Genomic DNA, 57,150 nt, shown 5'->3' with positions numbered 1-57,150 from the left:
CGTGTGGAGGTTGCGGCTGCCATGACCACCCCCAACACGGGTACCTCGGACACAAGGAGATGCATCTGCGTCGCCTCAAGCGAATCGAGGGGCAGGTGCGAGGCCTCGAGAGGATGGTCGATGAGGAGAAGTACTGCATCGACATCCTGACCCAGGTCTCAGCAGTCACCTCGGCCCTGAAGTCAGTGTCCCTGGAGCTGCTGGCCGAGCACATGAGTCACTGTGTGGTTCGTGCCGCGCAGGCCGGTGGACAGGAGGCTGAGGACAAGATCACCGAGGCAAACCAGGCCATCGCCCGCCTCGTCAAGGCCTGATCCCGAGCACACTGGAGGAACAATGCACAAGACGTACACCATCAACGGAATGACCTGCGAGCACTGTGTCAACGCCATCACCGAGGAGGTCTCGGCCATCAGCGGCGTCGACAAGGTCACCGTCTCCCTGGAGTCTGGCTCCATGACGATTGATTCGGCCGAGGAGATCTCCTTCTGCAAGGTTGCCGACGCCGTTGACGAGGCCGGCGAGTACACCGTTGCCGAGGCTGCCTCCCTTGACACCGCCGGACACCCGGGTGGCCAGTGCGGATGCGGTGGCCACGGACACGGTGCCCAGCCGGTCGAGGAGTCCGGGTGTGGCTGTGGCTGCGGCGGACACAAGGCCTGAGCCACCGACGCGTCGTCCCGCTGAGGACAGCATCCACTCGACCTCGGGCCTCGGGGCCTGACCGCACATCGCCGTCAGGCCCCGACCCCCGAAGTCGACCTCTCCTCCTACCCCAACACACAGCCCGTCAGCCTCCCAGCCACTCGAGCGGTCGGATGATGCCGCCTGCCCCGACGCCCGGGATTCCGACGGGTGGTCCACGAAGGAAGAACATGTCCACCCTCACCCACTCGGGCACCAAGCCTGAACCGGACGAGGAGACGGAGCCCACCTCCGTCGACCTCGACATCACCGGGATGAGTTGCGCCTCCTGCGCCGCCCGGATCACGAAGAAGCTCAACAGGGTTGACGGAGTCCAGGCCACCGTCAACTACGCCACCAGCAAGGCTCACGTCCTCACGACCGGGCCGGTCAGCGTCCAAGACCTCATCAAAGTGGTCGAGAAGGCTGGTTATGGCGCCGCTCTGCCTGAACCCGTCGCACCTTCCGATGACCCTGCGGCGAAAATTCGCAACAGACTGACCGTTGCCGTCATCCTCGCGGTGCCAGTGATGGTGCTGTCGATGATTCCTGCATTGCAGTTCGACGGCTGGCAGTGGGTCACACTCGCGCTGGCCCTCCCGGTCGTGTTCTGGTGTGGGGCCGGCTTCCACCGAGCCGCATGGACGAATCTGCGACACGGCGCCACCACGATGGACACCCTCATCAGTCTGGGGTCGTTGGCCTCTCTGGGGTGGTCGGTATGGGCGCTTGTGTGGGGCAATGCCGGCGAGATCGGCATGCGGCACCACATGACCTGGGCACTACAACGCCCCGATCCCTCATCGGCCATCTACTTGGAGGCGTCGGTTGGTGTCATCACCTTCATCCTCGTGGGTCGTTGGATCGAGGCTCGGAATCGTGCCGAGGCCGGGTCTGCGCTGCAGGCGCTGTTGCGGATGGGCGCGAGATCGGTACGAGTTGTCAGAAATGGCAAGGAGGTCACCGTCCCGATCGAGGCCCTCAAGGTGGGGGATCACTTCGTGGTGCGACCGGGGGAGAAGGTCGCCACTGACGGCTGGGTGGTAGAGGGAAGCTCTGCCATCGACGCATCCCTGGTCACTGGTGAATCCCTGCCGGTGGAAGTGACGCCGGGGGACGACGTCGTCGGTGCCACCGTCAATACGTCCGGGCATCTTGTCGTGGAGGCCACAGCGGTTGGCTCGGACACTGAGTTGTCCCGCATCGCTTCCTTGGTCGAGGCCGCCCAAACCAGCCGTTCCGAGACCCAGGACCTCGCCGACAAGGTCTCCTCGATCTTCGTGCCGACGGTTCTCGCCATCTCCGTGCTGACGATGATCGTGTGGGGTCTGCTGGACCAGGGAGTCACTGCTGCCTTCACTGCAGGTGTCGCAGTGCTCATCATCGCCTGCCCCTGTGCGCTGGGTCTGGCGACCCCGATGGCCCTGCTTGCCGGTACTGGGCGCGGAGCTCGGCTGGGCATCGTCATCAAGGGAGCCCGGTCCTTGGAGAGGGCTCGCGGTATTGACGTTGTCGCGATGGACAAGACCGGAACCCTGACCACCGGGCAGATGGCCGTTGCCCGCGTGTGGGACGAGTCCGGACGTGTGATGAACATTTTCGACAACCCGACCGCCCTCGTCGTCGCGGCAGCGTTGGAGGCTGGGTCGGAGCACCCGATTTCGCGGGCCGTGGTCGAGGCATGCCCTGGAATTGCCCCCGCAGAGGACTTCCAGGCCCTGCCGGGCATGGGCGTGAGCGGAGTCGTTGACGGGCTGCCTGCGAAGGCCGGTCGGGTGTCGCTTTTCGACACCATTCCCGATGCGTTGGCGAAAAATGTCGAGCGAGCCCAGGCCGAGGGTCGCACGGTGCTCGTTGTTGGTCGAGGTGACGACATTCTCGGTGCCATCGCAGTGAGTGATGAGATCAAGCCGGAGGCCGTCATCGCCGTCAAGCGTCTCCTGGACGCCGGTGTGCGCCCGGTGCTGGTGACTGGTGACAATTTCGGTGCTGCCGCGCGTGTGGCGTCAGAACTGGGCATCGACGAGGTCATCAGCGAGGTCATGCCCGAGGACAAGGTCGACGTCGTCAAGAGGCTGCAGGCGGCCGACACCCGCGTCGCGATGATGGGTGATGGCGTCAATGACGCTGCTGCCCTTCAGGTGGCAGATCTGGGCGTCGCCATGGGGACAGGTACCGACGTCGCCATCGCGGCCAGCGACATCATCTGCACCCGGGGAGACCCGCGGCTCGCCGTCGATGCCCTGCACCTGGCACACGCCACGGATCGCACCATTCGGCAGAATCTGTTCTGGGCCTTCGCCTACAACGTGGTGGCCATCCCGGTGGCCGCGGTTGGTCTGTTGAGCCCGGTCATCGCGTCGGCAGCCATGGCCTTCAGCTCGATCTTCGTGGTGATGAACTCGATGAGACTGGTGCGTTGGGAGTCTCGAGTGAGCGATTCACGGTGAGAAGCTGAGATGGATCCACGAAGTTCGCTCTCAGCGATACAGAGCCCATAAGCCGCTATACGACGCGGTTTCTCGTGGTTCTGCGCCGGCTTCCCATCCTGCGCGGACTCCGAATGACACGCTCCAGAAGCGAGCGAATCTTAAGTTTCTCAGCAAATCTTTGGATTCTCCGGGTGAACTGTTCTAGTGTAAGGGCCGTGCATCCCACCGGAGGCACGTTGGCGCACGCCAGATGTGGCTGCCGCCGATCCCCGTACCGGGCCCTGAGCCCCCGATACTGAAGTGGTCGAATGTCGAAAGTTGTAGCCTCCGCGATTGCTGGAGCCCTCAGCCTTACCTCGGCTGGCGGTCTCACGATGGTCCAGGTGCTTGATCGAGACACCGTGACCTTCTCCGTGGACGGAGTCTCCCAGCAGGCCAAGGTCAAACCAGGCACGGTCAAGCAGGCCCTCGCCCAGCGTGGGATCACTGTTGGTCCCCATGACGACGTCCAGCCTTCGCTGGACTCCGAGATCCACGACGGTCAGGTCATCACCGTCAACTACGGACGTCGCGTCGTCGTCACCATTGACGGCAAGAAAGTGGTTCGATGGACCACTGCCAAGAACGTCTCCGAGGTGCTGGATCAGCTGAACCAGTCTGATCCGGACAACCTCGTCTCGGTCTCGCGTTCCCTGGACATCTCCAGGGCCGGTCTGTCGTTCTCCATGCAGACTGCCAAGGACGTCACGGTTACCGCTGGCGGTAAGACCCAGAAGGTGACCGCAGTCGGAACCGTTGCCGACGCCCTCAAAGCCGCCAAGGTTTCCTACGACTCCAATGACGTCAGCAAGCCGGGTCTCGCCACCCCGCTGGCTGACGGCATGAAGATCAACCTGACCAAGGTTGATCAGAAGTCCCAGAAGCGTCGCGTGGCAGTCCCCTTCCCCACCAAGAAGGTCGAGGACTCCTTGATGACCAAGGGCGAGACCAAGATCACCACCAAGGGCGTCAAGGGCACCAACGAGGAGATGTGGACCGTCGTCTACAAGGACGGCAAGAAGGTTTCCGAGAAGAAGGTTTCCGCCAAGGTCGTCAAGGCCCCGGTGACCCAAGTTGTCAAGGTCGGTACCAAGAAGGCTGCATCCACTCCCTCCCGTTCGAATGGCGGATCCGCGGCGTCCCGTTCGAATGGCGGGTCCACGTCGAACCCGGTGACCAGCGGTAGTACCTGCGTGGCCTCCACCTACGGCGAGGGCGATGGCACCGCCGGTGGCCCTACCGCATCCGGTGAGACCTTCAACCCGTCGGCTCTGACCGCCGCTTCGCGGACCCTCTCGTTGGGATCCACGATTCGTGTCACCAACGTCAGCAACGGTCGTACCGTGACCGTGCGTATCAATGACCGCGGTCCCTATGTCGGTGGTCGTTGCCTCGACCTGTCGACCGCTGCGATGAATGCCATCGCTCCCGGACAGGGCCTGGTGACCGTCCGCTACAGCTGATTCAAGGCTTTACAAGAAGGGCCCCGTCATGTGACGGGGCCCTTCTTGTTGGTTGTGGGCTCGGGCGACGGATGCCCGCATTCGGGCGAGCAGCCTCAGACGATGGGGAAGCAGACGTCGCAGACCGGCTCTTCCATACCGGTGGTGTCCCAATTGGCCCAGTAGACCTCGCGAGGGGCGTCAGTGCGCACCATTCCGGCTTCTTCCAACCAGTCACCGAAGTCGTCGTAGATCTCGTCGATGTCGGGGTACTCGAGCTCGGCCTTGGTGACCGTCACCCAGGCCTCCCGATGGGCGTCAACGGTGCGTACACTGACGTCTCCGGGCAGCACGGAGTCGTCAATGGAGCCCTGAATTGGCTGGCACACCTCGACGGTGCCGTCATGCTCGGCGGTGAGACCGTCGTGGTAGATGACGAAGGGGGAGGCCTTGTCGAGGGCGGGGTCGCCGGGGGCGAGGCGTTCCAGTGCCTTGAAGGCCTCGTCCATGAACGGATCGAGCTCGTCGATGGACACCACCCGGGTCATCGAGATGACCCGGGTGGCCTCAACCTCCCTGATCTTGACTGGACGATCCATCATTGACCTCCATTCGACTGAGATGGCTCGGCCATCGACTCCTTGGTCTGGGACGTCGGGTGACCGCTGTCGGAAGCCTGGCTCAAGGCGCGGTGGCGTCCGTACTCGTCAAGGGTTGGCATGCCGTAGGCGCGGGCCGTCTGGTCGTGGAGCTCAATGACCTGACGACGAATCCGCTCGGAGAACTCGTGGGCGATCTCCCCGGGGACAGGGTCCATCGGGTGTCCAATTGCGACGTGGATCGGGGGGCGCCCCTTGGGGAGGCCCGCCTGTTCGGAGGGCATAGCGGCCCAGGCGCCGACCAGGGCAATCGGGATGACGGGGACTCCGCGCGAGATCGCCAACGCAGCAGCGCCCGGTTTGAAGGGCCCCATCGCTCCGGTGCGCGACCTCGTCCCCTCCGGGAAGATCAGCAGTGGGACGCCGTCAGTCAGCAGGGATCCGGCCATGCCTCGATGAGAGCGCGGGTTGCGAGCCCCGCGCTTGGTCTTCCCCCTGCCTCGATCAACCGGGAAGGCATTGAAGAAGAGCACCGGCGCGAAGGCCTTCCACCATGCGGTGAAGAAGTAGTCGGCTGCGGCTCCGGTTGCCAGGTACTTCGAGAGCCGCCTCGGCAGCGCTCCGAAGACCAGCGGGGCGTCGAGGTGGGAGGAGTGATTGGCGACGGCCACGTAGGGGCCGTCGAGTCCGTCGAGGTTGTCCGCACCGTGCACGGACACCTTCACCAGTTTCCACACCAGTGGCCGTAGTAGGAGCATGTTCGCTGTCTGCCGCGCCACAGCGGAAAGATCATTGGTGTACCGGCCTCGGTCCTTGGTGGGCTTGACGCTGGCCATCTCAGGCCTCGTCTCCCGACGTGTGTTGTGGGTGATCGTCCTTGTCCCGCGACGAGGACAGGGTTCGTGACAGGAATCTCATGGCGGAGCGTGGAGTGTGGGTGGCCACTGCGATGAAGAACTTCCAAAGTGGGGTGGGGATGGATACCACCTTGCCATGATCGAGGTCGTTGAGTGCCTCGCGCACCAGGACCTCGGCGTCAATCCAGAAGAAGTCCGGCAGATGGTTGGCAGTGACGTTGGCGCGGGAGTGGAACTCGGTGTGAACCCATCCGGGGCACAGGGCCATTGCCTTGACGCCGGTGCCGGCAAGTTCATTGGCGAGACCCTCGGTGAAGGTGAGCACCCACGCCTTGACAGCCGAGTAATTGCCGGTGTTGATCCAAGCGCTCGAGGAGGAGACGTTGAGGATGGCTCCGTGACCGCGGGACTTCATGGCTCGCCCGGCCGCGGCTGAGAGCACCAGAACTGTCCGCATCATGACCTCGAAGGCGCGGTCCTGCAGTTCGAGGGCGCCGGGATCGAGGATCTTGGTGTGTACCGCGAAGCCGGCGTTGTTGACGAGCAGATCGATGGGGTGGAAGGGGTCCTCGAGGCGTGCGGCGATCCGATCCACGTCCTCGCGCTGCGACAGGTCCGCCTCGATCGTCTCGACGGACACCCCGTACCGGGCTTCGATGTGCGCCTTGATGGCGGCCATCCGCTCGGTGTCGCGGGCGACGATGACGATGTCGTCTCCACGGGCAGCCAGTTGGGTGACGAACTCGCGGCCAATACCTGACGTTCCACCCGTGACCATGCTCGTTGCCATGCCCTCCAATCTACGGCACTCGCGGGATAGGCACCATCTTCACATGGACTTTCGGCGGCGTTCTGCCGAGGCGAAAGCACCGATCGCAGAACGGTCGGTTCCTCGTGGCACAGTGTTTGGCATGACGAAGTGGATCATTGGCGGCCATGTCGACATCGCAGACGCCGTGGCACAGGCGGCGGCACGTGGAGCCGACATCGCCCAGATCAGCCTGGGTGACCCGCAGTCCTGGAAGAAGCCGGTCTGCGACTTCCCGGGTGGCGCCCAGGCTCTCAAGGAGGCGGCTGAGGATGCCGGGTTGAAACTCGTCGTACACTCAACCTTCGTCATCAACGTTGCATCCCTCAACAACCGCATCCGTATTCCCAGTCGTAAGCTGGTCCAGCAGACCCTCGACGCCGCCGCCGAGGTCGGGGCGATCGGGGTTGTCGTCCACGGTGGCCACGTACGTGCCGGGGAGTCGATCGAGAAGGGCCAGGACAACTGGCGCAAGGCCGTCGACGGCTTCGAGTTCCCAGTGCCGCTCTTCGTCGAGAACACAGCCGGTGGAGACAACGCGATGGCCCGCTACCTGGAGAGACTGCAAGGCACCTGGGAGGCGATCGGTGCCGCGTCAGGTCATGAGAATGTCGGATTCTGCCTGGACACCTGTCACGCTTTCGCGGCTGGTCTCGACATGACGACGCTGGTTGATGACGTCCGTGGAGTCACAGGTCGAATCGATCTCGTGCATGCCAATGATTCGCAAGGACCGGCTGGTTCCGGACGGGATCGCCACGCCAACCTGGGTGAGGGGGAGTGCGAAGCCGACACCCTTGTCGACGTCATCCGTGCTGCGGATGCTCCGGTCGTCGTCGAGACGCCGGGGGATGCCGGGGGCCAGGCACGCGACATCGACTGGCTGCGTGAGCGCTTGTGACAGCTTCCTGCGTCGGACGATCGGGAACACTACGATGGAGTGTCAGGTTTGTACCGGCAAGGGGGAACGTTCATGACACCGAGCACACATCAGTCCTACAAGGCTGAACTCGCCCCAGCCGGGGAACTTCTCGGCCAGCCGGTACCGGGCGAGGACCTCGTCGAGAATCACCTTGCCCACATGTTCCGTGACACGGTCACGAACCATGGCTTTCGTCCGGCAACTCGTGTTCGTCAGGATGGCGAGTGGATCATTCGCACCTACGCGGAGACGGGTCGGCGCGTCACTGGTTTGGCGCGAGCATTCGTCACTCCGGGGGTACTGACCGAGGACGGTCTGCAGCGAGGGGACCGCATCTCGCTGTTCGCAGGCAACTGCCCGGAGTGGATTGAAGCTGATCTCGCGGGCATGACGATCGGCGTCGTCCCGGTGCCGATCTACCCGACGTCGACTCCCGACCAGATCGTCCACATCGTCACTGATGCTGGGGTTCGGGCCATCGTCACCGCTGGCCCCAAGGAACTTGACCGCATCCTCGAGGCACGGGACCAGATGCCCTGTTTGGAGACGGTCGTACTGATCGACCCGGCTGATCGCGTTGGTGATCATGACGGTCTGACGGTGCTTTCCCTGGAACAGGTCCGCGAGGCCGGGGTCTCCGAGAAGATGCAGCCCGTCGTCGAGGAGCGCATGGGGCAATCGTGCGCCGACGACGTCGCCGCTCTCATTTACACCTCGGGGACCACCGGGGAGCCCAAGGGAGTCATGATCAGCCATCGTGCGGCTCTGGCTGAGTTGCAGGCCCTTGACGCCTTCTTCGATTTCTCCCCGGCCGATCACTCGCTGAGCTTCCTGCCGCTGTCGCACGCCCTGGAGTGGGGGTGGTCGATGGTGGTCATCCGACACGGATGCCTCAACACCTTCGTGCCCAACCCCAAGACGATCTCGCAGATGCTGGCAGAGGTTCGTCCGACCCTCTTCGTCTCGGTGCCGAAGCTCTATGAGCAGGTGATGAAGGTCGCTCGTGAGAAGGTTGCTGATTCACCCGCCAAGCTCAGGATCTTCGAATGGTCGCTCGAGGTCGGGCGCGAGTGGTGGCAGGCCGAGCAGGAGGGACGGCGTCCCAGCATCTGGCTGGAGGCGCGGCACAAGATGGCTGATCGTCTCGTCCTGAAGGCCATCCGTGATGCCGTTGGAGGGCCCAAGACCGTGCTGGCGGCCGGTGGTGCGCCACTGCGCAAGGAGGTCGAGGAGTTCTTTGCCGCGTGCGGTCTGCTGGTGTGCCAGGGCTATGGGCTGACGGAGGCGTCCCCGTTGGTGAGCTTCAACTCGCCAGGCGGATGCAAGTTCGGCACTGCTGGCAAGCCGCTGGTGGGCAGCCGGATGTCGGCGACTGAGGAAGGGGAGATCCTCTACCGTGGCCCGAACATCATGAAGGGGTACTGGAAGGCCCCGGAGGCGACGGCTGCGGCGATCGAGGACGGTTGGCTGCACACCGGCGACATCGGGTACATCGACGGTGACGGCTTCCTCGTCATCACTGATCGACTCAAGGACATCATCGTCACCCTCAACGGTAAGAACATCTCCCCGCAGCCGATCGAGAACTCCCTCATGAAGGATCCTCTCTTCGAGCATGCGGTGTTGCTGGGCGATAACCGTCCGTGTCTGACCCTGCTCGTCAAGCCGTCCCTGCCTCAGGTGGAGGAATTGGCCGAGAGGCTGCACATTGCCTCAATGACAGGCCCGGAGATGCTTCGCTCCGAAGAGCTCGCGGAAGAGATCCGCCGCCGGGTGACCGAGATTACCGAGAAGCTGCCTCATCAAGAGCAGATTCGTGATCTGCGGGTGCTGTGGGACGAGTTCACGACAGACAATGGTCTGCTCACCCCGACCCTGAAGGTCCGTCGTGGCGAGGTTGAGAAGAGATTCACCGAGACCGTTGAGGACATGTACGCGCGGATTGCGGCCCGGCGGAGGGCCGGGAGGAAAGACTCGAAGCGCTGACCTGGGGAGGTCATGCGCTGGCACATCGGCTTCCGCGGGCCAGTGCAGGGTCATGGGTAGATCTACCAGGGACCTGCCGTTTGCTGTTTTGCGCCTCTGGATCCGACGCTGTGTCGATTCTTGTCAGCACGGGGGCGGTCACATCATTCTGGTGCCCCCGGACAGCCGGGTGAGCGCACCCCCACATCAAGGAGAACGTATTGGCCGGTATCAGAGCGTGAACGGTCGACGGCGTGGCGCCCGGCATCGACGATTTTTGTCAGCCCGCCGGGGGTAGGGACACCTCTGTTCCTCGGGCGGTCTCACGCCGGGAGTTTTCGACATCGGGTGAGTCGCCACCCAGTACGAGACGGTGTGAATCACCGTGCGGTCGCTTTCCCTAGACTGTGCAGACATGGGACTGCGCGACCTGCTGATGAATCATGGAATGGCCGAGGGGGGTCTTGAGCTCTCCGACGTCCTCAACATCCTCTCCAAGGGGGGAGTCCTCGTCGATGTCAGGACTCCCCGCGAATATGAGGCTGGCCACGCTCCCGGAGCGAGGTTTGCCAATCCCAAGGAGTTGATCGCCGACCCGTTCACCGCGGTCTATGGCGATGACCCGTTGGCCGAACCCGACCCGCATTTCATTCTGGTGTGTGACACCGGTTTGCGATCCGGTCATCTGGTGGACCGGGTACGGGAGAAGGGTTACACCTGTGACTTCCTCGCATCCGGCCTGCGCGCATGGCGGGCAGGCGGGGAAATTCTCATTCCTGGGCCACCGCGCGGCTGCTGACACGTCGCGCCGCGGCTCATCGCCGTCAGGGTCCCGACTCGACAGCCCACGGCAGACCTCGTCCCAGCCCCTGTCAGAACTTCCAAACGAACATCGCCCCCTCACCGCAGGTGAGGGGGCGATGCGGTGCCAGGCGTCAGTGACGCGACTTGCGGATGGCGTCGATTGCCATGATGGCCAGCGCTCCCAGTCCGGTGAGACCGGCCAGGCCAGTCAGACCAGTGGCGGGATCACCGCCGGTGGAGGGAAGCTGGTAACGGCGGTGCGGGGCCTTGGAGCCGTTGGATCCGCCATGACCCGGCGTGGTGCCGTGTCCTGGCTTCGTCTTGCCCGGGATGGTCGGCGGGGCGTCACCCGGGTCGGCCTTCTTCGCGACGAAGTCGAGAGTGATCTTCGACGGGGCTTGGAGGACGACCTTGCCGTCAACGACCTGACCCTTCGCGGTGCCGATGACCTTGCCATCGTCGAGAACGAGAATCTTGCGATCGGTCGGCACATTCAGGACGAGGGTCCCGACGACGGTCGGCCCGTCGTTCTTCACGGTGACGATGACGTCCCCATTGGCGTCGGCGTGGCAGGTGATTGAGATCGAGTCACCCTTGGCGAAGCGACCCGTCATCGTCCCGCACTCACCGGCCAGGGTCCGCTCCGGACGCTGCATGGTAATCTTCACGGTCTTGGTGACGGCGTGACCAGCCGAGTCGACCGCGGTGAGGACGACCGGGACGGCCTGGTCCATGACGAGCCCACTCAGATTGGCGTTGACAACGATGTTCTCGTCGACATCGTCAACCACCTTGTAGGCGGCGCGGATCTGGGCGAGGACGTTCTCGTCAGGGTTGACGACCAAGGCAGCCGGCCCTTCGATACGAGGAGCAGCGTCTACCGTGAACGGCACGGCGACGTCGGTACGACGATCAGCACGGTCGGTAGCGGTGACGGCCAGCTGGTGTGCGCCAGCAGCCAGGTCCTTGGTCGGCAGCTTGACCGTCAGCTGGGTGTAGCCCTCACCGGTCTTGGCCGACTCAGCGGCATTCTTGACGGCCTCCGTGTCGACAGCCTCCTGAGCAGCAGCGGCCTTGGCTGCGACCTTCTCAGCCTGAGCGGCCGAGTTGGTGGTTGCAGTGGTGGCACCGGTGTCATCCGGCTCACCTTCGAAGGTGACGTCGGCACTCTCGGCGGGTACCACCTTCGTGGCCTTGAAGGCGACCTGCTTGCCGTCCAGGGTCACCTTCATGTTGCGAAGGTGAGCGTCAGAGGCCTTGACGGTGATCGTCGTCGGCTCGGACACCACCTCACCAGCCTTGACGCCGGCAACCTCGACATCAGGGGCCTCGGTGTCGCTGATCACAGGGATGATCTGCTCCAGGCCATTGCCCATGAGGTCGTAGAGACCCAGCAGGATGCGGTCGCCATCAGAGGCGGTGACATCCTCGGAGAATCCGCGCTTGTTGATGTTGGCGCCCGGATCCCAGATGCTGGTGACGTTGCTGACGATGTTGCCGTTGATGGCCAGGTTGTAACCGAAGGCGTTGTCCCATACCTTGCCGGCGAAGGTGACGTCCTGCGACGGCTCGGTGATGTAGATGGCGCCGTCCTCGGCGATACGCGGACGATCAAGCTGGATACCGGGGATCCGGCTGTCGTAGAACACTCGCCATGCACTCTCGAGGGTCGTGGCTCCCTCAGTGGTGTCGGTGACCGTGTAGCCGATCTTGGTCAGACCCTGGTTGATCGGCACCTTGACGGAGAAGTGCAGCTTGGAATCGAGCTGGACTTCCTTGCCCTCGATGGTGAAGGACTTCGGTGCACGGTTGAAGGCGCCCGAGATCGTGTAGGTACGAGGGTCCGTCTTGGTGTCGACGTTCGGGTCCTTGCCGTCAAGGAAGATGTCCTGCTGGCCGAACGGGGAGTTCGGATCTGCCATGGCCGGGTTGTCGAAGGTGATGCGCAAGGCGTTGTCCTCGGTGACAGGGCGGTCGAGGGGCAGGGCGACGGTAGTGACGTTTCCCCCGTCATTGGCCGCCACTACGACCTGGGTGGCCGACTTGCCCGGGGTGACGGTCGCCTTGAAGGTGCCGTCGGCATTCGCCTGGACCTTTTTGTCATCGATCATGACTGTCAGCGGGCGACGCTGATCGCCAACCTTGGCCTGGTCGTCGGAGACCCTACCGGAGACGTCGACAGTGCCGTCGTCGTTGATGGTGACGAGGCTCTGCGAGTTGCGGGCGGCATCAGCGGTGAGCTGTGGGCCCTTGAGGTCGACGTCGATCCATGTCGTCGAACGGTCGAGGATCTTGCCGGCGGCGTCGTAGGCGAGGATTTCATAGCTGTTGTGGCCCTCGGCCCATTCAACCATCGCGCTGAAGTGGTGGTCGGCGTTGATCGTGGCGTCAACCCCGTTGACGGTCACCTTGGCAACCTCGCCGGAGACGATGCCACGGATTGGCAGGGTCTTGTCCTTGCGCAGGAAGGGCTGGTTCTCGACCTGGGACATGCTCGAGGAGTCGGGGGTGTCGGCGTTGACGACGGCTCCCCCGAGCAGGGAGTCGGGGGTGGCCAGCACCGTCTTGTCGAGCATCACGACGGAGGTCGTGGTGTTGAGGGCACGGTCAGCGGCAGTGATCTGCACGTGCTTGGCCGCAGTCGGGTTCGACACGGTGAAGACGGTCGCGCCGGGTACCGACTTGGTGTCAGCGGTCAGCGTCTTGCCCGAGCCATCGCGAGCGGTGACCGTGCCGGCACCGGAACCGGCGTCGGTGACCTTGGCGATGACCGAGGCGGTGCCGTCGGCGTTGTTACGCACCGAGGTGGCCAGCTTCGGGGCACTGACGTCGAGGATGAAGGGCATCTCGACGGTCTGCCAACTGAAGTCCGGCGACAGACGAGCCTGCACCCTGAAGGTGTACTTGCCCTCGGGAGCCGTGACGAAGGTGGCCTTCTTGGCGTCCCACACCTTGCCGTCCCAGCCGCGGTCGGGGTCACTCTCGGCGGCGTTGGTCTCGGCGCCGACGAGGTCGTTCAGCAGCATGTGCTGCAGGTCGCGGTTGGAACCAAGCTCGCGGACGGTCTTGCCGTTGGCGTCGACGACGGAGAACTTGAGCTCCTGTGCCGAACGCAGCAGCAGCGTCTGGGCGAAGATGGTGTCGAGCATCCCGTCACCGTTGGGGGAGAAGAAGTTGGCTCCCACACCGCGCTCGATGGTCATCGAGTCGAAGGCCTTGCTGGCGAGCACGGTCTTGTGCGGGTTCTCCTTGCCGAAGACCTGGGACATCAGCGACGGCGCCTTGGAGTAGACGGGGGTGTCGATGATGTTCTCGGCGTTCCAGTCACCGACGAAGCCCATGTAGGGCAGGGTCAGGTCAGGCTGGGACGGATCGGTGGACGAGAACTTGAACCAGCCCCCGATCCAGTGGGAGTCGCTGGTCTTCGGGGTGATGGTCCAGGAGACATTGGCGGTGCCGTGGGCCGGAATCGTCACGGTGTGAGTCCCGGCGGCGGCCTTCTCCGCGGTTGAGCACGAGGTCAGCGGGTTGTCGCCACTGTGGTCCTCGTTGATGACGCAGGTCTGGCTGGTGGTGAAGGTCTGCGGCTTGTCACCGAGGTTGGTGAGGACGACGTTGACCTCACGAGCCGAGGTGATCTCCTTGAGGGCGGCGTTGGGCCGGCCGTTGACGGTCGCCAGCACGCGAGTCCTGGTGGCGCGGTCAACCTGGGCGAGTCCGGCACCGATCTGGCGGGGAGCCAGTGGCACCCCGTTGGGGTACTTGAGGATCTCGGCGGTGTTCGACATCGCGGTGCGCAGGGTGGAATCCGCCGCGACGCGGGACAGGCTGGGATTGGTCTTCCTCAGTGACTGCAGCATGAGGGCCGACAGTCCGGCGACGTTCGGGGTGGCCATCGAGGTGCCCGACATGAGGCCGTACTTGTTGTCGTTGAGGGTCGAGTAGACGGACCCACCGATACCGGCGATCTCAGGCTTGAAGTTGAGGTCCGGGGTGGCTCCCCATGAGGTGAAGCTCGAGGCGAGCAGCGGGTCGGGGTTGTCGACCAGCCTGTTGGACCTGGTGAGCTGGATCGACACCTCCTTGCCGGACTTCATGACGGCGACGAGCTTCTGGCCGTCGTCGTGACCCATGCCGGAGACCGGAACCGTGGAACCGTCGATGCCGGCCATGCCGGGGATGTCGTTCCCGCCGCCGGCATTGTTGAAGATGATGACACCGGTTGCACCCTTGTCAACGGCGTTCTTCACCTTGTCGGCGAAGGAGATCTCACCGCGCTCGATGAGGGCCCAGTTGCCCTTGACCTCGGCCGCGACCTGCTTGGGCTTGCCGATGCCGGCGGCCACCAGCTTGTGGACCTCGACGTCTCCTGGGCCGGCCTGCTGCTGGTAACCGACCTCGGCCGATCCGCCGTCCCAGCTGGCCTTCGCAGCGGTGACGACCTTGTGGGCGTTGTTGATTGACGCTACGGACCAGGCGGCTGGGGCGGTGGCGGGGCTACCGAGGGCGCCGTTGTCGAGGAGTTCGAGGGCGTCGACCTCGTCGCCCTGGGCGGAGGTCGACAGGCCGTCGTTGCCCGCGGCGACGATGACCTGGACTCCAGCGTGCTGGGCGTTGGCGATGGCGAGGGCCTCACCCTGATCGGCGGAGTCCACGCCGTTGGCAGAGCCGAGGGACATGTTGATGACGTCAGCGCCGTGACGTACCGATTCCTCGATGGCGGCGACGATGTCGTCGGTGTAGGCCGATCGGGACTTGGCGGGATCGTTGGAGAACACCTTCATGGCGAGGAGCTGGGCTTCGGGGGCGGCGCCGTTGACGCGTCCATTGGTGACGGCGTCGGCGTCAGACCCACCGTTGGCAGCCACGATGCCGGCAACATGCATGCCGTGCTGGGACGCAGTGGTGTCCTTGACGTTGCTGTTGCGGTCGGCGAAGTTGTAGCCATAGGGCACCTTGTCGGTGAATCCGTCAGCAGCCTCGAGCTTGGCATCGGTTTTGCCCCCGGCGTCGAGACGCATGTCCTGGTGCTTGATGTCGATACCGGTGTCGACGATGGAGACGACGGTTCCTCGTCCGTCGAGTCCGGTCGTGCGAGCTGCAGTGGCTCCGGTCGCCAGGTTGGCGTCGTCATCGACCGCCTCGTAGGCGCGCACCGGTTTGACGGAAATGACGCCCGGCTGGGTCTCCAGGATGGGGATGTCAGAGGTCTCGACCCAGGCCGAGAACCCCTTGACGAGCATACCGAATCGGCGGTCAACCTTGATCGGGACCTTGGACTGGATGGCACTGATGGTGCGGCTCAGTTCGGCGAGATTGGTTTTCTCGACACCGCGTCCGGAAGGCTGCCCCTTCAGGAGCACCATGACCTTGACCTTCTCGGACTGCGTCTGAGTCGCGGGAGTGAGAGAGGGGATCGGTGGTGTTGGACTCGGGGTGGCCATCGCGACCGGAGTGGCTGCCAGCGTCAGCGCAACAATGCCTGCGAGCAGCCCTCCTCCTCGAGATGTACGCATATGTGTGACCGTCTTTCCTCGACACTGCGGCCGGACCTCCCGGGCTCGCATGCATGGCAGACAGATTGTCCACGGATCCGGCGCAGTAGACACTGTGACCACATGTCGGACCCTCGAGCGTAGCCCCAGCCTTTAGGGAGAATCCTGTCGGACCGCCCCCGGTGAGCGTGAGACCGCGACGGAGAAATTGATTAAATCGTTACCTATGGCTCAGGAAAGCCTAAGTGTCTATCTGATGCATGGATCGTGGGCTCTGAGTGCCGTAGGGGTGAGACGGTCAGGGCTGATCTTGTGGATTCGGAGAACGACGACCCAGCGGGTAAGCTGTTCAACTGGCTGCCCGTCATGGCAGCTGACCGGTCGGGCAGACCCCGGTCGGTGGCATTCGCCCTCCTGCCACGGGATGTACTCGTGGCCGCTGAGACCAGAGGAGGTGGAGTCAGCGTATGCGTAAGTACGAGGTCATGATCATCATAGATCCGACCGTCGAGGAGCGTCAGGTCGATTCCCTCATGGAGAAGTACCTGAAGATCATCACTGACGAGAAGGGCACCGTTGACAACGTCGACGTATGGGGCAAGCGCCGCCTGGCCTACGACATCCAGAAGAAGTCTGAAGGCATCTACGTCGTGATCAACGCGACCTGTGAGCCTGCGACCATTCAGGAGATGGATCGCCTTCTCGCCATTGACGAGAAGATCCTGCGCACCAAGGTCATGCGTCCCGAGATCCACTGAGGATCGAGGACCCGCGCTGTTCGCCTCTGTTCTTCGGGGAGATTCCGAAGACTGTCCTAGGTGGGCGGCACACTGGAACCATTGATTCGCAAAACCCCGAACCGCGGAGAGTGACATGGCTGGCGAAACCCCCATCACGGTGATTGGCAACTTGACTGCCGATCCTGAGCTGCGCTTCACCCCTAGTGGGGTGCCTGTCGCGAATTTCACGGTGGCATCAACCCCGCGAACCTTCGACCGACAGACCAACGAGTGGCGCGACGGCGAGGCAATGTTCCTCAACTGCTCCGTGTGGCGTCAGTTCGCCGAGAATGTCGCTGAGTCCCTCTCCAAGGGCATGCGTGTCATCGTCAACGGCAACCTCAAGGCTCGCTCCTACGAGGATCGCGACGGCAACCGCCGTACCTCCTACGAGATCGATGTCAACGAGGTGGGTCCGTCACTGAGGTTCGCCTCGGCCAAGGTGGCCCGCAACCAGTCCTCCGGCGGAGGCAATTGGGGCGGCAATGCTGGCGGTGGCCAGGGTGGCTGGTCCGGCGGCAATGGTGGCCAGGGTGGTAACTGGGGTGGAAGCTCCGGTAATCAGGGGTCCTACAACAATGGTGATGCCAACCGCGGCGGCGGAGTCGATCCTTGGGCCTCGGCCCAGACCGATGAGCCCCCGTTCTGATCGGTAGATCTTTGATCGGGAGGTCAGATTCTCCGACCGCCATCGTCATCGATACAAGAAACATCAGGTTCGGTGCCCCGTATGGGGCCACGGACAAGGCACATTCCGGCGAAAGCCGGGCTTTCACACGAAGGAGAGCACCACAATGGCCGGTCCACAGCGCAAGTCTGTGAACAAGAAGAAGGTCGTCCCCGTCAAGACTGTGCACATCGGCGCGGTCGACTACAAGGACACTGCCCTGTTGCGCAAGTTCATCTCCGAGCGAGGCAAGATCCGCGCTCGTCGCGTCACCGGGCTGTCGGTCCAGGATCAGCGCAAGGTCGCCATCGCGATCAAGAACGCTCGCGAGCTCGCACTGCTCCCGTACGCCTCGACGGCTCGCTGAGAAGGGAGAAAGACATGAAGCTCATTCTCACGGCTCCGGTGGCCAAGCTCGGTGCCCCCGGTGACATCGTGGAGGTCAAGGACGGTTACGGCCGTAACTACCTGCTGCCGCAGAACTACGCCATCAAGTGGACGCGCGGTGCTGAGGCCCAGATCAAGGACATCACCCGCGCCCGCGAGGCCAAGGAGATCAAGTCCAAGGAGGAGGCCGAGCAGGTCCGTTCGCAGCTGGAGCACCTGGTCGTCCAGGTGACCGTCCAGGCTGGCGAGAGCGGTCGTCTGTTCGGTGCCGTCACCCCTGGCGACATCGCCCTGGCCGTCAAGAAGGCTGGTGGCCCCGCCCTCGACAAGCGGACCATCGAGATCAGCAAGCCGATCAAGACCATCGGCAAGCACACCGTCGGCGTCAAGCTGCATGACGCCATCAAGGGTCACGTCACGGTGGAGACTGTCCCTGCCGCGTGATCTGACGCACACGCAGGCATGAGGGAGGGCACCCATGTGGGTGCCCTCCCTTTGTTGCGTCACCACCGGCGAAAGTTATGACGAAGCCTGACTCCATTGTGCAGCCGCACGGGGTCACCGCACGGCGACTGAGAAATCAGCGGGTTGTAACGCTCAACCACCAGGGTACGTATCGTGCCGAAATTACGGTTCAGGCCGGTGCGGATGTTCTCCAGGCGCTCCTCGGGGAGGGGATTCGTCTGCAGTACGGCGCATCCCGAGCACGACTGCGAGTCCACTGATGCCGAAGGCGATGCGCCAGCCCCAGGTGCCGATCTGATCGTGGGCCAACGTGGCGGTCCCGATGAGTAGGACGGCTTTGGCGACGTGGGTGGAACCATGCTGCACATGAGTGGAAAAGTGTGGCACTGTTCACAGAGTTGTCACACGATGGGGCGAGGCGTGGCAGAAGACGGCGACTGGCAGGCCGGTGTGGTGTTCACCCACACGTTGTCGCTCGTCCTTGATGACAAGGCGCAAGAGGTTCTTCGTGGTGTTCGGAACCGGCTCATGGCAGCAGGGATTCGGGTGCTGCACGAGCCTGCCCATGTCACGGTGGCGGCGGTGTCGACCATGGATGGCGTTGATCGTGATCTCGTCGACGTCGGGTGGCCGGAACGAGTGATGCTGACGACCTCGTGTCGATTGCCGAATTCTGACGGTGTGGTGGCGCTGTGCCCTCACGATCCAGCGCGCTCCGACGTCATCCGTTCTCAGGCCGGGTGCTCCGGCACCAGCTCCCCTGCCCACCCTCGCTCGGGTCTCGCGGTCTGCGATCCCATCACCCCCGTCCCCATGATGATTTCTGACACCTCGCCGGGGGAGAGTGTCGAATCGTGCTCCTTCCCCTCCGAGGTCGACGGTTTTCGCACCTCCGGGATTCCGGAGGTGCTTCGCAGACCCCACGAGGCTCTGCATCATCGGCTGGCTGGGGCCGGAGTCACCACCTTCAATTACTACGGGCCGCGGTGGTGGAATCCTCACGTCACGATGGGATACCAGGTTCCGCCTGCCTTCCAGGGGCGTGCGGTCGAGATCCTGGCCGACGTCGTGCCTCTCGAGGTCGGGGTGACGGGGGTTTTCGTCTGGTGTGTCGAGGACGGTCGAACGTACTCCCTGTGGCCCTGAGCGCGAAAACCGTCATCATGGGTGGGGGGAGATCACAGCAGCGATGGCTCTCCATCCTGGGGCGACATTTTTCGTCACCCTGGGGCTGTCTGGTGCCCTCACGGGCTCGAGACACGAACATGTCGGATGACATCGTCAAGGCGTTCAACGATCAGATCTCCTCGGACTCACCGCTGACATGACTTACCGTCAGCGGTCATTGAGGCCATCGGCGATGGCGGCCCAGACCTGTCTCGTCAGGACGCCGAGCTCGGCTCTCGCATGGAGTCCATTGAGAACGCTGAATGACGTTGCACGACGCGGGGCTCGCCCTGACGATGCACCTTGCCCAGCCTGTTGTGGCTTATGGTCGTAACTGTGAGAGAGCTGTGTGCATGACGACCGTGGTCGTCGCTGGGAGGTCTCAACCCCGACCACGGCCATTGATGTCAGGCGACAGGGCATTTGCGTAGCAAAACTGTCGGTCTCTGCGTCTATGGTGTTAGCCCGGATGCATTGACGTGGATCAGCGTCTGCCGCATCCGCACGGCCCCCAATCGAGAGGTTTCCATCCGTGAACTGGCTGCACGCCGTCATCCTCGGCATTGTCGAGGGCATTACCGAGTTCCTGCCTGTCTCCAGTACGGGCCATCTCCGCATCGTCGAGAAGCTGCTGGGGTATGACATCCAGGGTGCCGGGATCACTGCCTTCACCGCGATCATCCAGGTCGGTGCGATTATCGCCGCCATCATTTACTTCTGGTCTGACATCGTGCGCATCGTCGTCGCGTGGTGCAAGGGCCTGGCCCACAAGGAGGATCGCGACGATCCGGATTACACCCTCGGGTGGGGCATCATCCTGGGTTCGATTCCGGTGGGCATCGTCGGCCTGTTGTTCAAGGACGCCATCGAGAACACCCTGAGTTCCCTGTGGGTGGTCGCCATTGCCCTCATCGTCTGGAGTGGCGTGATGTGGCTGGGGGACCGTCAGTCGGGCCTCGACCGCGGCATGAAGGAAGTCGGCATCTTTGACGCCATCTTCATCGGCTGCTTCCAGGCACTGGCTCCGCTGTTCCCGGGTATTTCTCGTTCGGGCGCGACGATCTCTGCCGGTCTGTTCCGTAAGTTCGATCGCGCGACCGCGACCCGTCTCTCCTTCTTCATGGGTATCCCGGTGCTCGTGGCTGCGGGCATCTACGAGACCATTTCGGCCACCAGTGACATCTCCACCGCCAGCGGCGGCGCCAACGCGATTGGTTGGGGGCCGACGATTCTGGCGACGGTGGTCTCCCTCATCGTGGCCTACGTCTCGATCGCGTGGCTGCTGAAGTTCGTCTCCTCGAACAAGTTCACCGGGTTCATCTGGTATCGCATCGTCGTGGGCCTCATCATGATCGGCCTCATCCTGACGAACGTGGTCACCGCCTGATCCTCATCTGACGCATCGAGGGCCGACCTGCCTCAAGCGGGGTCGGCCCTCGACATCGTGTGCGTAGATCACCCAGATTGGACCTCCCTCAGTCTCCCGACTCAGCCGCCATTGAGCGGTTGAAATCCTGTTTCATGGCGCGCCATCCGTCGGCGTCGCGCCCGGCGAACCAGTAGGCCGACAGCTGCACCCTCTCTTTCGGTAGTCCGCGCTCGAGGCGCAGGTGACGGTGCATGGGGCGGACCATCGCTGCCTCTCCGTGAACGAAGGCGTGGACGTCGGCAGGCAGGTCGAGGTCCCCCACAGTGGCGACAATCCCCGCGAGATCCCGGGGAACCGTCACGATTGTGATGCGGTCGTCGCCGGGGAGGGGGTAATGGTGATGCCCGTCAACGAGGACGACCGTGGCGCGGGCCGATTCCGGCAGGGCAGCGAGGGCGTTCGCTACTGCTGGCAGAGCGACCGCGTCGGCGACGGCGAGCAGGTGGGTGAGGTCCGAAGGCATCCGCCAGTGGCCTCCCGGGCCCCGTACTGCAACCTTGTCCCCGGGCTTGACGATTCTCGACCACTGGGATCCGGGGCCATCATGGGCGTCCGCCTCGGTCTCGGGCCCGAACTGCAGGACGTCGATGCCCCACGATCCGTCATCGGACCAGCGGCGACGGGTGTATGTACGCAGCTGGGGATGGGAGGTGTCCTCGCTGACAGGTGCGCGGAGGTCGGCCCCATTGGACGGCAGGACGATCTTGACGTGATCGTCGACCGAGGTGATGGGTGGCATGTCACACGGTTCGAAGTCGATCGAGATGACGTTGGGGATGTCGTGGCGGACCTCACGGACCCGCGCCAGATGCCGGGCTTTGACCATGTGGCCAGGCTACATCAATTAAGAAACAATAGTGTTTCCAAATGTGTGTGGGTCCGGGTTTGTGGCGTGCGAGACAGGCATCTGGAGGCGGGAACCCCACTTCTCCAGGAGTTGTCCACAGGGTTATCCACCAACTGGGGACAACTCACACAGATGTAATTCGGTCAGTGTGGTTCGTAATCTGCTCTGCCTCCAGATGCGAAAAATGTCAGCCGAGGTGGGGGAGGCAACACGGGAGTGCCTTCCCCCGACCTCAGCTGACAAGAATCGCCGGACACCGCATCCAGGCAACCGACGATGACCGTCAGCTGCCGTCAGGACAGCGCAGCGTCGGTGATGGTCTTGGTGGACACTGTCGGACCGCCGTGGGGAACAACCTCGGTCTGGGGTGGTTCCTTGGCGAGGGAACGCTGTCGAATGCGCGTTGCGATGTTCGTACCGGCCAGCACAGCCAGGAACACCACACCGGAGACTGCCGACATCATGGACGAGGTTGCCAGGTCCCAGGTCTTTGCCAGCTCGAACCCGACAATGGCCGAAACCACCGCCACGACGACGGTCCACCCCACCATCCGGCGTAGGGTCTTCGCCATCAGGAGGGCAGTGGCCGGCGGAGCGATCATGAGTGCGACGACGAGGATGGATCCGACCGCCTCGAAACACACCACCACCGTCAGGGCGATGAGGCACATGAGGATTCCGTTGGACAGCCGGACCGGCAGGCCCATGGTGCGAGCCAGCTGCGGGTCAAAGGTCGCCACCGCAAGCACCCTTCGCATCGCGAAGAGGACGATCGCGGTGATGACACACACCACGATCTCCTTCCACATCGTGATGGGGCCGATGTCGATCGTCCCGAACACGATGTGGTTCACCGACAATGCCTGCAGGTTGATGTTACCGGCGAGAATCGTCGATTCATCGATGTGAACCTCAGTCAGCACCGTCGACAACAGGATGACACCGATGGAGAACAGCACCGGGAAGATCAACCCCTGGTTTGCGTCGCCGGTGACCAGTCCGGTTCGGGCCAGCCACTCGGCCCCGATGACGACGACCAACCCCATGAGCGTGGCGATGACAACCAGCAGTGGCGAGTTCAACGAGCCCGACAGCAGCGCCCCGATGGCGATACCCGGCAGCACCGCGTGGGACATCGCGTCGACGAGCATCGACTGGTGGCGCAGCACAAGGAAGATCCCGGGCACTGAGCAGGTGACAGCCGTGACGATGGCCAGGAGCAGGATGGAAGTGATGAGTGGCATGTCAGTTCTCCTCTGCCTGTGCTGCCAGTGCGCGACGCCGTGACACCCAGATCTGGGTCAATGACCGGTGCGGGGAGAAGAGCATGGAGAAGGCGAACACGACGAACAACACGACGACGATGACCGGCCCGGTCGGCACCCGGCCCATGCACACGGCCAGGTAGGAACCGGCGGCTCCGCACAGCGCTCCCAAGATCGCGGCGAGGATGATCATGGTGTGCATGTGGCGTACCCACAGCCGGGCGGCGGCAGCCGGCATGATGGCCAAGGCGATCATGAGTACCAGTCCCACGGTCTTGACCCCGATGACGATGGCCGTCGTCGTTACCAGGAACAGAATCGTCGACACGGTACGCCCGGAGTATCCGGACATCGTTGCGAAGACCGGGTCGAAGATGAAAAGTGTCAGCCCACGCCAGGTGAGGGTCGCCACCCCGACCGCGATGAGCCCGAAGACGAGGATGACGATGTTGTCCTCGGTCGTCAGAGTGGCGGCGTTACCGAAGAGGTAGGTGTTGATTCCCTGACGGTTGGGCAGGGTGGACTGGGCGATGATGCGCAGCCCGACCATGCCACCGCCGTAAAAGAGTGCCAGGCAAATGGCCATCGCTGCGTCGATACTCACCCGCGAGTGGGCGCTGATGACGTTGGCCAGCAGGGCCGCGAGCGCCGACGAGATGACGGCACCGATCGTCAAGGTGACCATGGAGCGACCGTTGACGTTGAACACCGCGGCCGCCACGATGAAGGCCCCGACGACCCCTGCGATGGCGGAGTGCCCGATGACGTCGGCCAACAGGGACTGTTTCCGCTGGTACAGCAGACACCCCAGCCCGCCGGAGAACAGTCCGATGAGGACCGTGCCGATGAGCATCGTCCGGTAGGTGTAGCTGCCGAAGAACTCCGAGGCGGGGACGATCTCGGCAAGAACGAGGTCGCTCATCGTGCCCCCGTGAAGATGTCGTCGCTGATGCCGTAGGCAGTGTGGACGGTCTCGGTGGTGAAAGCCTCGGCAAGGGGCCCGAAGGAGACGACCTTCCCCTCTGCCAGCAGGCACGCCCAGGTACAGATGCTGGCCACACTGGCGAGGTTGTGATGGACGATGACGAGGGTTTTGCCCTCCGAGACGAGTATGTCAAGAACGGACATCAGGGTGCGCTCGCTGGCCGCGTCGACGCCGGCGAAGGGCTCGTCCATGAAGAAGAAGTCGGGGCGCTGGGCCAGGATCCGCGCCATGAAGGTCCGCTGTTTCTGTCCACCGGAGAGTTCAGTGATATGCCGGTCGGCGTACTTCGCAATGCCGACGGTCTCCAGCGACTCCCGGACGATCTGCTTCTCCGCAGCTCCGGGGCGCTTGAACCACCCAAGTCTGCCAAAGGTTCCCTGAGCCACGACATCTCCGACAGTCGCCGGGTAGTCCCAGTCGACGTCAGCGGCTTGTGGCATGTACCCGATGCGGTGACGTATCTGGTTGAGGGGTTTGCCGAAAATCTGGACTGACCCGGTGAGGGTGGGGATGAGCCCGAGAGTGGCTTTCATGAGGGTGGACTTGCCAGCCCCATTGGGGCCAAGGAGGGCCAGGGCCTCACCCGTGGGCAAGCTGAGGCTGGCGTGGGACACGGCGATGGTGTCCTGGTACGCGACGGTGAGGTCGTCAACCTCGAGGGCTGCTGGTTCGGGGGAGGACATGGGCTTCTCCTTGCAGACAGGTGCCGCCCACGTGGTCATGGGCGGCACTGTTCCGCTCACTTGAGGGCGTTGGTGATGGTTTCCGCGTTGTACTGGAAGACGCCCAGGTAGGTGTCGACCGGGGCGGCCTCGCCGAGCGAGTCGGCGTACAGCGGCTTGTCGGACACGGTCACGGATCCACCCTTGGCGGCGACGGCCTCCTTGAGGTGCTTGATGGCTTCAGGGTTCTTGAGGTTGTCCTGGAAGATGGTCTTGATCTTCTTGTCGGCAATGAGCTTGGCGAGGTCGTCCAGCTGAGCCGCGCTCATCTCGGACTCCGAAGAGACGAAGTCGGTGGCGTGGATCTCGATGCCGTAGGTCTTGCCGAGATAGTTGAAGGCGTCGTGACCGGTGATGAGGATGCGATGACCCTTGGGGATCTGGTTGAAGAGTTCGCCCGCCTTCTTCTTCTCCTCATCGATCTTCTTGTTGTAGGCCTCGCCGTTCTTCTCGTAGGTGTCGGCGTTGGCCTTGTCGATCTCACCCAGCTTCTTGGCGGTGGCGGTCACGACGTGCTTCCAGTTGTCGGGGGAGTTCCACACGTGAGGATCGTGGCCCTCGACCTTGCCGTCCTCCTCCCAGGGGAGCAGATCGGACTCGGGGATGGATTCAGCGGCGGGGACCTGCTTGGCCTTGAGCTTGTCGAAGTGGTCCATCATGTGGTGTTCCATGTCATGGCCGGTCCATACCACGACGTCGGCCTTCTCGATGGCCTCGATGTCACCGGTGGACAGTTCTTGGGTGTGGGGGTCGCCGCCGGGCTTGACGAGCACCTTGACCTTGGCGTCAGGGGCGATGTTGTGGACGGCGTCTCCGAGGTATCCGGTGGAGGCAACGACGTTGAGAACCTTCTTGCCGGAATCACCGGATTCAGGATTGGACTTCTCGGTGGAACAGCCGCCGATGCCGGCAGTCATGGTCAATGCTGCGACGACGGCAGCCGCTGATCGAAGGATGGAGGACTTCATGAGCCTGGCTCCTAGGTGGTGTGAGGTGTGTGCCCGTGCGGTCACATGAGCAATCGAGACCATAGCAAAGGTGAGCCTTACCTAATGTGAGGGGGTGGGGATTTCGCACCTCCCCGCTCCAGATACCTCTCGCACTCGATGTCGCTGTGAGGGTGGACAATGGACCGGCAGTGTCAACAGGAGGCCAGGTCAGTGACGGTTCCAGAACTTTTCGGAGACCCGGATCAATGGCCTGACGAGGATCTCATCGCGATCACGGGAGCTCTCAGCCCTCACCTGGTGTTGGCGGCGCTCCACGAGGGCGTCTTTCCCATGCCCATCACTGATGACGAGGTACCCCCGGAGTTCCAGGGCGCGACGGCGTGGTGGTCTCCCATGCGCCGAGGTATCCTGCTGCCCGGTCATCTCAAGGTCGCTCGCAGCCTGCGCAAGTCGACCAAGCACCAGACAACCACCGTCGACCGCGCCTTTGATGAGGTCATCGCACGATGCGCTGACCCGAATCGCCCCTACGCCTGGATTGATGACCACGTCATCGAGGCGTATGGCTACCTCCATGAGCGAGGCTGGGCTCATTCGGTGGAAACCTGGGACGACACGGGTCGTCTCGTGGGCGGGCTCTACGGCGTCAGTGTGAGCGGATTGTTCAGCGGGGAATCGATGTTCCATGACCCTCAACATGGGCGCGACGCCTCCAAGACGGCGTTGCTGAGGCTGGTGTGTGAACTCGGGTCGGGATTGTTGGACGTGCAGTGGAGCACCCCACACCTGGCACGTCTCGGCGTCACTGAGGTCGACCGGGCGGAATACCTCAATCTCCTCGATGACGCCCTGGATCGTCCGGCTCCGCACTGGACGAGCCCCGATGATCCGGCGTGGAACGGCGTCCAGCTCCTTGATCGGCTGCGCGAAATGCCCGTCTGATGGAGTCGGGGTCACTGTGGTGATCTCGCGGATAGTCTGACCGCGTGTACGGATACTTCGGCCCCGCAGGCACTTTCACCCATCAGGCCCTCAAGACCCTCGGCCATGTCGATGCACGCCCCTATGCGACGGTTGGCGCCGCATTGCAAGGAGTCGTCGACGGTGACGTCGAGGCATCGTTGGTCCCCATCGAAAATTCCGTCGAGGGCGGGGTGAGCGCGACCCTGGACACCCTCGCCACTCTGGGCGGTGTGCACATTGTTCGTGAGGTCGTCATCCCGGTGCAATTCAATCTTTACGTTCGACCCGGGACGACGCTGTCATCGATCCGCCACGTCCTGACCCACCCCCATGCCGCGAACCAGTGCCGGGACTGGCTTGCTGCCAACCTCCCGAAGCACGTTGACGTCACCCAGGGCGGGTCGACTGCCGCCGCAGCGAAGGAGGTGTCGGACCCACAGTCCCGTTATGATGCTGCAGTCTGCGCCGAAGTTGCGGGAACGATGTATGGATTGACAGCTGTGGCACAGGCAATTGCGGACAATCCGAATGCTGTCACGAGATTCATCTTGGTCGCGAGAAGTGGCCAGATGAGTGCTCGCACAGGGGACGACCGCACGACTGTTGTCGTCGTTCCCCCAAGCGATCACCCGGGTGCCTTGTTGGAAATCCTGCAGCAGTTCTCCTTCCGCAAAATCAATCTGTCGAGAATTGAATCGAGGCCGACCAAGGACCGTCTCGGTGAGTACTGCTTCTCCATTGACGCCATCGGTCACGTCGCGGACGAAAGGATGGCTGCTGCGCTCAAGGGGTTGTACCGGATCAGCCGTCAGGTGATCTTCCTCGGATCCTATCCAAACGGTTCCACAAGGGGGCTTGCGTCTCCGGAGGGTCCTGATGTCATCCGCGGCTTCAGCGACGAGGACTACGTGGCTGCGGAGAAGTGGTTCCAAGGGGTCATCGGGAAATCGTGACGTACGCATCGTCCTCGCAGGCTCCCGACCGGTAGGATCGGCCACATGATCGATCCCAAGCTCCTGCGAACGGATCCGGATTCCGTTCGCCGCTCCCAGATCGCCCGCGATGAGGATCCCTCGGTCGTCGACGAGATCATCGCTGCTGATGAGGCTCGTCGTGAGGCCATTGCCGCCCACGAGAACCTGCGCGCTGAACAGAAGGGGCTGGGCAAGCGCATCGCCAAGGCGTCCGGCGACGAGAAGGCCGAGTTGCTGGCTCGCACCAAGTCGATTGCCAGTGAGGTCTCCGATCTCAAGAAGGCCGCTGACGAGGCTGACGCCCAGTTCGTCGAGCTCGCCAAGACCCTTGGCAACATCGTCATCGATGGCGTTCCCGCTGGTGGCGAGGATGAGGGAGTCATCAAGGAGACCGTCGGCACCCCACGTGACTTCGCCGCGGAGGGCTTCGTACCCAAGGATCATCTCGAGATCGGCGAGGCCCTTGGCGCGATCGACATGGAGCGCGGTACCAAGATTTCCGGCTCCCGCTTCTACGTCCTCACCGGCGTCGGCGCCCAGCTGGAGTTCGCCTTGCTGAACCTGGCGATGTCGAAGGCAGCGCAGTGGGGATTCACCCCGATGATCCCGCCGGCTCTCGTCAAGCCCTCGGCAATGGAGGGAACCGGATTCCTCGGCCAGGCCGCTGACGACGTCTACTACCTGCCCAAGGACGACCAGTACTTGGTGGGCACCTCCGAGGTTGCCCTGGCTGCGTTCCACTCCGACGAGATCCTCGCCGACGCCGAGCTGCCGAAGCGCTACGTCGCTTTCTCCCCGTGCTACCGACGCGAGGCCGGCTCCTATGGCAAGGACACCCGCGGTATCTTCCGCGTCCACTGGTTCGACAAGGTCGAGATGTTCGTCTACTGCCTGCCCGAGGAGGCCGAGGGCTGGCACGAGAAGCTGCTGAGCTTCGAGAAGGACTTCATCTCGGCGCTGGAGATCCCGTTCCAGGTGCTCGACGTCGCCTCCGGTGATCTGGGCCTTTCGGCCGCTCGCAAGTACGACTGCTACGGCTGGCTGCCGACCCAGAGTCGTTACCGCGAGATCACCTCGACCTCGAACTGCACGACCTTCCAGGCACGTCGTCTCTCCATCCGTCACCGCGGACCTGACGGGGTCGAACCGCTGGCCACCCTCAATGGCACCCTGTGCGCGATGACCCGCATCATCATCATGCTGCTGGAGAATCACCAGCAGGCTGACGGTTCGGTGCGTGTGCCCGAGGCGCTGCGTCCCCACCTCGGTGGTCGCGAGTTCATCGAGCCGTCGATGTGAGTGACGAGCCGTACTACTGGGAACTGCCCGACGGCACCATCAAGCAGGTCAACCCGTTCACGGGTACGAAGGTGTGGACGATTCCTGGCCGCGGCGCCCGTCCGCTGGGTGAACCAGCCGCGCAGACTCGGGAGCTGACCGAGCGCGATCGTCGCGCGACCTGCGCCTTCTGCCCGGACAACCTGCTGGCGACCCCTCCGGAGAAGACCCGGTTGGTGAAGCGTGACGGCGGGCGGGTGCGGGGCCACGACCTCGTGCGTCGCGTCCCGGCGGACCAGCTCGACGCCACCATCGCGGAGTTCCGACGGATACCCAACTTGTTCGAGATCTTGTCGTGGCAGTACTGGCAGATCAACTGGGGGATGGACCTCCCGCGTGCCTCGCGCGACTGGCAGGAGGAATACCTGTCAAACCCGGCGGGGGAGGCCCATGTCCGGTCGGTTCTCAACGCCAAGTTCAAGGCGGTTGGGGCGGACAAGCGCGGTGAGGACCTCGACCCGAAGGAGTTGCGGGAGGCCTCTGCGGCCTTTTTCGCCGGTGGGCACGACGTCATCGTCGCCAGACGGCACTACACCGACGACGCGACGACGACGGCCGATGTTGCCGGATCGGCAAGCCTGACCGTTGACGAGCACCGGGCGTTCATGGCCCTGACCGTCGACTCGATGATCCAGCTGCACCGACACAACAAGCACGTCCGCTATGTGGTGGCCTTCCAGAACTGGCTCAAGCCGGCCGGGGCGTCGTTCGATCATCTGCACAAGCAGCTGGTGGCCATTGACGAGGTGGGAGCCGACAACGAGTCGGTGCTGTCCAAGGCCGTCCTCGACCCGGGCATTTTCAATCGCTGGGGGCCTGATTTCGCGGTCGAGCACGGTCTGGTGCTGGCCCGCAACGAGGGCGCTGTCATGATGGTTGGTTTTGGCCACAGATACCCTTCGGTCGAGGTGTGGTCGACGGGCCGCGCTGACCAGCCGTGGCGTGTCGACGACGACGGGATTGACGCCATGTCGGACCTGTTGCACGCCGCCCACGTCGCCGTCAGCGATGATGTGCCGGCCAATGAGGAGTGGCATTACCGTCCGATGAGGACCGGAGTGCCGGTGCCGTGGCGGATCATCCTCAAGTTGCGCATCTCGACCTTGGCCGGGTTCGAGGGCGGGACGAAGATCTACGTCAACACCATCTCCCCGACGACTCTGACCGCGATGCTGCTGCCGAAGCTCTTCGAGGCCCGGGCGGCAGGGCGTATCGCCCCGATGGACCTCGGGGCGGAGTGTCGCATTGAACCGGGTGTGTTGCGGGCAGGGCAGGTCGACTGAGGCCGGTTCCCGGCTATCGGGGGCAGCCAGGCGGAGTGACCGGTCTCAGAACCAGCGTCCCAGCTCGACTGCGGTGCCGCCGTCGGCAAAGCAGGGGGCGACGTCGTCAGCAATGGCCTTGACGGAGTCGGGGGCGTCGCCGACGGCCACTCCACGTCCAGCCCACTGCAACATCTCGACATCGTTGTTGCCGTCGCCGATGGCCAGCACGTCCTTGGGATCGATGCCCTTGATACGGCACAGGGTGTCAAGGGCAGAGGCCTTCGTCACGCCCTCCGGAGTGATGTCGAGCCAGGCCGACCAGCCGATGACGTAGGAGACGCTGTGCAGGTCGAGGCTGTGGGCCAGGTCGCGGAAGGAGTCGGCATAACCGTTCGGGTCGCGGATGATGACGCGCGGGGCCGGACGGGAGCGCAACTCGTCAATGGTCTCGATGTGGAGTTCGCCCTGCAGCTCCCCGGCGGGGAAGAGCTGGTTGAGGCGGTAACCGACGCCGACATCCTCAACCGCGATGAGCGCTTGCGGGTAGACGTCCATGACGTGATCGATGATGGGTCGCGGATCAAAGGTGACTTGGGACTCGACCTTGACGGGGGACATCGTCGCGGTGACGGCTCCGTTGGACACCACCACATGCCCTCCCTGCAGGCCGAGAGCCTCATGGACGGGGATGGCTCCGAAGAGCCCTCGCCCGGTCGCCAGGACGACAGGGACGTCGATCTTGGCGACCGCCATACGGATTGAGTCCGGGAGTTCGCCCTCAAAATCGACGAGGGTCCCGTCGATGTCGAGGGCCACCATACGAGGATTGAATGTCATGTCAGCCAGACTGCCACCGTGTGATGGTCATGCGGTGAACAGGACGTGACTTTCTCAGGCAGCCAGCCGTGCGCGGCTCGGGTGCGGGCGTCCGGTCACCGACTCGTACGCAGCGGCCAGGCTGGTCGTCTTGACTTTCGCAGGAGCCTTGCGGCGCGGGACCGACGAGGTGTCGCGAGCCCGACGCAGGTGACGCTTCACGGTGGACAGCGAGCAGCCGAGACGGTCTGCGATGAAGCTCAGCGGTTGGTTGGGGTGAGTCCGACGGAGCCTGACGACCTCCTGGGTGGACACCTGGTGCCCGCGACCGATGGCTCCGGCCAAGGACTCGAAGTCGTCGGGACGAACCCGGACCCCCAGGCAGGAGCGAATACGGGAGCGCTGACGCGGGGTTGTGCCAGCAGCGAATCCAGCGACGTCGTGGTCGAGGATGGCGTTCTCAAGGCACTGTTCGAAGAGAGGGCAGGCGGAGCAGGCAGCTCGAGCGCGGGCCTGCAGAGCGCGCTCCAGACGCTGTTCGTCGGGTGTGGCGGCAGTGCTGTCACCCTCGAGCAGGGGGTGCTGGAAGACCGCTCTGAGGCTGGCGCAGGACGGGAGGGTGCAATCGTTCGTCCGATTCACGATGACTCCTTTCCAATGGGCCGAGGCGGCGTGTTTCAACGTCAACTGGCTGTGATGGTACAAGTGCTTTTCAGAGAATGACTTGACATTGACAGTGACCAAATCGGACGTCCAAAAAGCCTGGTCAGGCGGATGTTCACGTACTCATTTCAGGGTTTTGGCTGCTGGGGCAGATCACAGAGGTGATTTTCGGAACAGTCAGATCTGTACTTTTGGACAGCCCGTCATCAGTCCATTCGACTTTCGTATACGCCGCTGCGGCGTGTCAGGGCCCACCGGCACCCGGTCCCCGTGCTTCCTCGCGTGGGAAAACCGGCACTGCGCCGGTTAGAGTGCCCCGGTGGATGCAGCAACATATATGGCACTCGTACTCGCGCTTGCGGTCGGTGCCCAGTGGCTCGGATGGCGTTTACGCCTACCCGCGCTGCTGTTCCTCCTGGTGATCGGTTTCGTACTCGGACAGTGGGTTACTCCCGATGAGATCTTCGGAAGGCAGCTCCTGTTTGACGGTGTCAACCTCTCAGTGGCAATCATCCTCTTCGAAGGGTCACTTGGGCTCAAGCTTCGCGAAGTTCGTGACCTGGGACGGCCGATTTTTCGGTTGTGCACCGTCACCGTGGGGATTGCGTGGGCTCTCATCACCCTGGCTGCGATGGCTTTGGGGTTCGACGGTCGTGTTTCCCTGCTGTTGGGCGCGATCCTCATCGTCACCGGCCCGACGGTCATCAACCCGATCCTGCGTCAGTTGAGGCCCACCCGACGGGTGAGCGCCCTGCTGAGGTGGGAGGGCATCGTCGTCGATCCGCTGGGCGCGATCCTCGCCCTGTTGGTCTACCAGGCCATCAGCAGCATCGATGGGTCCTCGATCGGACAAAGCGTGCTGGACCTGGGGCTCACTCTGGTGGTTGGGCTATTGTTCGCGGCGCCGATCGGGTGGGTCGTCACGGCCATGATGAGGCGTCATCTCATCCCGGACTTCCTGCAGGGCGTGATCTTTGTCGGGGTCGCGGTCGGTACCTGCGTCGGGGCGAACTTCCTACGTGAGGAGTCCGGGCTGGTCGCCGTGACGATGCTGGGCATCTACCTGGCAAACCAGCGCAACCTCGAGCTCGAGCCCGTCATCGAGTTCAAGGAGCACCTGCAGGTGCTGCTCGTCGGGGTGTTGTTCATCATGCTGGCCGGACGAGTGACGCCCTCCCAGATCGTCGACATCCTGCCGATAGGCCTGATCTTCGTCGCCCTGCTCGTACTGGTGATCCGGCCCGCGTCGGTGATGCTGGGACTGATGAGGACCGAGACGACTCGCCAGGAGCGCATCCTGATGGCTTTCATGGCCCCACGAGGAATCGTGGCGGCATCGGTGACGTCAATCTTCGCCATGGAGTTCAGCGAGTCCGCCAGCAACGTCCGGAAGGAGGCCACGGAGCTTGCCAGCTCCGATCCTCAGCGGGCCAAGCAGCTGGTCTCCATCGCCGACCAGATCGCGGGGATGGCGAGCCAGGTCGACCGACTCGTGCCGCTGGTGTTCCTCGTCATCGTCTGCACGGTGGCCATCTACGGCCTGGGCATCGGCAGGCTCGCCGAGAGGCTGGGGCTGGCGTCGGCAAGTCCGCGCGGCGTGATGTTCGCGGGGTCACCGGCCTGGAGCATCGACACGGCGAGGACCTTGCGTGACCTGGACGTTCCCACCCTCATCGTCACCCGGCGTGCTTACGACCTCTACGCGGCCCGGAAAGCAGGACTCAGGTGCGAGGCGGCGGACTTCCTGTCCGAGTACGCGACTGAGGACATGGACCTCGCGGGTATCGCGTCGATGGTGGCGTGTACTCCTGACGACGACACGAACTCCATCGCATCGGTGCATTATCGGCGTGCGTTGGGGCGGGCGAATGTGTTCCAGCTCGAGCGCCTGGATGAGGGCGACGCCGAGGACGCGACCACCGGTGCCGCGCAGATTCTCAAGGCGAGGACGGCCTTCGACCCGCCGACAACCCACTCGGCGATGGACAAGATGTGGCGCAGCGGCAAGAGGGTGCGTCGGGTCGAGCTGGATGAGAATCGGACTTGGGAACAGTTCCGCCAAGCCTTGCCCGAGGCAGTCGTGATGTTTGTCGTCAAGCCGTCGGCGGTGAGTGTCGCGAACATCGACATGAGTGACCCGAAGGACGGCGACACCATCATTTACCTGGGCGATGAGTGGAAGGATGCTCCGGAACCTGCACCTGTCGAGGATGAGGAACCGAAGCGTCAGACGATGTCGGTTCCGTCCTCGGAGGAGGCAGTCCGGGACCGCATCGACGCCGATCGCAAGGCGGCAGCGGAGAAAGCGGCTTCTGCAGGATCTGACGGGTTCGGTCCATCTGGTGCGACCCCGGGCCACGCGGAAAGGGCTGGGCTCGGGCCAACTGTCGATGTGCGTGATGAGGAACCCGTACGGCCCCATGCCGAAGAGTTGAGTCCGGGAAGACCGTCGCCCATGTCGGCGGACTCGCCGAGCGAGTGGTGAGGGAGAAGGGCCTGAGGGGGTTGTGTCGCTCTTGGGCCCTTCTCCGTGGTGGGACCTGTCGTCCCCCTGCCCGCTCCACCGACTCCGTTTAGCCCCTCTTCCTTTCCCCTTCTCCCTCTTCCCGCCCTTCCGTTCCCCGCCCCGTGGTCATTCCGGTCGCTTGTGGGGCTGGCGCCCTCTGTTGTGGCAGCGGGGTAGCCCGCTTGCAGGATCACCACGATGGTTCGGGGTGACAGTGATCGGGAAACAGGGGGGTGGGCCTGTCGGACAGGCGGATCAGCGATTACGCGGTCTGGCGTCTCGTCACCACCTTGGCCGTCGTCCACACGAGGGCTCCGATGATGGCGCTGGTGATGCCAGCGACGAGGAATCCCCATTGCCACCCGTGAGAGTCCATGATGGCGCCAATCAACGGAGCTGCCATGGCCGTACCACCGTTGAGACACGATCCCTGCCATCCGATGATGGTTCCTCGAGAATCCGCCGGCACCAGGTCGGTCAAGGCATCGACGGAAGAGGTGATCGTCGGGGCGCAGAACACGCCACCCACGAACAGCAGGATGGCGGTCGACCCAGGGCCGCTGGACATCGAGGGCAGCGCGGTCGTCGCACCAAGGAAGAAGAGGAGAAGCGCCGTGGACGCCCCTCGGGGCAGGGCGCCATACATGACGCCACCGATCGCTGACCCGAAACCAGAGGCTGCGAGCACCCATCCGATCGTCTCGGGACGGCCCATTGACCTCATCGCTGCGACGGTCGTCAGCTCCATCCCGCCCAGGCAGAAGCCGGCTGCGATGACGGCGAACAGGATGGACGCCGACCGGGGGGACAGCCACGCCATTGTCCGGTCGTGAGGGGCCTGAACGACCGGTGCCGCCGACGCTGGGGTCCGTGCGGCGGGCGGCACCGGATCGACCTTGGTCGGCTCCGTGGTCGCTGGGTTGAGGATCATGAGCCCCGCAGCGCCGATGGCAGCGATGAACCCACACGCGGTAATGGTGATCCGGGTTCCGATGGTCGTCGCTGCAATGATGGCGACCGTCGGACCGATCATGTAGCAAATCTCCACGGTCACCGAGTCCAGCGACAGCGCGGCGCGGCGTCGGGATGTTGGTACGGCGGCCATCAGGACCTGGCGTGGGATGGTGAAGATCGGGTAGTTCCACAGGCCACCGATGGCACAGAGCGCGAGGAGTGGGAAATATCCCATCCAAGGCGACAATCCCCAAGCGATCGTCGTAATGACCAGGGAAGGGAGCATCGTTCGCCGCAGTCCTTTGCGGTCAACCATGCTGCCGCGCCACGGCCCGGAAATCATCGTTGCGATGGTGACAACGGTCGTCACGGCTCCGGCCCGTACGTAGTCCAGGTGCAGTGAGCTGACAACGTGGACACTCATGACGATTCCGAGGCTGAAAATCGAAATCCGGATGAGAGCCGACAAGAGGAGGGTCGTCCACACCTCCCGGACGGCGATGACATCCCGGTAACCGTGCATTTGAGCACTCTACAACGACCTTGCTGACTCGTGCGTCCACGATCTTGGCATGGCAAGGGCCGCACACCAGCAGTGATGTGCGGCCCGTCGGGAATGGGTCAGCGGTTCAACGTCCGGCGGAGAGCGGAGGTGTTCTCGCTGGTCTTGATGAGCGCAAGGACGAACTCGATCTGCATCCTCACGCCAATGATGAACAAGAATGCCGGGATCCATCCCAGGAGAATCGCGAACACGACGAGTACGCCGCTGCCACCGGAGCTGTCGTTAGCGGCTTCCCCGATGGCACTGCCGACGCCGCCAGCTGTGATGATCGCGCCGATCCACATCGCAACGCCGCAGATGATCGTCAGGATGTAGACGATCTTCGCGATCTTGGGCGTCACGTAGTAGTTGAAGGACATGTCGAACAGGGATCCGAAGAATCCCTTCTGGTCATTGTCAGACGGCGATGGGCTGGAGCCAGCGGGCCCATAGGGGTAAGACGGCTGATTGTTCTGTGGGTAGGGCTGTGAGGGGTAATTCGACGACTGATATGGGGAATTTCCGGTGGAGCTATTCCAGTCATTGGGCGGCGTCGTGTTGTTGCTCATGGCGATAGTGTGCCAGCTGAGGGGGGACTCTGTGCAAGAGCCCACATTCTGAATACTGGGTAACGGCTGGCGTAACTCATCCGGGCCGTCCGAGGTGACCCCGGACGGCCCGAACTCAGGAGGCCAATGATCAGTCGACACCGAATTCCATTGCGGCGGCGTCGAGAGCCTTCTGGCTGTCGTCATCGTCGTCATATCCATTGGACGCGATGGCCGCCGCGCCGCCGGACTCCAGCTGTCCGACGAGGTCGGCATGGCTGGTGAGTTGGCCCTGGTCGGAATAGAGCTCCAGCTTCTCGCGGGTGTCGGCGATGTCGAGGTTGCGCATGGTGAGCTGACCGATACGGTCGGTCGGTCCGAATGCGGCGCCCTCGACGCGCTCCATCGACAGCTTCTCGGAATGGTACGAGAAGTTCGGGCCCGTGGTGTCGAGGATGGAATAATCCCAGCCGCGACGCAGCTTGAGAGTGACCGAACCCGTGACGGCGCTGGCAACCCAGTGAGTCAGCGACTCACGGATCATGAGGGACTGCGGGTCGAGCCAGCGCCCCTCATAAAGCAGCCGCCCGAGACGACGTCCCTCGTTGTGATAAGTCGCGAGGGTGTCCTCGTTGTGAATGGCGTTGACGAGCCGCTCGTAGGCGATGTGGAGCAGGGCCATTCCTGGGGCTTCGTAGATGCCGCGGGACTTCGCCTCGATGATGCGGTTCTCGATCTGGTCACTCATGCCGAGTCCGTGGCGGCCACCGATGGCGTTGGCCTCCAGGACGAGGGCGACCTTGTTGTCGTACTCCTTGCCGTTGATGGCGACGGGCATACCCTGCTCGAAGGAGATCGTCACCTCCTCGGTGTCGATCTTGACGTCGGGGTCCCAGAACTTGACGCCCATGATGGGCTCGACGGACTCGATCGAGACGTGCAGGGACTCAAGCGTCTTGGCCTCGTGGGTGGCACCCCAGATGTTGGCGTCGGTGGAGTAGGCCTTCTCCTTGGAGTCGCGGTAGGGCAGGTCGTGGGCGGTGAGCCAGGCGCTCATCTCGTCGCGACCGCCGAGCTCGGCGACGAAGTTCTCGTCGAGCCAGGGTTTGTAGATGCGCAGCTGCGGATTGGCGAGCAGGCCGTAGCGGTAGAACCGCTCGATGTCGTTGCCCTTGTAGGTGGAACCGTCGCCCCAGATGGAGACGTCGTCAGTGTGCATGGCACGAACCAGCAGGGTTCCGGTGACGGCGCGCCCGATGGGGGTGGTGTTGAAGTAGGGTCGCCCGGCGGAGCGGACGTTGAAGGCGCCGCATGCGATGGCGCTCAGGCCCTCCTCGACGAGGGCTGCCTTGCAGTCGACGAGTCGGGAGATCTCTGCGCCGTAGTCGAGGGCGCGGCCCGGCACTGACGCGATGTCGGGCTCGTCGTACTGACCGATGTCAGCGGTGTAGGTGCACGGGATCGCGCCGTTCTCGCGCATCCACGCGACGGCTACCGAGGTGTCGAGACCTCCGGAGAATGCGATGCCGACGCGCTGGCCGACGGGAAGCTGAGTGATGACCTTGGACACGCCGTTCACTCTAGCGCATATATATGCATATACTCAAATGGATATGCGATCCAGTGGCAGTGGTGGAATTCGGGTGCTGATTGCGGGTGGTGCCACCTCAGCTGGCAGAGACCGTGGGTATGGCCCTGATAGCCATACGGGAGTGGGAGGGGGTTCCATCGGGTGGGGCAAGCGAAAGGTGCTGTAAGGGACTGCAGAAGGATTGGTCAGGAACCGGATCACCACTGTGGGGTCATGTAATGAGGGGTGGTCTGAGTCGAGGCTGGATGGTCGGCAGGCTGGTTGAGCGGGTCGTGGGAACTACATGGCCGTGCACACACAACGACCTGCCGCAGCCGAGGCTGTGACAGGTCGTTCTCCGTTGGGGAGGGTCAGAGGGTCAGCGCGACCTTCCCGAGCACTTCGCCGGATTCCAGGCGAGCGTGGGCCTTGCCGGCCTCGGGCATGGGGAAGGACTCAACGGGAGCGGGCTTGATGCTTCCGTTGCTGTAGAGCGGCCAGGCAATCTCACGGACCCGCCGGCAGATCTTGGCCTTCTCCTCCAGGGGACGTGGGCGCAGGCTGGTAGCGGTGACGAGGGCGCGCTTGATAAGGAGCTTGCCGATGTTGAGCTCTCCCTTGACGCCGCCCTGCATCCCAATGATGTCGAGACGGCCGCCGGTCGCCAGGGCGTCGACATTGAGGCCAAGATACTTGGCACCCATGACGTCGAGGATGACGTCGACGCCGCGACCATCGGTGGCTTCCTTGACGCCGGCTACCCAGTCCTCGTGGTAGTCGAGGGCGACGTCGGCGCCGAGGTTGCGGCAGAACTCCTGCTTCTCGGTGGTGCCACAGGTGGTGATGACCGTGCAACCGAGGGACTTGGCGTACTGGATGGCGAACTGTCCGATGCCGCCGGCGCCACCGTGGACGAGGAAGGTCTCGTCCTCGGACAGGCTGACGTGGTCCATGTTGGAGATGACGGTGGCCGCGACCTCGATGAGGGTTGATGCGGTGACCGGGTCGATGCCTGCAGGGATGGGGAGAAGCTGGCCGGCCGGGACGATGACGTACTCGGCATATCCGCCGCCGGCGAGCAGGGCGACGACCTCGTCGCCTTCGGACCAGCCGTCGACATCGGTGCCGAGGGAGGAGACAGTCCCGGTGACCTCGAGGCCCATGGTCTCGGAAACGCCCTTCGGCGGCGGGTAGAGGCCTTGACGCTGCAGGAGGTCGCCGCGATTGATGCCTGCTGCCTTCACCTTGACGAGGACCTCGCCGGGACCGGGTTCGGGTGTCGGAACTTCGGTCCATTCGATGCACTCGGGACCTGGACGATGGCGGCCCTTGGAGTCTGTCTTGTCAGTTGGGCGGACGGTGATCGCATGCATACGTCAAGCGTGCCACAGGGCGAGGTGGATGCCGGGTTCGGTCACATGACCCGGTGATCTTGTCCACAGGTTTTCGAGGTTGTCCACAGATTTTGGTTCCGAGGGTTCTCAACGGTTGACCAGTCCTTCAGGATTGTCGCCATGGTGATGAATGGTGAGCACGGCGGACGCTGCCGACGGCGTGTGGCGACGACAGCGGCCCTTGTCGTGGCAGTTGTGGGGACAGCTGCCTGTGGTAGAGCCGGGGGCGCTTCTGGCTCGATGGGCGGAGTGACACCGGCACCGAGTGTGGTGACGACGAGCTCGCCCGCGACTTCGAGTTCAGATGGGCCGAGGTTCGTGAAAGCGACGGCGACGCCGGTTCCGGGGACGAAGGAGGATGCGCTGTTCTTGGAGGCGAAGAAGGTTTATGAGACGTACTTGGATGAGATCTACAAGCTCGAGGTTGAGGGCGCGGGCGATTCCTTGTCGCCTGAGCTCAAGGCGATCCTGAGTGAGGATGGCGCAGACGCCACGTTCGAGGCGTATATGGAGGCGAAGAAGCGAGGGCATCGAGCCTTGCCGCTCGATCGTCCGTTCCGTGATGTCAAGGTTTCGCGAGTCGCAGACGAAAATGATTTTGATATCACAATTCTGGGGTGTGCTGATTTCTCCGATTGGAGATTTAAGGATTCGAAGGATGACAAGGTGATATCGGGTCGTATTCGAAGAGATAAGCTTTCAATGGACGATGAAGGGCATGGTCTAGTTGTGGCTGAGGCTGAGTCGGGCGAGGTCGATTCATGTCACGCGTAAAAAGCGTCTTTGCGATTTTGATCCTCTCGATTCTGTGTACTGGAACTCTTGCGTTTGCGGACGGTTCTGGTGGAGTCAGCGAGGATTCAAACCGGGGATCAATCAGCGTTAAGTACAAAGGCGGGGTCTCTCGTCGAAAGCACGGGACCCCAGGCCACAGGGACTCCGATCGCAAACGTCGTCACCCTCATGTCGACGAGCACCGTGGCCATACGTCACCAGGATCGCCTGAACCACGCAAGCGGTGGGTGAGTGACGCTTACATCGATTCAGCCATATTGTCCGCCAACCGGATACCGTATTTGCCAGGGCTCAATGTGCGTGACGGCAAGCCGAAGCCCGGTCGTCGGGCCCCACATCCGGTACCAAGGAGACTCGCTGGCCCTACGCCTGACGAGATCAATGCTTGGTCCATCGACATCGCGACGAGCATTCGATTGGCGAAACCCGTCATTGACGTTGAGCCGCGTCCCTCGGCCAACAAGTGGAACATCACGGCTGTGGGGCAGCCATTGTGGTTCCACAACCCAGGGGCTGAGCATCACACCGCGAGTGATTCCGGGCATGGAATCGTCGTCTCACTCGACGCGCAACGGGTGGAGACCGTGTACGAGACCGGTGAGAAGACCATCCGCTGCACCCACTCGACCCCGCGTCCCGCAAACGCCGATCCGCGAGCCCAGTCTCCACATTGCGGCCACATCTACCAGCACCCGGGCAATTACACCCTTCGCATGACTGAGGTCTGGAGAGTCGGGTGGCGATCGGGTGACCAGTCAGGCGAGATCGTCACGACGCGGTCGTCCTCCAAGCCGCTCAAGGTCAACGAGCTCATCGGAGTGCTGACAAAACCGGGAACGCAATGAGAGCAGGCCTGAAGGATTCGCGATTCAGACACCCGCGCCAGTGTCCCGATGGCTGGATGTCGCTGAAGGCGGGCCTACCTGGGGGCAAGTGTTCTGTGTGCAGGGGAGGAGAGGAAGGGGCACCTCTCAGGACAGACATTACGGAAGGGGGGTGCGGCGAAGATGCTGCGAGCAACCCCAGAGAACCAAGGCTCATGTCAACGACCATGCGCGGGCCCCATGTCTCGCCCTTGTGCGAGACGGTGAGTAACACCGCCGAATCATGGCTAAGATGTGACTACCGGGTTGAGCTCGGTTGGCGAGATCGCATAGTGGACGAGTGCAGCCGCCTTGAAAGCGGCCGAGGGCAACCTCCGTGGGTTCGAATCCCACTCTCGCCGCCATGAGGGTCCGCCCCTCACGCCTGACAGCCGGGGCCGAGTCCTCACAGATTAACCTTGCAGTGACGGGAGATTGGGATGGCCAAGAAGGACCTCACGGATCTTCCACCTGACGCGACCCGGCACGTCATGTCGCCGGAGCCTCCGATCCGCGGATTCATCATCGCCGGCATCATTTCGATCATTGGTGCCGTCCTCATGATCGTCAGCATCGCCAACAACTGGCATGAAGCCGTGACCATCCTCTTCATTGCCGTCCTCGCATGTGGCATTGCCCTGGCCGTCACTGCTGCCTGGTCGATGGTTCACATGAAGCTGTACGTCGATCTTGACGACGAGGGCTACCACATCCATGGTGCTGGACAGGATCGCCGCGGCACCTGGGACAAGGTCACCAAGGCAGCCCTCACGCAGTCGCGTTCCCGTCTCACGCTCTACCACGGCCACGTCGGACGCACTCACATCGTTCGTCCCGGTGTCGGGAACCCGCAGGACATGGATGACCTGGCCGTCGACGTCGCACACCGTCTCGACAACTCGCGCAGACATCGTCAAAGCCTCTGACCCCCCCATCGCGACCCAAGAAGGTCGTGGCATTCCAGAAGTAGTTCGGTATGCCGTGGCCTTCCGCATGTCCAACTCGTATGTGAGGACGGATCGGGCGCGCGGTGCATGTCGTGGACCACGATGGGGCCGGTGGCGTGTGGGAAAGCGACGGTACCGGTCAAATGATGACGTGGCCGGGCCGCGTCATCCACGGCCCGGCCACACCGCAGCACGGAGTCCAACAAGCCGGCACAGGTAGGTGCCAGCTGGTGTCAGCTCTCCTCAGACGTGCCAGCATCTGTCTTTCTGGAACCCTCCGGCACCTTGATGGGGCGAACCTTCACCCACATCAGGAACGCCGCCCCGGTGATGAGCAGGCAGATCCCGGCCCACACGTCGGCTCGAGCGTCTGTCCCCTTGACCAAACCAGTGATCGTCAGAATGACTCCGTAGAGCGCAAGCAAGTCACCGATGACGGTACGAACATCCATCGCGCGGGTGACCTTGCGACGATTGCGACGGGCCGCGGGCGTTTCGTTCGACATGACAACCTCCTCAGAAAATGATGTTGAGAACAGCGGTGATGGCAAGCACGGTTATGCCGAGCGGAACCGTGCGCCGATACCACGGCAGGCTTTTCTCTCGCGGATCGACAAGGCTCTCCTTCGGCGTCTCCGAATACACCAGACCGACGAGCTCCGCGGCCGGCTTCGGCGTCGTGAACAGCGAAATCACAACACTGACGATCATGTCGGCGAGGAATCCGACCGTGGCAGCAAGGAACGCAGTTCCCTGACCAGGCAGGGTGAACACGCCGGTCAGGCTCATGACCCACACCGTCACGGCGCTGAGAGTACCGACGACGAGCCCCGACCAACCGGCGTGAGGCGTCGACTTCTTCCAGAACATGCCGAGGATGAACGTCGCGAACAGCGGAGCGTTGAAGAACCCGAAGAGGGTTTGCAGGTAGTCCATGATGTTGGAGAAACCGGACGCCAGGAACGCAGTCCCAATCGCAATGACCGTCGCGACGACCGTGGCGATCCGGCCAACCTTGACGTAGTAGACGTCAGACTTGTCCTTGATGACGTAATGCTGCCAGATGTCCACACTGAAAACAGTGTTGAACGCCGAGATGTTCGCGGCCATACCGGCCATGAACGCCGCCAGCAGGCCCGTGATCGCGACACCTGTCAAGCCGGTCGGCAACAGGTTGCGAATGAGGAACAACACCGAGTCGTTGTACTGGACGAGGTTGCCCGACGCACCACCGGCGACCTGCTCGCCCGCCTTCATCCGAGCGATCTCCGGCACGAGAACCGCCGCCAACATCCCGGGCAGAACAGTGAGGAACGGCACCAGCATCTTCGGGAAAGCACCGATGATCGGCGTCTTGCGCGCCGACGACAGCGAGTCAGAGGCCATGGCGCGCTGAACCTCGACGAAGTTCGTCGTCCAGTAGCCGAAGGACAGCACGAATCCGAGTCCCAGGGTGATGCCGATGACCGACATCACTGGGTTGTCGAATCCCGACAGCGCCTGGCCGGGCCAGGAGTGCAGCTGCTGGGCAGCCGGAGTCACGGCGTCGGGATGGGCCTGCGCTGCAGCGGTGATCTTGTCCTTGAGCCCATTCCATCCGCCGACGCGGTGCAGACCGATGACGACCAGCGGTAGCAGGGAGGCGACGATGACGAAGAACTGCAGCACCTCGTTGTAAATGGCTGCCGACAAGCCACCAAGGCTGATGTAGGCAAGCACGATCACCGCAGCAACGATGAGGGCCACCCACAGCGGCCATCCCAGCAGAGCGTGGACGATGGTGCCCAGCAGGTAGAGGTTGATGCCTGCGATGAGCAACTGGGCGAGCGCGAACGAGATCGCGTTGACCAAGTGGGCGGCAGGCCCGAATCGTTTGAGCATGAACTCCGGCACCGAGCGCACCCCGGAGCCGTAGTAGAAGGGCATCATGACGATGCCGAGGAAGACCATCGCCGGGATGGCTCCGATCCAGAAGTAGTGCACGGTCGGGATGCCGATCTGGGCTCCATTCGCCGACATACCCATGATCTCAACGGCACCAAGGTTGGCTGACACGAATGCCAACCCCGTTACCCACCCGGGCAGGCTGCGCCCGGACAGGAAGAAGTCAAGGGAGTCGGACACCTGGTGCCTGGCGGCCAGCCCGATCCCGAGAACGAACACGAAATAGATGAGCAGGATCAGGTAGTCAACGAATCCCGCGTTGATGAGCGTCTCCAACGGCATTGTGTGGGGTGGTCCTTTCTGTTGTGCCGAGGGCGGTGACGGCGTTGTCGACATCGGCCTCTGGGGGAACCATAGACTCCCGGCGTGGCAGGGACGCCTCCGACCCGCCATTGATGAGTACGTTAACATTTTGGGTGAGCGAAGTACCCGCCGATCCGTGGCCATCGTCGTCGGCGGCGTACAGTCTTCCTCACGAACAAGGGTTTGACGGGCAAAGGAGCCACTCATGTCGCAGACAACTGACGCCCTCGCGGCGGATCCCGAGACCATCGCGATCGGCACGGCCTGGTCGACTGAGCAAGGCGCAGACCGCGCCCGCGGCCTCTTCGCTGAGCACATCGGCGACACCCCCGACGGCGTCTGGGCCGCCCCCGGTCGCATCAACGTCATCGGCGAGCACACCGACTACAACAATGGCTTCTGCCTGCCCATCGCCCTGCCTCATCGCACCTACGTCGCCGCCCGACGCCGAGACGACGACAAGGTTGTTCTCGTCTCCCAGCTTGCCGACTCCATCCTCTCCTGGAAGGGAGACCTTGACCAGATCACTCCCGGGTCCGTCAATGGCTGGCAGGCCTACACCGCTGGCGTCGCATGGGCCTTGCGCGAGGCAGGCCACGAGGTCGGTGGCTTCGAGGCTGCCCTTGTCACCTGCGTCCCGTTGGGGGCAGGGCTGTCCTCGTCGGCAGCTGTCGAGTGTGGCGTCGGGCTGGCCCTTGCGGATCTCTATGACCTCGGCCTGTCCGACTCTGACGCCGGCCGCACCGACCTCGTCAATGCCGCCCGCGCCGCGGAGAACGAGGTCGTCGGAGCTCCCACCGGAGGCCTCGACCAGACGGCATCGCTGCGCACCACCGACGGCCACGCCCTCCTCCTCGACTGCGATGACTGGTCGGTTCGCCAGGTCCCCTTCGACCTCGACGCCGCCGGCCTGGAACTCCTGGTCATCGACACCCGCGCCCCCCACCGCCTCGTCGACGGCCAGTACGAGGCACGCCGTCGTGCCTGTGAGAACGCCTCCCGCATCCTCGGCGTCGCCAGCCTGCGCGAGGTCGGCGACCTCGGCGCCGCACTGTCAGCCCTCGACGACGAGGAGATGGCCAGCCGCGTTCGTCACGTCGTCACCGAGAATGACCGCGTCACCCAATTCGTCAAGCTCGTCGACGCCGGACGCATCCGCGAGGTGGGGCCGCTCATGGACGCCTCCCACGACTCCTTGCGCGACGACTACGAGGTCACGTGCCCCGAGCTGGACACCGCCGTTGACGCAGCCCGCGCGGCCGGGGTGCTCGGCGCACGGATGACCGGTGGTGGGTTCGGTGGTTGTGCCATCGCCCTGGTCGACCGCGACGTCCGCAACGAGGCTGCCACGCAGGTCCTCAAGGCTTTCCGCGACGCAGGGTTCATACCACCTGATCTCTATGTCGTCACCCCGGGCCCTGCCGCGCTCCGGTTGCAATGATGTGGGGCATGATTCGCCAGTTGCACGCCTGTCCGACGGTAGATGCGGTGGCGAGCCGGATGCCCGCAGATGGCTCGCTGTCGTGAAGGACGTTGTGATGACCGAGCAACGGCGCCGGGGATCGTCCCGACCCTCGATGAACGATGTCGCCGCAGCTGCCGGGGTGTCCCAGCAGACCGTGTCGCGCGTCGTCAATCACTCTGATGCGGTCCGACCGCAGACCGTCGAGAAGGTCCTCAAGGCCATGGCCGGGGTGGGGTACTCGCCCAATTCTGCCGCTCGCAGCCTCCGCTCGGGACGCACGAGCGCGATTGGCGTCCTTGCCACGGATCTTTCCCGCACCGGCGAGCTGCGCACGGTGCAGGCCATCGTCGACGCCACTCGGCGTAGCGACTTCGCCGTCGTCCTGGACCGCCTCGAGTCCACCGACGACCCCCTCGGAGCCTACGGGCACGCCATGAAGCGGATGTCCGGTCGGGTCGACGGTTTCATCATCGAGGGTCTTGAGCTCGATCGACCTGACGAGCTCGAGGTACCGCCGGAGACCCCGGTCGTCATGGCTGGCTCGCCGTGCAGTCGATTCCCGACGGTCGGGTGTGACCAGGCCGCTGGAGTGCGCGCTGCTGTCGACTATCTCCTGGCCCTGGGGCACCGAACCGTCCATCACGTCAGCGGACCGAGCTACTCCCATCAGGCTGCGGTGCGCCGTCAGGCCTGGCAGGAGTGCCTGGAAGCCAACGCCTGTGTGATTCCCGACGTCATCACCGGGGACTGGACGGCGTCGTCAGGGCGTGAGGCTGCCCGCTACCTCAAGGCTGCTGGAGCGACCTCGGTGGTGGCCAGCAATGACGAGATGGCGGCGGGAATCATCATCGGTCTGCTGGACATGGGAGTCAGGGTGCCTGACGAAATGTCCGTGGTGGGATTCGACGACGTCCTGGGCAATGTGGTGTGGCCGACCATGACGACGGTGCGTCAGGACTTTGCCGCGATCGGTCAGCGTCTCGCCGAGGAACTCATGTCTCGGTTGCAGGGGCCTCGTTGCGATTCCACCTCCGAGATGGTGCCGGCTCCGCTGATCGTCCGGGGGAGTACCGCGGCCCCGCAGCACTGACCGGCGGGTCTCGCCCGCTCGCTGTCAGACGCGGGCGAGACCCGTTGTGAGCTGTACCAAAGCGCTTTTCGTCAGGGCTGACGAGGGTTGTACGTGCAGGCGTCAGTCACCGACTGGGAGACGTCCTGGTTGGTCGGCGAGGGGCTCGGGGTGGCGCTGTGCGCGGATTTCTTCGACCCGTTCGGGGTCGGTTTCGGCGTGGCGCGCTTGCTGGGCCTTGCGGCCGAGGCACCCGTCACTGGTTTGTTCTTGTTCTTGGACTTCGAGACGCCATTGATGGCGGCCTTCACCTGCTTGCGGACGAGGTCGTAGTCCGGATGGGCCGAGACGAACCCGTGCTTGCCGTTGGTGAAGACGACGCGGTTGATGTTGGCGTCACGCATGTTGATGGCCAGGTCGACGAAGGCTGGCAGCATACCCTGCGGGATGTCGGAGACCACCATCTGGCCTGAGGCGTCAGCAATCGACTCGAAGCGCATCAGGACGGTCTGGGGGCTGGCCTGGTCGAGAACAGCCTTCATGAGGCACGACTGACGTCCCATACGGTCGTAGTCGGTGCTTTCCGAGCGTGACCGGGCGTACCACATGGCGTGGTAGCCGTCGAGGTGCTGATCGGAGCCGATCTCGAGGTAGCCGTCGGGCTTCTTGCCCTCGGTGTTGCCGGCGATGGGCAGACGTTCGTTGACGTTGACCGTCACGCCGCCGAGGGCGTCAATGAGTTTCTGAAGGCCGTCGATGTCGAGCATGACGAAGTAGTCGATCTTGAGGCCGAGGGCCTCGCCGGTGGCCAGTTTGAGGGCGTCAGCGCCCGGGTAGTCAGTCTCGCCCATGTGATCGGCGTAGTGGGCCGACACCGTCGACCAGATCTCGTTGGCCATGTAGTCGGGGTTGTGGCCGTCACCGTCCTCACCGACGAAGCCATTGGGGAAGTCCGTGTGCAGCGGCGAATCAGTTGGGAAGGGCATTTTCGCGGTGTTGCGCGGGATCTGGAAGATCGAGGTGTCACCGTTGGAGGTGTTGATCGACGCCACCATGATCGTGTCGGTGTTCATGGAGTTCTCGGCGCGATAGTTGCGCGCCTGGGTGTCGTCAGCGCCGACGAGCAGAACGTTGACCCGTGGCTTGGAGGCCCAGATGGCCTTGACGTCCTGGTTGTAGTCGATGGAGGGACGGGTGCCGGAGCGCTTGTCCGTGAAGATCCGCCCGAGCATGTTCGCCTCGTCGTAGGCATAACGCCCGGCGACGGCCAATGGGGTCGCGATGGTCATGCACAGCGCGGTGACGAGGACAGCCGACAACCATCGTTGTCCTCGGGTGATGCCGCGTGGGCGAAGGTCCAGGTGGGAGAAGGTCAGCAGGGCGACCAGGGCGACGGCCAGAATCGGGAGTCCCCAGGTCAGTGCGGTGAGCAGTTTCGGCCGTACGACGACGGATGCTGCGACGGTTGGATTCGCCAGGACGAAGAAGACGGCGATGGTCAGCGTGATGAGGAGCAGACCGATGACTGTCAGGCCGGCGACCCGGAGACGCGGAGTGCGACTGCGAGACAGGGTCAGCCCCGGAATGATCGCTCCCAGGGCGGTCCATCCCAGACAGGTGCGGAAAGCGTGGTTACGTCTGGCCTCCTCGTTCCACCGTGACGGGGTGCGTCGCCCCCGGTTTGCCGGCGATGACGACGCTGCGCGACGGGCGGGGGTGGGACGAGACTGCGGCTTGCTGGGGGGCTGTGGGGTGTTGATGGGAGGTTCGGTGGCCGAGCGACGCGGGCGCGGGAAGGAACGGGATTGCGGCGCCGCGGCCTCGAGGTCCGCTCGTTTCAGGACGTGGGTGTCCTCGTAAGCCTCCGGATCGTTCATCCAGTCCGGGTTGGCGGCGTGACGTGGAGACGGCGGGTTGGCGCCGTGCGACTCGTCAGCCATGCTCATCCCTTTCCGCGCATGTCGATGGGGCGGACCCCATGGTAACCGTTGGCACCAATGGGACGTGAGACCGGCTGGCGAGGTGGTTGCGAATTGTCAACGCGCGCAGGGAGAACCGCGGTTGGATGCGCTTGTCGGGGCGTTGTCATATGGATGCGGATGGGACGAAGGAGGGTTGGAATTGGAGGGAAGGGGGTTGAGACGGTAGGCTGACACGGCACTTGGAGGTGTCGCCTAGTCAGGTCTATGGCGCCCGCCTGCTAAGCGGGTTTGGGAGGTAATCCCATCGCGGGTTCAAATCCCGCCACCTCCGCGGATGCCCGGTGGCTCCCTTGCGGGGGCGCCGGGCGCGTGCATTCCTGGAGCGCAGCCGTCAGGCGTCGTCGAGGTGTTTGACAGCAGGTGCTGATGGCTCTCAAATCCGCTGTTCCAGCGGGTGTGAAGGGGCCGGAGGCCCTCGAGTTTGCATTGCAGGATCGAGCGTTGTAGCGTTTACCAACGCGCGCAGTGCCAAGCGCCCGTGGCTCAACGGATAGAGCATCTGACTACGGATCAGAAGGTTGGGGGTTCGAATCCCTCCGGGCGCGCAAGATGGAGACCCCGCCTTCATGGCGGGGTCTCGTTGTTTTTTGAGGCTGCGACAACGTCGCAGCCTCAACGCCCCACTGGCGCCCGTTGGCACGACGTGTGCACCATGTCCTCTGGTTGGGAACTCAGCTCAACGCTCTCTTTTTCCCCGCGATGAACCACACGATCGGTCCGACGACCGGGAAACAGAAGCACACCACGGTCCAGATCAGCTTCCCGGAACCCGTCAGCATCCCTGAACCCAGGATCGACAACAGGGCAAGTATGAACAGCGCGATCGGCACAACAATGGCCAGGGCGTACAGAATGATGAGCACGATACCGGTCGTAACCATGCCATTCAGCGTACCGGCTCCGTCGCCCAGGTCGATGTCGGTGGCATCATGACCACATGACGACCGTGTGGGCCCATCGCGGCTCGAGCCTGCAGTTTCCGGAAAACACCCTCCCCGCCTTCCAGAACGCCATCGACCTCGGCGCCGACGGCATCGAACTCGACGTTCAACTCACCAGTGACGGCCACGTCGTCGTCTGTCATGACGAAACCGTCGATCGCACCACCGACGGACACGGCGCCATCGTCTCCATGACCCTTGACCAGGTCCGTTCCCTCAACGCTGCTCACACCGACCACCCGCGCGTCCAGATTCCTCTCCTCGACGAGGTCCTGGATCTGCTGGCCCCGACCACACTCGGCCTCAACATCGAGCTCAAGAACAGCGTCGAGCGCTACCCGGGCCTCATCGAGGCTGTCGCCCGTGCCATCGACGCCCACGACATGGCCGACCGCATCGTCATCTCGTCGTTCAATCACCGCTGCATGGCCGAGGTCGCCGAATGCACCCACAACTCGGTTGAACGCGCCATTCTCTATGCCGACGACATCGTCGATCCCTGGGACTACGCCCGTCACCTTGACGTCCAATCCGTCCACCCGGGAGCCCACCTCCTGGCCGATCGCGACGACGTCCCCAAGTTCCACGACGCAGGCCTCGCCGTGCGTACCTGGACCCTCGACGCACCCGACCACCTGCGTGCCGCCCAAACCCTTGACGTCGACGCCGTCATCACCAATGACCCGGCAACCGCCCAGCGGGTCCTGGCGGAGAACTGACCCCAGCACCAGATCGTCACAGATCGACGACCTCGCCCATGACCACTGCACGGGTGCGCGGAATGCGGAATACTCGCGTTCGGTCAGCCTGGTTGCGTGCAAGACCCACGTAGAGCATCTTGCGCCAGGCGGCCATCCTCGCCCCCTGCTTCGGCTCGGAACACTTCACGTCGACCAACGACAGGTAATAGATCGCGTCGTCGAGGTGTTCCTTGATCACCGGGCACTTGTCCGCTGCCAGGGCCAGTGCCTTCGGGACGTCCTGGGAGTCGGCGAATCCGACGTGACAGGCGATGTGGATGATGCCGTCGGTCGGTCTGCCGAGATCGACCTTCTCGATGCGGTTGACGTGACGCACGTGTGGGACGTTCTCCACCACCATCGAGATGATGACGTTGTGCTCGTGGAGCACGTGGTTGAACCTGAGGTTGTTGAGCATGGCCAACGGGGTCGTCGCCCGGCCCGGATGCGGGTAGACAGCTAGTCCGGGCACGCGGGTCGGCGCGGTCTCGTGGAACCAGTTGAGGAAGTCGTCCAGTCGGCCTTCATCGTTCTGCCTCTGCGTGGCGATGTAGGCGCTACCACGTCGCCACGTCGTCATGATCGCGATGACGACGGTCGCGAACACCAGCGGAATCCAGCCGCCCGACGCGATCTTCAGCAGGTTTGCGGCGAAGATTGACAGCTCGACGCCACCGACGACGACACCGAAGGCGACGAGGGCCCACATTGGCCAGTGCCACGCGCGATGAGCCAGCACCAGGAACAAGCTCGTCGTCAGCAGGAAGGTACCGGTGACGGCCAGGCCGTAGGCGGTGGCCAGCGTCGTCGAGGTCTGAAAGATGAGGATCAGCGCCAGCACACCGACGAAGAGGATCGAGTTGATCTCCGGGATGTAGATCTGGCCACCCTCGGACTTCGAGGTGTGACGCACGCTCAGGCGCGGCAACAGTCCCAGACGGGCCGCCTCCGAGCTCATGGAGAAGGCTCCTGAGATGACGGCCTGGGAGGCGATGACGGTGGCCATCGTGGCGATGACGACGAGCGGGATCGTCGCCCAGTTGGGAGCCAGCCGGAAGAAGGGATTGTCGATCCAGTCGGGGTGCTCGAGGATCATAGCTGCTTGTCCCAGGTAGTTGATGAGCAGGCAGGGGAGCACGACGGCGAACCAGGCCAGCCGGATCGACGGGGCGCCGACGTGACCCATGTCGGCGTAGAGGGCCTCGGCGCCGGTGATTGTCAGGACGACTGCGCCCATCGCGATGAAGGCCATCCCGGGACGCTCGACGGTGAAGAGGATCGCCCAGTGCGGGGACAGGGCCGTGATGATGAAGGGCTTGCTGATGATCCACGGGATTCCCAAGGCCGCCAGGGTGAGGAACCAGACACCCATCACCGGCCCGAAGGCCTTGCCAATGACCGCCGTCCCTCGTCTCTGCACGATGAACAGGATCGTCAGGATGACCACAGAGGCTGGCAGGACGATCTTCTCGGCGTCCGGATTGGCGACGGTGATGCCCTCCATCGAGCTCATCACCGAGATTGCCGGGGTGATGAGGGAATCGCCGTAGAACAGGCCGGCGCCGATAATGCCGAGCAGCAATGCCGTCATGCCGGTGCTCTTGTGACCGGCCAAGAGGCGACGCACCAAGGCCATCAGGGCGAGGATGCCGCCCTCGCCGTCGTTGTCGGCGCGCATCACGACGATGACGTACTTGACGCACACCACCAGCAGGATCGACCAGAAGATCATCGAGATTATCCCCATGACGTCACCGTGGGTAGGGCGAACGGCATGATTCTCCATGGAGAACACCGTTTGCAGGGAGTAGAGCACTGAAGTGCCGATGTCACCGAAGACGATTCCCAACGCAGCCAAGGCCAGTTCTGGCTTCATGGCTCGGATCGGTTCAGGATCACTGATCGGCTGGGTGGCCTTTGCCACTGCCTGCCGTCCATGTCTGCGACTCACTCCAAAAAGTATGGACCTCGTGGTCCCAACTACAAATCGAACAGAGAAGGAAGCTCGGACGCAAGAAGGGCAGGGAGAATCGTCGTGACGTCCCTCCGCCCCGGCGACGCTGTTGTCGTCGCACGTATCGGTGTGATGACGGCCTTAATCGCGCGACAGGATGATCGCGCTGTACGGTGGCAGGACAAGGGTCGCCGAGGCCGGGTGGCCGTCGTAATCGTCCTCGACGGCGTCGAACGACTCAGGTACGTCCACCCCACCGAACGCATCCGAGTACACCTTCGCGTCCGAGTTGAGCCTGGTCCCCCAGCGACCGGCGGCTGGCATCCCGATGGTGTATTCGCCCCAGGTCTTGGAATCCAGGTTGACCGCCACCACGACGTCGTCGCCGGCCCCGCCGTCAGCCCAGCGGTGGAAGGCGTAGACGTGGGTGTCCGGGTTGAGGTGCAGGGTGTCGACATGCTGGCCGGTGAGCCCCTTGGTGCGGCCCTCCTTGTTGAGACGCAGTCCGACGAGGTCGCTGTACATGCGGAAAATTCCCGTGAACTCGTCCTGTTGGTCCCAGTGCAGCGGGACGGTGTCGCGGAACCACTCGCCCTCCAGGAACTCCTGGCCCTGGAAGATCATCGGCAAGCCAGGTGAAGTGAGCACCAGGGCTGCCCCCAGGGTGGAGCGCTTCTGGGCGTAGTAACCGGTCGGGTCACCGTCGTCGACCTCCTGGGGCACCCGGGCCGAGCCATTGGCGACCTCGTCGTGGGACTCGGTGTAGATGACGCGGGAGAAGGCGTCACCGTAGGAGAACTCGACGGCATCGCGTACGGCGTCCATGTTGCGGGCCTCGTCGGAGGCGGCGATGACGGCGGCGCGGATCGGGTGGACGAAATGGTTGTCCCACTGGGCATGGAAGGCGGCGCCGTCGTCAGCGGTCGAGACGACCTTGGGCTCACCGTGCAGGTCCTCGGCGATGGTGATGGCGCGTGGGAAACGCTCGCGGATCTCGGTGTTGATCCAGTGGGTGAGGCTCCAGCCGTCGGGGATGTTCATCTCGTCGGCATCGACGCTGCGCATGTACGGGGTCATGTCGTAGCGCAGACCATCGGCGTGGAACTCCTCCAGCCACATCATGGCGTTGTCACGAATGAACTCACGCACCTCGCCGCGACCGTAGTCAGGACGAGTGTCGCCCCACGGCGTCGAGGACTTCCAGTCGTTGTAGAAGTAGATTCCGCCCTTGCCGTTCTCGCTCCAGCCGTCGAACTGCCACAGGTCGAGGTCCGAGGGGCCGAAGTGGTTGTAGACGACGTCGATGATGACGGCAAGCCCGTGCCGGTGGCACACCTTGACCAGGTCACGCAGTTTCTCCGGGCCACCGTAGGCGCTCTCGACGGCGAAGATGTGGGCGGGGTTGTAGCCCCAGGAGTAGTCGCCGGCAAACTCCATGAGTGGCATGAGTTCGATGGCGTTGACGCCCAGGTGGACGAGATGGTCGAGTTTCTCCTCGATGGTGTCCAGGGTGGCAGGTTTGTCGTCGTCGGGATCCTTGTCGAAGAAGGTGCCGACGTGCATCTCGTAGATGACCATCTCATTGAGGGTGGGGGCGGTGAAGTCGTCATCCTCCCAGTCATAGGCATCTGGATCGGTGATGATCGCGTTGCCGATCGAACTCGTCACATGGCGGGCGTAGGGGTCGATGCGGGAGATCACCTGGTCGCCGGTGATGAGGACGAAGCGGTACTCGTCGCCCACCGTGGCACCGGCCGCCTGGCCGTACCAGTAGCCGTTGTCCTCGCTGACGAGCTGGAACTTCGCTGAGCGAACCTTCTCGGCGTCGGCCTCATCTCCCGTGGGCTGGGCTGCCCAGTCGTCGAAGGTTCCGGTGACGGCGACGGCCTCGGCGTGCGGCGCCCACACCCGAAACGCGGCGCCACCGTCAATGAGCGAGACGCCCATACCCTTGGCACGGTCGGCGTAATCGGTGGGAATTGGATCGTTGGCATTCGGGCGAGAACCGCCGTTTGCTGCCGTCGTGTCGTCGGTCATCGTTCTCCTTGTCGTCGAAACAACCACGGTCAACGGTATCCGTCCGTGGTGTGAGAGGTGGTCCCATGGCGTGATCGGCGGTGACTACGGTGGGTCGCATGTACGACTCCGTTGAACACCTGCCCGCTGCTGATCATCCCGAGCTGCTGGCCGTGACGGTCGCCGGTCGGGCCGCCGAGCTGCCGTCGGCAGCCGTATTCAGCATCGATCCTGGGATTGCCGACACCGACGCCTTGTGCGAGGCCTTCGGCGAGGGTCCCGAGACGTGTGGCAACTGCGTCATCGTCAAGGGCAAGCGCGGTGCCGTCGAGAAGTACGTCGCCTGCCTCGCCCTCGCGACGACAAGGGTTGACGTCAACAAGGTGGTGCGTAAGAAGCTCGACGTTCGCAAGGCGTCATTCGCGCCCATGGACGAGGCCGTCAGTATGTCCGGGATGGAGTACGGCGGAATCACCCCGGTGGGTCTGCCCGCTGAATGGCCGATCTGGATCGACCGGCGCGTTGCCGAGGCCAAGGCCGTGTGCATTGGGTCGGGGCTGCGCAGCTCCAAGCTCATCGTCAGTGGGGCTGACCTGGTGTCCCTGCCCGGGGCCGAGGTCGTTGAGGGGCTGGCGAACTGAGGTCGCTCGCCGCGTGGGAGGGTGCTCTGGAGGCTCCTGATCCAGGAACTGTGTGGAGCGCATGGGTGAGTAGCCCGCTGTGTCAGAACTCCTTGAGGGTTGCTGTCGCAGTGACCGTGCCGTCGGGGCGACGCACCTGGGCCTGGCTGTCCGCGACACTGACCGTCAGGCGGGTCGGAGCGGTCACGCAAGCCCGGAACCGGTAGGAGAACTCCTTGCCGATGAAGTCCTCGTACCTGAGGGTCTGGGCCATGAGGAGGGCCTGCAGCGGCCCGTGGACGACCAGTCCGTCGTGGCCGTTGCGGCGGCAGAAGTCGCGGTCCCAGTGGATGCGGTACGGGTTGGCCGTCAGAGCCGAGAAGGTCACGAGCAGGGGCTCGGTGGCCAGGAAGCCGTCACCGTCGGTCTGGCCGGCGCCCTCAGGAGAGGGGTTGGGGGACTGGGCAGGCAGGAAGACGTAGTCCTGATCATCGACCAGGCATTCCTGGCCTTCCTGGGCCCAGGAGGATCTCATCGTCACGAAGTGGAGAGGGCCGCGACGACCCTGTTTGTCGGTGACTGAGGCGACTTCGGTGGTGCGAGTGGTCTCGCGGTTGAGGGTGAGCGGGGTCATGGTGCGCACCCGGCCACCGGCGAACATCCTCGTCATGCCCGGTTCCGGGGTGATCGGGGAGTCGATCGTGTACCCGTCCTCGTTGAGGTTGGCTGGGTCCACCAGGTCGAGGAGGAGTACCCAGTGCCAGCACGGCGGGACGACGTCGCCGGGGTCGGGGGAACCCAGCAGGGTTGCCAGACCACGCAGGTCGTCGGGCCGAAGTCGCGTCATTCGGCCAGCCCGTAGAGACGGTCGCCGGCGTCACCGAGGCCGGGGACGATGTAGCCGTGCTCGTTGAGGTGGTCGTCGACGCCCGCCACGACGAGGTGGCAGGGGACGTCAAGGTCGCTGACGAGCTTGCGGAAGTTCTCGATGCCTTCCGGGGCGGCCAGGATACACAGGCAGGTGATGTGGTCGGCGCCACGGCGCACCAGGAACTCGACGGTGCCGCCCAGGGAACCGCCGGTGGCGAGCATCGGGTCGAGGACGTAACACTGACGACCGGACAGGTCGTTGGGAAGACGCTCGGCGTAGGTCATCGGCTGGAGGGTCTCCTCGTCACGGGCCATGCCGACGAAGCCGACCTCGGCCGACGGGACGAGGCGCATCATACCCTCGAGCATTCCCAGGCCAGCGCGCAGGATCGGGACGACGAGCGGCTTGGGGCGAGCCAGGGCAACGCCCTCGGTGGTGGTGAGCGGGGTGGTGACGGTGGTCGGCTCGATGCGCACTTCGCGGGTGCCCTCGTAAGCCATGAGGGTGACGAGCTCCTCGACAAGTTGGCGGAAGACCGGGCTGGGGGTATCCACCGAGCGCAGCAGGGTCAGCTTGTGGGAGACGAGGGGATGATCCATGACATTGAGTTCCACGGGACCAACCCTCGCACATGAGGGGCAATTGGCGGCACTCGGTCACAGGATTCGGGGTGTGGGGAGTGGGTTCGACAACAGCCACGCCCCGAGACATCAGCGAAATCTGCCACAAAATCGCGATGATAACGTTGCCATGGTCTGATCCGGTCAATTCGTGGCAGATTTCGCCGATAACAGCCGGGACAACCCCCCTCGGCGGCGTTCCGAACCTTCCACCCACTGACAAGTTCATGCTCAAATCGACCCTGCGACTGTTTCCGCGGCCAGATGTCTGCAACGATGGAGGCGTTCGCCCCCCAAGGAGGTCGTCATGTCCCGGTTCAGCGATGACGAGTTCGTCCCCGACGACAACGTCAAGTCCTTCGACGCCGATGACGCCGATGACTACGACGATCTCGATGAGTACGACGAGTTGCCCGAGGACGACTACGACGACGAAGATGACGACGATTACGACGACGACCTCGAGGATGCCGGCGAGGACGAGATCGACTTCGTCGTAGCCCTCTACAACGATGATGGCGAGCGCATCGCAGTCCCCATGGAGCCGATGCTGGCCAACGACCTTGACGAGCTCATCACCCAGTTGCGTCGTCTTCCCGCCGATGCGGGGGCCGTTGGCATGGTTTCCATCGACCACCAGTTCTATGTCATCGTCCGGGTGCGCGGTCGTAACGTGCAGGTCTTCCTGTCCGACGCCACCCAGGCCAACGACTGGCCGATTGCTCGTGACGTCGCCGACTTCCTGGGCGAGGACATCCCCGACCCCGACGATGAC

General features: G+C 63.5%; 48 protein-coding genes, 3 tRNA genes and 4 pseudogenes (2 of these 55 cut by a window edge). 30 read left to right on the top strand and 25 right to left on the bottom strand.

The window, feature by feature from the left end; all coding sequences use genetic code 11:
* The 4 genes and pseudogenes from ACSJJT_RS12195 to ACSJJT_RS06740 form a co-directional block, all read left to right on the top strand.
* Positions 1–314 carry the 3' portion of a metal-sensitive transcriptional regulator gene (locus ACSJJT_RS12195; RefSeq protein WP_462981540.1) on the top strand. 82 nt of this gene lie to the left of the window's left edge, so 314 of the gene's 396 nt are visible here — the last part of the coding sequence; the start codon falls outside the window, past its left edge; the stop codon is at positions 312–314.
* 22 nt (positions 315–336) lie between these two features.
* A pseudogene (locus tag ACSJJT_RS06750) lies at positions 337–657 on the top strand (heavy-metal-associated domain-containing protein); the annotation flags it as partial.
* Between the two features lie 218 nt (positions 658–875).
* Positions 876–3,134 carry a heavy metal translocating P-type ATPase gene (locus ACSJJT_RS06745; protein WP_435917552.1) on the top strand — a complete coding sequence of 753 codons (2,259 nt, stop codon included), beginning with the start codon at positions 876–878 and terminating at the stop codon, positions 3,132–3,134.
* Between the two features lie 290 nt (positions 3,135–3,424).
* On the top strand, positions 3,425–4,618 hold the full coding sequence (locus tag ACSJJT_RS06740) for a septal ring lytic transglycosylase RlpA family protein (RefSeq protein WP_435917551.1): 1,194 nt from the start codon (positions 3,425–3,427) through the stop codon (positions 4,616–4,618).
* A gap of 95 nt (positions 4,619–4,713) precedes the next feature.
* On the opposite strand, the gene ACSJJT_RS06735 is transcribed toward ACSJJT_RS06740, so the two are convergent.
* The 3 genes from ACSJJT_RS06735 to ACSJJT_RS06725 are packed head-to-tail and all read right to left on the bottom strand — an operon-like array spanning position 4,714 to position 6,843.
* The gene (locus tag ACSJJT_RS06735; protein WP_435917703.1) at positions 4,714–5,196 is read right to left on the bottom strand and encodes a GyrI-like domain-containing protein; all 483 of its coding nucleotides are present in this window, start codon (positions 5,194–5,196) and stop codon (positions 4,714–4,716) included.
* Positions 5,196–6,032, bottom strand: a complete 837-nt coding sequence (locus ACSJJT_RS06730) for a lysophospholipid acyltransferase family protein (protein WP_435917550.1) — start codon at positions 6,030–6,032, stop codon at positions 5,196–5,198. Before ACSJJT_RS06730 ends, ACSJJT_RS06735 begins: the two co-directional genes overlap by 1 nt.
* A 1-nt stretch (position 6,033) precedes the next feature.
* Positions 6,034–6,843 carry an SDR family NAD(P)-dependent oxidoreductase gene (locus ACSJJT_RS06725; RefSeq protein WP_435917548.1) on the bottom strand — a complete coding sequence of 270 codons (810 nt, stop codon included), beginning with the start codon at positions 6,841–6,843 and terminating at the stop codon, positions 6,034–6,036.
* A 121-nt stretch (positions 6,844–6,964) separates the two neighbouring features.
* Between ACSJJT_RS06725 and ACSJJT_RS06720 the strand changes: the two genes are divergently transcribed.
* The 3 genes from ACSJJT_RS06720 to ACSJJT_RS06710 all read left to right on the top strand — a co-directional run bounded on the left by ACSJJT_RS06720 (position 6,965) and on the right by ACSJJT_RS06710 (position 10,547).
* A complete protein-coding gene (locus ACSJJT_RS06720; protein ID WP_435917546.1) occupies positions 6,965–7,762 on the top strand; it encodes a deoxyribonuclease IV in 798 nt (265 codons plus the stop codon).
* Between the two features lie 72 nt (positions 7,763–7,834).
* Entirely contained in the window at positions 7,835–9,769 is a 1,935-nt protein-coding gene (locus tag ACSJJT_RS06715) for an AMP-dependent synthetase/ligase (protein ID WP_435917545.1), read from the top strand.
* 394 nt (positions 9,770–10,163) lie between these two features.
* Positions 10,164–10,547 (top strand): rhodanese-like domain-containing protein, encoded by a 384-nt coding sequence (locus tag ACSJJT_RS06710; RefSeq protein ID WP_435917544.1) that lies wholly within the window; start codon positions 10,164–10,166, stop codon positions 10,545–10,547.
* A 136-nt stretch (positions 10,548–10,683) separates the two neighbouring features.
* Here the strand turns inward: ACSJJT_RS06710 and ACSJJT_RS06705 are convergent, their stop codons facing one another.
* Positions 10,684–10,884 carry a hypothetical protein gene (locus ACSJJT_RS06705; RefSeq protein ID WP_435917702.1) on the bottom strand — a complete coding sequence of 67 codons (201 nt, stop codon included), beginning with the start codon at positions 10,882–10,884 and terminating at the stop codon, positions 10,684–10,686.
* A 3,018-nt stretch (positions 10,885–13,902) separates the two neighbouring features.
* Positions 13,903–15,795: pseudogene (locus ACSJJT_RS06700) on the bottom strand (S8 family serine peptidase); the annotation flags it as partial.
* A gap of 719 nt (positions 15,796–16,514) precedes the next feature.
* Here ACSJJT_RS06700 and rpsF point away from each other — a divergent pair.
* From rpsF to ACSJJT_RS06665, 7 genes and pseudogenes are all read left to right on the top strand, one after another.
* On the top strand, positions 16,515–16,805 hold the full coding sequence (gene rpsF / locus ACSJJT_RS06695) for a 30S ribosomal protein S6 (protein ID WP_435917543.1): 291 nt from the start codon (positions 16,515–16,517) through the stop codon (positions 16,803–16,805).
* 115 nt (positions 16,806–16,920) lie between these two features.
* Entirely contained in the window at positions 16,921–17,475 is a 555-nt protein-coding gene (locus ACSJJT_RS06690; protein WP_435917542.1) for a single-stranded DNA-binding protein, read from the top strand.
* A 145-nt stretch (positions 17,476–17,620) separates the two neighbouring features.
* The gene (rpsR, locus tag ACSJJT_RS06685; RefSeq protein ID WP_004809778.1) at positions 17,621–17,860 is read left to right on the top strand and encodes a 30S ribosomal protein S18; all 240 of its coding nucleotides are present in this window, start codon (positions 17,621–17,623) and stop codon (positions 17,858–17,860) included.
* A 14-nt stretch (positions 17,861–17,874) separates the two neighbouring features.
* Entirely contained in the window at positions 17,875–18,324 is a 450-nt protein-coding gene (rplI, locus tag ACSJJT_RS06680) for a 50S ribosomal protein L9 (protein ID WP_435917541.1), read from the top strand.
* Positions 18,325–18,765: 441 nt separating this feature from the next.
* Positions 18,766–19,491, top strand: coding sequence for a hypothetical protein (locus ACSJJT_RS06675; protein ID WP_435917540.1), 726 nt, complete (start codon positions 18,766–18,768; stop codon positions 19,489–19,491).
* A gap of 119 nt (positions 19,492–19,610) precedes the next feature.
* Positions 19,611–19,705, top strand: a pseudogene (locus ACSJJT_RS06670) (ferritin); the annotation flags it as partial.
* A gap of 339 nt (positions 19,706–20,044) precedes the next feature.
* Positions 20,045–20,899: an undecaprenyl-diphosphate phosphatase gene (locus tag ACSJJT_RS06665; RefSeq protein ID WP_435917539.1), complete on the top strand. Its 855-nt coding sequence runs from the start codon at positions 20,045–20,047 to the stop codon at positions 20,897–20,899.
* An 88-nt stretch (positions 20,900–20,987) separates the two neighbouring features.
* Here the strand turns inward: ACSJJT_RS06665 and ACSJJT_RS06660 are convergent, their stop codons facing one another.
* From ACSJJT_RS06660 to ACSJJT_RS06635, 6 genes and pseudogenes are all read right to left on the bottom strand, one after another.
* On the bottom strand, positions 20,988–21,404 hold the full coding sequence (locus ACSJJT_RS06660) for a siderophore-interacting protein (RefSeq protein WP_435917701.1): 417 nt from the start codon (positions 21,402–21,404) through the stop codon (positions 20,988–20,990).
* 18 nt (positions 21,405–21,422) lie between these two features.
* Positions 21,423–21,680: pseudogene (locus ACSJJT_RS06655) on the bottom strand (siderophore-interacting protein); the annotation flags it as partial.
* A 401-nt stretch (positions 21,681–22,081) separates the two neighbouring features.
* Positions 22,082–23,032 (bottom strand): metal ABC transporter permease, encoded by a 951-nt coding sequence (locus tag ACSJJT_RS06650; protein ID WP_435917538.1) that lies wholly within the window; start codon positions 23,030–23,032, stop codon positions 22,082–22,084.
* Position 23,033: 1 nt separating this feature from the next.
* On the bottom strand, positions 23,034–23,975 hold the full coding sequence (locus ACSJJT_RS06645; protein ID WP_435917537.1) for a metal ABC transporter permease: 942 nt from the start codon (positions 23,973–23,975) through the stop codon (positions 23,034–23,036).
* Positions 23,972–24,721, bottom strand: a complete 750-nt coding sequence (locus ACSJJT_RS06640) for a metal ABC transporter ATP-binding protein (RefSeq protein ID WP_435917536.1) — start codon at positions 24,719–24,721, stop codon at positions 23,972–23,974. The genes ACSJJT_RS06645 and ACSJJT_RS06640 overlap by 4 nt, the downstream gene beginning before the upstream one ends.
* 56 nt (positions 24,722–24,777) lie before the next feature.
* Positions 24,778–25,728, bottom strand: a complete 951-nt coding sequence (locus tag ACSJJT_RS06635; protein WP_435917535.1) for a metal ABC transporter substrate-binding protein — start codon at positions 25,726–25,728, stop codon at positions 24,778–24,780.
* A gap of 192 nt (positions 25,729–25,920) precedes the next feature.
* Between ACSJJT_RS06635 and aat the strand changes: the two genes are divergently transcribed.
* From aat to ACSJJT_RS06615, 4 genes are read left to right on the top strand one after another with little or no spacing between them, the layout of a single operon-like run.
* Positions 25,921–26,652, top strand: a complete 732-nt coding sequence (gene aat / locus ACSJJT_RS06630; protein WP_435917534.1) for a leucyl/phenylalanyl-tRNA--protein transferase — start codon at positions 25,921–25,923, stop codon at positions 26,650–26,652.
* Between the two features lie 44 nt (positions 26,653–26,696).
* On the top strand, positions 26,697–27,626 hold the full coding sequence (gene pheA, locus ACSJJT_RS06625) for a prephenate dehydratase (protein WP_435917533.1): 930 nt from the start codon (positions 26,697–26,699) through the stop codon (positions 27,624–27,626).
* Positions 27,627–27,671: 45 nt separating this feature from the next.
* Positions 27,672–28,946: a serine--tRNA ligase gene (gene serS / locus ACSJJT_RS06620; protein WP_435917532.1), complete on the top strand. Its 1,275-nt coding sequence runs from the start codon at positions 27,672–27,674 to the stop codon at positions 28,944–28,946.
* Complete coding sequence (locus ACSJJT_RS06615) at positions 28,943–30,268, top strand: DUF4921 family protein (protein WP_435917531.1); 1,326 nt, start codon at positions 28,943–28,945, stop codon at positions 30,266–30,268. The genes serS and ACSJJT_RS06615 overlap by 4 nt, the downstream gene beginning before the upstream one ends.
* A 45-nt stretch (positions 30,269–30,313) precedes the next feature.
* Here the strand turns inward: ACSJJT_RS06615 and ACSJJT_RS06610 are convergent, their stop codons facing one another.
* Together ACSJJT_RS06610 and ACSJJT_RS06605 are read right to left on the bottom strand one after the other, a co-directional pair.
* Complete coding sequence (locus ACSJJT_RS06610; protein WP_435917700.1) at positions 30,314–31,069, bottom strand: HAD family hydrolase; 756 nt, start codon at positions 31,067–31,069, stop codon at positions 30,314–30,316.
* 72 nt (positions 31,070–31,141) lie between these two features.
* Complete coding sequence (locus ACSJJT_RS06605) at positions 31,142–31,708, bottom strand: WhiB family transcriptional regulator (protein WP_435917530.1); 567 nt, start codon at positions 31,706–31,708, stop codon at positions 31,142–31,144.
* A 358-nt stretch (positions 31,709–32,066) separates the two neighbouring features.
* On the opposite strand from ACSJJT_RS06605, the gene ACSJJT_RS06600 reads away from it, so the two are divergent.
* A complete protein-coding gene (locus ACSJJT_RS06600; protein ID WP_435917529.1) occupies positions 32,067–34,214 on the top strand; it encodes a cation:proton antiporter in 2,148 nt (715 codons plus the stop codon).
* Positions 34,215–34,497: 283 nt separating this feature from the next.
* Here the strand turns inward: ACSJJT_RS06600 and ACSJJT_RS06595 are convergent, their stop codons facing one another.
* From ACSJJT_RS06595 to ACSJJT_RS06580, 4 genes are all read right to left on the bottom strand, one after another.
* Positions 34,498–35,712, bottom strand: coding sequence for an MFS transporter (locus tag ACSJJT_RS06595; RefSeq protein WP_435917528.1), 1,215 nt, complete (start codon positions 35,710–35,712; stop codon positions 34,498–34,500).
* A gap of 98 nt (positions 35,713–35,810) precedes the next feature.
* Entirely contained in the window at positions 35,811–36,302 is a 492-nt protein-coding gene (locus ACSJJT_RS06590) for a DUF4282 domain-containing protein (protein ID WP_435917527.1), read from the bottom strand.
* 130 nt (positions 36,303–36,432) lie between these two features.
* Positions 36,433–37,860 (bottom strand): argininosuccinate synthase, encoded by a 1,428-nt coding sequence (gene argG / locus ACSJJT_RS06585; protein ID WP_435917526.1) that lies wholly within the window; start codon positions 37,858–37,860, stop codon positions 36,433–36,435.
* Positions 37,861–38,222: 362 nt separating this feature from the next.
* Positions 38,223–39,224: an NAD(P)H-quinone oxidoreductase gene (locus ACSJJT_RS06580; protein ID WP_435917525.1), complete on the bottom strand. Its 1,002-nt coding sequence runs from the start codon at positions 39,222–39,224 to the stop codon at positions 38,223–38,225.
* A gap of 141 nt (positions 39,225–39,365) precedes the next feature.
* Here ACSJJT_RS06580 and ACSJJT_RS06575 point away from each other — a divergent pair, with 141 nt between their 5' ends.
* The 4 genes from ACSJJT_RS06575 (at position 39,366) to ACSJJT_RS06560 (ending at position 41,829) form a co-directional block, all read left to right on the top strand.
* Positions 39,366–40,019 (top strand): hypothetical protein, encoded by a 654-nt coding sequence (locus ACSJJT_RS06575; protein WP_435917524.1) that lies wholly within the window; start codon positions 39,366–39,368, stop codon positions 40,017–40,019.
* Between the two features lie 398 nt (positions 40,020–40,417).
* Positions 40,418–40,885 (top strand): hypothetical protein, encoded by a 468-nt coding sequence (locus ACSJJT_RS06570; protein WP_435917699.1) that lies wholly within the window; start codon positions 40,418–40,420, stop codon positions 40,883–40,885.
* Positions 40,886–41,182: 297 nt separating this feature from the next.
* A tRNA-Ser gene (locus ACSJJT_RS06565) sits at positions 41,183–41,268 on the top strand.
* A gap of 69 nt (positions 41,269–41,337) precedes the next feature.
* Positions 41,338–41,829, top strand: coding sequence for a hypothetical protein (locus tag ACSJJT_RS06560; RefSeq protein ID WP_435917698.1), 492 nt, complete (start codon positions 41,338–41,340; stop codon positions 41,827–41,829).
* A gap of 254 nt (positions 41,830–42,083) precedes the next feature.
* Here the strand turns inward: ACSJJT_RS06560 and ACSJJT_RS06555 are convergent, their stop codons facing one another.
* Positions 42,084–42,302 (bottom strand): hypothetical protein, encoded by a 219-nt coding sequence (locus tag ACSJJT_RS06555; protein WP_435917697.1) that lies wholly within the window; start codon positions 42,300–42,302, stop codon positions 42,084–42,086.
* Between the two features lie 64 nt (positions 42,303–42,366).
* Entirely contained in the window at positions 42,367–44,076 is a 1,710-nt protein-coding gene (locus ACSJJT_RS06550; protein ID WP_435917523.1) for a sodium:solute symporter family protein, read from the bottom strand.
* Between the two features lie 226 nt (positions 44,077–44,302).
* Between ACSJJT_RS06550 and galK the strand changes: the two genes are divergently transcribed.
* Positions 44,303–45,538: a galactokinase gene (gene galK / locus ACSJJT_RS06545; protein ID WP_435917522.1), complete on the top strand. Its 1,236-nt coding sequence runs from the start codon at positions 44,303–44,305 to the stop codon at positions 45,536–45,538.
* 136 nt (positions 45,539–45,674) lie between these two features.
* Positions 45,675–46,652, top strand: coding sequence for a LacI family DNA-binding transcriptional regulator (locus tag ACSJJT_RS06540; protein WP_435917696.1), 978 nt, complete (start codon positions 45,675–45,677; stop codon positions 46,650–46,652).
* A gap of 71 nt (positions 46,653–46,723) precedes the next feature.
* Here ACSJJT_RS06540 and ACSJJT_RS06535 read toward each other — a convergent pair whose 3' ends face one another.
* Positions 46,724–48,571 (bottom strand): LCP family protein, encoded by a 1,848-nt coding sequence (locus ACSJJT_RS06535; protein WP_435917521.1) that lies wholly within the window; start codon positions 48,569–48,571, stop codon positions 46,724–46,726.
* A 223-nt stretch (positions 48,572–48,794) separates the two neighbouring features.
* On the opposite strand from ACSJJT_RS06535, the gene ACSJJT_RS06530 reads away from it, so the two are divergent.
* Positions 48,795–48,884, top strand: a tRNA-Ser gene (locus tag ACSJJT_RS06530).
* Positions 48,885–49,085: 201 nt separating this feature from the next.
* Positions 49,086–49,158 (top strand) — tRNA-Arg (locus ACSJJT_RS06525).
* A 126-nt stretch (positions 49,159–49,284) separates the two neighbouring features.
* Here ACSJJT_RS06525 and ACSJJT_RS06520 read toward each other — a convergent pair.
* Positions 49,285–49,494 (bottom strand): PLDc N-terminal domain-containing protein, encoded by a 210-nt coding sequence (locus ACSJJT_RS06520; RefSeq protein WP_435917520.1) that lies wholly within the window; start codon positions 49,492–49,494, stop codon positions 49,285–49,287.
* 56 nt (positions 49,495–49,550) lie between these two features.
* Between ACSJJT_RS06520 and ACSJJT_RS06515 the strand changes: the two genes are divergently transcribed.
* Positions 49,551–50,273 (top strand): glycerophosphodiester phosphodiesterase family protein, encoded by a 723-nt coding sequence (locus ACSJJT_RS06515; protein WP_435917518.1) that lies wholly within the window; start codon positions 49,551–49,553, stop codon positions 50,271–50,273.
* 16 nt (positions 50,274–50,289) lie between these two features.
* Here the strand turns inward: ACSJJT_RS06515 and ACSJJT_RS06510 are convergent, their stop codons facing one another.
* Positions 50,290–52,170 carry a potassium transporter Kup gene (locus tag ACSJJT_RS06510; RefSeq protein WP_435917695.1) on the bottom strand — a complete coding sequence of 627 codons (1,881 nt, stop codon included), beginning with the start codon at positions 52,168–52,170 and terminating at the stop codon, positions 50,290–50,292.
* A 219-nt stretch (positions 52,171–52,389) separates the two neighbouring features.
* Positions 52,390–54,285 (bottom strand): alpha-amylase family glycosyl hydrolase, encoded by a 1,896-nt coding sequence (locus ACSJJT_RS06505; RefSeq protein WP_435917517.1) that lies wholly within the window; start codon positions 54,283–54,285, stop codon positions 52,390–52,392.
* A gap of 98 nt (positions 54,286–54,383) precedes the next feature.
* On the opposite strand from ACSJJT_RS06505, the gene ACSJJT_RS06500 reads away from it, so the two are divergent.
* The gene (locus ACSJJT_RS06500; RefSeq protein WP_435917516.1) at positions 54,384–54,905 is read left to right on the top strand and encodes a YbaK/EbsC family protein; all 522 of its coding nucleotides are present in this window, start codon (positions 54,384–54,386) and stop codon (positions 54,903–54,905) included.
* 82 nt (positions 54,906–54,987) lie between these two features.
* On the opposite strand, the gene ACSJJT_RS06495 is transcribed toward ACSJJT_RS06500, so the two are convergent.
* Entirely contained in the window at positions 54,988–55,731 is a 744-nt protein-coding gene (locus ACSJJT_RS06495) for an HTD2 family dehydratase (protein WP_435917515.1), read from the bottom strand.
* Positions 55,728–56,354 (bottom strand): uracil phosphoribosyltransferase, encoded by a 627-nt coding sequence (gene upp / locus ACSJJT_RS06490; protein WP_435917694.1) that lies wholly within the window; start codon positions 56,352–56,354, stop codon positions 55,728–55,730. Before upp ends, ACSJJT_RS06495 begins: the two co-directional genes overlap by 4 nt.
* 328 nt (positions 56,355–56,682) lie before the next feature.
* On the opposite strand from upp, the gene ACSJJT_RS06485 reads away from it, so the two are divergent.
* Positions 56,683–57,150, top strand: partial view of a tRNA adenosine deaminase-associated protein gene (locus ACSJJT_RS06485; RefSeq protein ID WP_435917514.1) — the 5' portion only. It continues 171 nt past the right edge of the window; 468 of the gene's 639 nt are visible here — the first part of the coding sequence; the start codon lies at positions 56,683–56,685; the stop codon falls past the right edge of the window.

It is taken from the genome of Cutibacterium nasicola, assembly GCF_051303185.1.
Classification (GTDB): Bacteria; Actinomycetota; Actinomycetes; order Propionibacteriales; family Propionibacteriaceae; genus Cutibacterium.
This window is presented reverse-complemented; position numbering and strand designations above follow the sequence as displayed.

Bases quoted from the DNA above. Each gene is read 5' to 3' on its own strand.
- ACSJJT_RS06745 (WP_435917552.1), top strand. From the start codon at position 876: ATGTCCACCCTCACCCACTCGGGCACCAAGCCTGAACCGGACGAGGAG.
- ACSJJT_RS06740 (WP_435917551.1), top strand. From the start codon at position 3,425: ATGTCGAAAGTTGTAGCCTCCGCGATTGCTGGAGCCCTCAGCCTTACC.
- ACSJJT_RS06735 (WP_435917703.1), bottom strand. From the start codon at position 5,196: ATGGATCGTCCAGTCAAGATCAGGGAGGTTGAGGCCACCCGGGTCATC.
- ACSJJT_RS06730 (WP_435917550.1), bottom strand. From the start codon at position 6,032: ATGGCCAGCGTCAAGCCCACCAAGGACCGAGGCCGGTACACCAATGAT.
- ACSJJT_RS06725 (WP_435917548.1), bottom strand. From the start codon at position 6,843: ATGGCAACGAGCATGGTCACGGGTGGAACGTCAGGTATTGGCCGCGAG.
- ACSJJT_RS06720 (WP_435917546.1), top strand. From the start codon at position 6,965: ATGACGAAGTGGATCATTGGCGGCCATGTCGACATCGCAGACGCCGTG.
- ACSJJT_RS06715 (WP_435917545.1), top strand. From the start codon at position 7,835: ATGACACCGAGCACACATCAGTCCTACAAGGCTGAACTCGCCCCAGCC.
- ACSJJT_RS06710 (WP_435917544.1), top strand. From the start codon at position 10,164: ATGGGACTGCGCGACCTGCTGATGAATCATGGAATGGCCGAGGGGGGT.
- rpsF (WP_435917543.1), top strand. From the start codon at position 16,515: ATGCGTAAGTACGAGGTCATGATCATCATAGATCCGACCGTCGAGGAG.
- ACSJJT_RS06690 (WP_435917542.1), top strand. From the start codon at position 16,921: ATGGCTGGCGAAACCCCCATCACGGTGATTGGCAACTTGACTGCCGAT.
- rpsR (WP_004809778.1), top strand. From the start codon at position 17,621: ATGGCCGGTCCACAGCGCAAGTCTGTGAACAAGAAGAAGGTCGTCCCC.
- rplI (WP_435917541.1), top strand. From the start codon at position 17,875: ATGAAGCTCATTCTCACGGCTCCGGTGGCCAAGCTCGGTGCCCCCGGT.
- ACSJJT_RS06660 (WP_435917701.1), bottom strand. From the start codon at position 21,404: ATGCCTTCGGACCTCACCCACCTGCTCGCCGTCGCCGACGCGGTCGCT.
- ACSJJT_RS06650 (WP_435917538.1), bottom strand. From the start codon at position 23,032: ATGCCACTCATCACTTCCATCCTGCTCCTGGCCATCGTCACGGCTGTC.
- ACSJJT_RS06645 (WP_435917537.1), bottom strand. From the start codon at position 23,975: ATGAGCGACCTCGTTCTTGCCGAGATCGTCCCCGCCTCGGAGTTCTTC.
- ACSJJT_RS06640 (WP_435917536.1), bottom strand. From the start codon at position 24,721: ATGTCCTCCCCCGAACCAGCAGCCCTCGAGGTTGACGACCTCACCGTC.
- ACSJJT_RS06635 (WP_435917535.1), bottom strand. From the start codon at position 25,728: ATGAAGTCCTCCATCCTTCGATCAGCGGCTGCCGTCGTCGCAGCATTG.
- serS (WP_435917532.1), top strand. From the start codon at position 27,672: ATGATCGATCCCAAGCTCCTGCGAACGGATCCGGATTCCGTTCGCCGC.
- ACSJJT_RS06610 (WP_435917700.1), bottom strand. From the start codon at position 31,069: ATGGTGGCCCTCGACATCGACGGGACCCTCGTCGATTTTGAGGGCGAA.
- ACSJJT_RS06600 (WP_435917529.1), top strand. From the start codon at position 32,067: ATGGCACTCGTACTCGCGCTTGCGGTCGGTGCCCAGTGGCTCGGATGG.
- ACSJJT_RS06595 (WP_435917528.1), bottom strand. From the start codon at position 35,712: ATGCACGGTTACCGGGATGTCATCGCCGTCCGGGAGGTGTGGACGACC.
- ACSJJT_RS06590 (WP_435917527.1), bottom strand. From the start codon at position 36,302: ATGAGCAACAACACGACGCCGCCCAATGACTGGAATAGCTCCACCGGA.
- ACSJJT_RS06580 (WP_435917525.1), bottom strand. From the start codon at position 39,224: ATGCATGCGATCACCGTCCGCCCAACTGACAAGACAGACTCCAAGGGC.
- ACSJJT_RS06575 (WP_435917524.1), top strand. From the start codon at position 39,366: ATGGTGATGAATGGTGAGCACGGCGGACGCTGCCGACGGCGTGTGGCG.
- ACSJJT_RS06555 (WP_435917697.1), bottom strand. From the start codon at position 42,302: ATGGATGTTCGTACCGTCATCGGTGACTTGCTTGCGCTCTACGGAGTC.
- ACSJJT_RS06550 (WP_435917523.1), bottom strand. From the start codon at position 44,076: ATGCCGTTGGAGACGCTCATCAACGCGGGATTCGTTGACTACCTGATC.
- galK (WP_435917522.1), top strand. From the start codon at position 44,303: ATGTCGCAGACAACTGACGCCCTCGCGGCGGATCCCGAGACCATCGCG.
- ACSJJT_RS06540 (WP_435917696.1), top strand. From the start codon at position 45,675: ATGAACGATGTCGCCGCAGCTGCCGGGGTGTCCCAGCAGACCGTGTCG.
- ACSJJT_RS06535 (WP_435917521.1), bottom strand. From the start codon at position 48,571: ATGGCTGACGAGTCGCACGGCGCCAACCCGCCGTCTCCACGTCACGCC.
- ACSJJT_RS06520 (WP_435917520.1), bottom strand. From the start codon at position 49,494: ATGGTTACGACCGGTATCGTGCTCATCATTCTGTACGCCCTGGCCATT.
- ACSJJT_RS06515 (WP_435917518.1), top strand. From the start codon at position 49,551: ATGACGACCGTGTGGGCCCATCGCGGCTCGAGCCTGCAGTTTCCGGAA.
- ACSJJT_RS06510 (WP_435917695.1), bottom strand. From the start codon at position 52,170: ATGAAGCCAGAACTGGCCTTGGCTGCGTTGGGAATCGTCTTCGGTGAC.
- ACSJJT_RS06505 (WP_435917517.1), bottom strand. From the start codon at position 54,285: ATGACCGACGACACGACGGCAGCAAACGGCGGTTCTCGCCCGAATGCC.
- ACSJJT_RS06500 (WP_435917516.1), top strand. From the start codon at position 54,384: ATGTACGACTCCGTTGAACACCTGCCCGCTGCTGATCATCCCGAGCTG.
- ACSJJT_RS06495 (WP_435917515.1), bottom strand. From the start codon at position 55,731: ATGACGCGACTTCGGCCCGACGACCTGCGTGGTCTGGCAACCCTGCTG.
- upp (WP_435917694.1), bottom strand. From the start codon at position 56,354: ATGGATCATCCCCTCGTCTCCCACAAGCTGACCCTGCTGCGCTCGGTG.